Raw genomic sequence first — 48,524 nt, forward strand, 5'->3', positions numbered from 1 at the left:
TCGGGCAAAGCCCATCTCGTGGGTAACAACGAGCATGGTCATGCCATCGGCGGCAAGCTCCTTCATGACGCGGAGAACCTCACCGACGAGCTCGGGGTCGAGGGCGGAAGTGGGCTCGTCGAAAAGCATCAGCTTCGGGTCCATGGCAACCGCACGGGCAATGGCGACACGCTGCTGCTGACCACCAGACAGTTGCACCGGGTAGGCCTCCGCCTTGTGCGCGAGGCCAACCTTTTCCAGCAGCTCCATGGCCTTCTTCTTGGCTTGCTCTGGGCTCTGCTTCTTTACCTGGACCGGTGCCTCGATGATGTTTTCCAGCACGGTGCGGTGGCTAAACAGGTTGAACTGTTGGAAGACCATGCCGATATCCTGGCGCTGGGCGGCGGCTTCCTTCTCGGAGATCTCATAGAGGACGCCGTTGCGCTCGCGGAAACCGATGAGCTCGCCGTCGATGTAGAGTCGGCCGGCCGTGACCTTCTCTAAGTGATTGCAGCAGCGCAGGAAGGTGGACTTGCCGGAACCGGAGGGACCCAAGAGACAGGTGACCTCGCCGGGCATGACGGTGAGGTCGATTCCTTTAAGAACCTCGAGCTGGCCGAAGGATTTGTGCACATTCTGCGCGGAGATCATGGGGGTGGTCATTAGTTCTTTACCTCCGGGATGACAGAGACGTTGCGGGGGATAGTTCCTTCGGCATCCGCTAGCGCGGCCAGCTGGCGGCCGGTGAGCTCGCGGGTGGCGCCGCGCTCAAAGCGGCGCTCCAGGAAGTACTGGCCCACCATGAGCAGAGAGGTGATGGCCAGGTACCACGTCGCGGCCACCATCAGAAGCGGAATGGGCTCGAAGAGCGCAGCGGAGATATCCGTAGCGCGGCCAAAGATTTCGGCGGTGTAGGGAATGGCAACCACAAGGGAGGAAGTCTTGAGCAGAGAAATGAACTCATTGCCGGTCGGCGGGATGATGATGCGCATAGCCTGCGGCAGCACCGTGCGGCGCATGGTCATCCACCAGCCCATTCCCAGGGCCTTGCTGGCTTCCTTCTGGCCTTCCGGAACGGAGGAGATACCGGAGCGGACAATCTCCGCCATGTATGCGGCTTCGTTGAGGCCCAAGCCCAAAACGGAAAGAAGGAATGCGTTATTGAGAACCTCGGTGAGGGAAATCTCCGCGAATCCTAGGTTGATGGATTGGTAGAGGGCTGAAAGTAGACCCCAGAAAACTAGCTGTACGTAGATTGGCGTGCCACGGAAGAGCCACAGGAAGACCCACGACACGCCTCCCAGCACAGGGTTGGGGGACATGCGCATCACCGCGAGGGCAGCGCCGCCCACGACGCCGATGATCATCGCCAGGATCGTAATGGCAATGGTGTGCAGCGCAGCGGTGGCAATCCGAGTATCGAAGAGATACTGGAAATACGTGCCCCACCCGAAGGCCTCATTGCGCGCCGAGGAGATGATGAACCACACTGCAAGCAGCGCGAGGAGGGTAGCGAAGACCCAGCGCCAGGGGTGGCGCAGTGGGCGGGCTTCGATCTTTTCTGGGGTAGTCGAAGCCGACGACTCCGACGCTGCCGGGAGAGAGGAGTTAGTCATTGATCGGCCTTTCATTAATCATTGCGTGCTCGACGAGGCCCTCGTCGACGCCCCACTTATTGAGTATCTCTGCATAGGCTCCGGTGTCGATGAGGTGTTGGAGTGCCGCGGCCACGGCGGGTCCGAGGTCAGAATCCTTGGGCACGGCGAAGCCGTAGGGTGCCGCGTCGAACATTTCGCCGACCATGGACATACGTCCATCTGAGCGGTTAACAGCCCAGGCAGAAACGGGGGAGTCCGCTGAGAGAGCATCAGCGCGCCCCATCAGGACCGCTAGGGCGGCATTATCGCTCGTGTCATAGGGAAGAATGGTCAGGTCGCCGTCGCAGGCTTCCTGCTTGGGGCGCAGATCGTCGGTCTCCGATACCGTGGTGCGCTGCACCGCGACGGTGAGGCCACAGGGGTTGGATGGGTCCACGTCATTGGGGCCATCGGTGAGTTTCGCCCACTGAATGCCGGCATAAAGAATATCGACGAAATCGAAGTTCTCGCGCCGCTCATCGGTATCGGTGAATCCGGAACCGCCCAGATCGATTTGTCCGGCTTGGACCGCCGGCAGAATCATAGAGAAGTCTTGCTCCACCGGCTGAAATTCAAGCCCCAATACTTGGGCGACGGCATTGGCCAAGTCCATCTCTAGGCCGATGATCGAGCCGTCGGAATCCTTGAATTCGAAAGGCGCAAAAGGCGGGTTCGTGCCTACTGTAAGGACGCCATCGGCATCCTCGTACATCGCGGCAATCTCGGGAACTTCGTCTACGTTGGGCGCAGACCAGCCTTCCGGCAGCGCCGGCTCCACGTTGGTAACACAGCCGGAGAGGGTTGCGGATGCTAGCAACCCGGCAGCGCCCACGATGATGGCCGTTTTCTTTCTCATGCTTTAACTCTCTTGGTAGCTAGCGGCTTTGCGCCGGTCCACAACGATGAAAATGGCCACGATAATGCCACCAATCGCGAACATAAGCAGGATCAGTGGTGTGGAGGCGTCTTGGTCAGCGCCCCACGGCCACAACGCACGCAGGGAGCCGAGCATGAAACCAGCCATGGCTGCAAGGGTGACATCGCGGTGATTATCCAGCAGGTAGTTCAATACCTTGACGAAAGCTGCGAGGCCACACACCGCGCCGAGTGCGAAGACACCCACGACGACCATGTTGCGGTCTGAGACCGCACCGATAATCGGCGCGTAGAGGCCCATGGTCAGCAAAATGAGGGAGCCTGACACACCGGGAAGAACGAGCGCGCACACAGCCACCATGGCCGCTAGGAAAACCACGAGCAGGTTGGGGTCTTCCACTGGGGTGGAGGTGAAGCCGGTGACGAAGAAGATTGCGACGGCGGCGATAACAAGCGCGGCGATGGACGCGGGTGAAACGCGCGACATCATGCTCAGCGGCACGATGATAGACACGGCGACCATGCCGAGGAAGAGCGCGCTGGATAGCGAAACTTGGCCCTCCACAAAGTTATGGAGGATCGTGGAGAAGCCGAAAACGGCGACGAGCATGCCGACGGCCACGGAGACGAGGAAGCCCCATTCGACCTTCTTGAAACGGCCGGAGATGAGATCATTGGCGTTATGCAAAGCGCGCTCATAGATGCCGACGATGAGCGCAACGGTGCCGCCGGAGATTCCGGGGACTAACTCGGCCATGCCAATAAGGGCGCCGCGAATGGCGTTGAAAAGATAATGCATAAACCGAAAGTAACCTTGACTGTCTACCCGGTGGGATTGCCGTGCCGGGAAGAGCGGGTGAGCAGATGACTTTTTATTCTCTCACCTCAACGCAGGCTTATGCAAACTATTCAATCAGTAGAAGGATATACGCCTTTTACATCGGCAGGCGCTTGGATACTTCACCGTAGAGCGATCCCAGGATGGCGAAGACAGTGAGGCCGACGAGGCCGTCGAGAAGCACTGCGTAGAAATTATTCAGCTGAGGATCGTTGGAGGAAGCCGTGGACTTGCGCAGTTCTTGATAGTAAGAAGAGCCTTCAACCTTGGTGGATATCTGCTTGTCCGCGCTGGACTCGGCAGCAGTAGCAGCGGCGGTGCCGCCTACGGTGAGGGCAATGGCGGTGCTCACAGCGATGATAGTGCGACGCATGGCGACGGGTTCCTTTCCATTGAAAACGCTAACACCCCACAACAGGCTCTGTCGTGGGGTGGAATTGTGCCCCTGGTGAGACTCGAACTCACACTACACGGGTTTTGAATCCGTTGCCTCTGCCAATTGGGCTACAGGGGCGCACAAGCAACGATACTAGCGCAGCGGACCAATTCGAACCTAATTGCCTGCCTGTGGCCCTCGACGGTGTCATTGAGCGCAACACGTTAGGATGGGCCGGGTGACTACTTCTCAGCCTCGACTCTTGCTCATTGATGGCCACTCCATGGCCTTTCGCGCATTTTATGCACTGCCCGCAGAGAACTTCTCCACCTCGGGCGGACAGCACACCAATGCGGTGTATGGCTTTCTTTCCATGTTGGCGAACATTCTGACTGAGGAAAAGCCGGACTTCGTCGCTGTAGCGTTCGATGTGGGCCGTAAGACCTTCCGTACGGAGATGTTCCCTGAATACAAGGCGCAGCGGGAGGCGGCCCCAGAAGAGTTCCGCGGCCAGGTCGAGCTCATCCGAGAGGTCTTGGACACCCTCGGTATCACCACGTTGTCGCGCGATAACTTCGAAGCTGACGACATCGTGGCCACGTTGTCCACTCAGGCCGGCGCGGATTATGAGACCTTCCTGGTCACCGGTGACCGCGACTATTTGCAGCTTGTCGACGACTCCACGACCGTCCTCTATCCCATGCGAGGGGTATCCAAGCTGCATCGCTTTACCCCGGAGGCAGTAGAAGAGAAGTATGGCCTCAGCCCCGAGCAGTACCCAGATTTCGCAGCCCTGCGCGGGGACCCCTCCGATAACCTGCCGTCTGTCCCGAAGGTGGGGGAGAAGACCGCCACGAAGTGGATCACGCAGTACGGCTCTTTGGATGGCCTCATCGAGCATGCCGAAGAGATAAAGGGCGTGGCGGGGCAGAACTTCCGCGACCGCATCGAGCAGGTCAAGCTCAACCGGAAGCTCACCCAAATGGTGACGGACATGGACCTGGAGGTTGGCCCGGCGGACCTCGGCTTTAAGGGAGCTGTGGCTAGCGAGGTGGCAGCTCGCTTCGACGAGTTGGAATTCGGCACGAATCTGCGCGAGCGGGTCCTCAACGCCGTCCCGCATGACGCTGCAGCTGAAGCTGCTGCGTTAGAGGACACCCCGGAAGTGACCGTGACCGTGGTGGACACTCCGCTGACTGAGTGGCTCGAGGACAAAGAACACGTAGCGGTCTTCGTGCAAGGCGACGGAACACCGGGCGCGGGTGATGCCGCAGCACTAGCACTCGTCGATTCCTCCTTTGAAGGACTCCAGATTGAATTGGGGGACTTGGACGCGGCCGATGACGCCGCACTGGCCGCCTGGTTGGAGTCCGACGCGCCGAAGTACCTCCACGAGGCAAAGGCGGCCTGGCACATGCTGGCGGGGCGTGGGATTAAGCTGCGCGGAATTGCCCACGACACTGCACTTGCTGCCTACATTTTGCGGCCCGGCCAGCGCACGTATGCGTTGACGGACGTGTACCAGCGCCATCTGCAGAAGTCCCTCGGGGCCGCCACGGAGCAGCTCTCCCTCTTGGATGACAATCAGCTGGTTGAACAGGCCGGCGCCATCATGGAGCTCGCGGCAGAGTTGACGAGTCAACTGCAGGAGATTGATTCCTTCGAGCTTTATACCGACCTTGAGCTGCCTCTGGTGAGCATCCTGGCGCGCATGGAAGCCGCGGGCATCGCAGTAGACCGAGACGTCTTAGAGACGCAGCGCGATGCCTTCATCGAGCAGGTTAACGAGCAGGAGCGCGCTGCCCGTGAGTTGGCTGGCGACGACTCCCTCAACCTGAACTCTCCGAAGCAGCTGCAGGCGGTGCTTTTTGAGACCTTCGATATGCCGAAGACGAAGAAAACTAAGACGGGCTATTCCACCGCGGCTAAGGAAATCGAGCAGCTCGCTGCTACCCACCCGCACCCCTTCTTGGATCACCTGCTGGCGCACCGCGAGTACCAGAAGATGAAAACGACGCTGGAGGGGCTCATCAAGACCATCCAGCCGGATGGGCGCATCCACACCACGTTCAACCAGACTGTGACTTCAACAGGCCGGTTGTCCTCCACGGAGCCGAACCTGCAAAACATTCCGGTGCGCACGGAGGCGGGCCGCCAGATCCGCTCGGCCTTCGTGGTGGGGGAAGGCTATGAAACCCTGATTACGGCGGACTACTCGCAGATCGAGATGCGCGTCATGGCTCATCTCTCCGCTGACCCCGGGCTCATCGAGGCCTACCGTGAGGGCGAGGATCTGCACAACTACGTCGGCTCCAAGGTCTTTGACGTTCCGGTGGATGAGGTCACACCGGAGCTGCGCCGCCGCGTCAAGGCCATGTCCTATGGCCTTGTGTATGGTCTCTCCGCTTATGGTCTGTCACAGCAGCTAGGTATCCCGGCACGCGAAGCCAAGGAGATTATGGAGAGCTACTTCGAACGCTTCGGTGGTGTGAAGCGTTACCTCGATGAGGTTGTCGTGCAGGCTCGCAAGGATGGCTACACCTCCACGGTCTTTGGGCGCCGCCGTTACCTGCCGGAGCTCAACTCCGACAACCGCGTGGCGCGCGAAAACGCCGAGCGTGCGGCCCTCAACGCCCCCATCCAGGGCACGGCGGCAGACATCATCAAGGTCGCCATGATCCGCGTGGACAAGGCTTTGGAAGGCATGGCTTCACGCGTGCTCCTCCAAGTTCACGACGAACTCGTTGTGGAGGTAGCTCCAGGTGAAACCGAGGAAGTCCAGAGCATCCTAGAACGCGAGATGGACAAGGCTATCGAGTTGACCGTGCCCCTCGAGGTTTCCGTGGGGGAGGGGAAGAACTGGGACGCCGCAGCGCACTAGAGAGCGCTTTAGGGATTTAAGTCAAACCCACCGCACGCTCGTCCTCGGTGGGCGTGCGGCGCTCCACCAAGCACCCGGCGAGGAGATCGAAGGGAGTTTGTCCCAGCAGCAGGACGCTCAATCCGAGGATGGCCAAAATGGTTGCCTCAACATAGGGGAGTCCTGTCAGTGCAACAAGGGTGAGGAGTAGCCAGCTGTTGCGAATTGCAGCGCTGGCGATGCCGGGATGCTCAGCAATGACCTCCAGCTTTAGCGACCACTTACCCAGGGAGGTCTGCTTTGTCGCCTCCGCCCACACACGGTAGACGTAGAAGACGAGGGCGAGGGCGACGATGTCATATATGGCGCCCGCCCTGCCTGTGAGGGCGCCATCGGTGCTGAGGTTGATGAGCCACTTGAGCACCACGATCACGGCGGCGGCAAGGAAGGCGTCGATCCACCACGCCACCGTGCGGCGCAGAAAGATCCCGAGGCGTTCTTGAAGCATGACTGCCAGCTTAGTTCGCTGCGACCGGCAGACTCGGCAACAGGGTGGGCGGTATCCGGCTTAGCGCGCGTCGCAGACGAAGATGGCGGTACCGGGGAAAATGGCTCCCCTTTCAGGAGACCACTGGCCCCAAGTGATGTCGAGGCCCTCTGGCCACTCGGGCTCGATGAGGTTGTGAATTTCAAATGAACCGCGCACCTGGAGCGCTCGCACCCAATCACCCATCGTGCGGTGAAACTCGGCATAGGTGAGCTCGTCGTTGGCATCCTGCTCGAGGTAGGCGCGCTCGAAATAGGACAGCGCTGCGGTGAGGACCTGGGGATCGTCGGGGAAGACCCAGCGCATCGGGTGTGGCACAGAAAAGACGAAGCGGCCACGTGGGCGCAGGACCCGGTGGACCTCGCGCAGAGCTAGGTCTAGGTCGGCCACGAAGGGCAAGGCGCCGAAGGCGGAGAAGACGACGTCGAAGGCTTCATCGCGATAGGGAAGCGCCAAGGCATCTGCTTGAACGAGTGGCAGGCCAGTCTCAGCATGGGAGAGCATTCCAGACGAGAGATCGAAGCCCGTCGCAAAGTGCGTGCGTCCTTGCAGCCACCGCGTGCACGGCGCGGAGCCGCAGCCGAGCTCGAGGACGGTAGCGGAGGAGACGTCGCCAAGCAGCTGCGCATCAGCCTCATGCAGCATCTCCGGGCACCAATAGAAAGAGGATAGATACTCGGGGTGTTCCGCGTGGTAGGAGTCGGCGTCATCATCCCAAAACTCACGATTGGCTGCGGATGCAGAAAAAGATGCTGAAGACATTGTTCCTCTCCCAATTTCTTTTTCGTGTCGTATTTGCCGTTTTAGCTGCGAGGATGTAGGGTTGTACGGGCGTGTCTATGACTCGGGACGCGCTGGGCTACTGTAGGAGAGCTTGGCACGGCTGCGAGTCGGGATTGGAATCCATCTTAAGCCTTGCGTATTTACGCTGCTTAATGACGCTTTTCAAGAGACGCGTAACTGTCCAATTACGATCTCCTACGTTTATTCGGAGCATAACTACATGCCAACTTCTAACACCCCTCAGGTTGCGATCAACGACATCGGAACCGCAGAGGACTTCCTCGCAGCTGTCGACGCCACCATCAAGTACTTCAACGATGGTGACATCGTCGAGGGCACCGTGGTCAAGGTTGACCACGACGAGGTCCTGCTCGACATCGGTTACAAGACCGAAGGCGTCATCCCGTCCCGCGAGCTCTCCATCAAGCACGACGTCAACCCGGATGAGGTTGTCGAGGTCGGCGACGAGATCGACGCTCTTGTTCTCACCAAGGAGGACAAGGAAGGCCGTCTGATCCTGTCCAAGAAGCGCGCACAGTACGAGCGCGCTTGGGGCGCCGTCGAAGAGCTGCACGCCAAGGAAGAGCCGGTTACCGGTACCGTCATCGAGGTTGTCAAGGGTGGTCTCATCCTGGACATCGGCCTCCGTGGCTTCCTCCCGGCTTCCCTCGTTGAGATGCGCCGCGTTCGCGACCTGGAGCCGTACATCGGCCAGGAGCTCGAGGCCAAGATCATCGAGCTGGACAAGCAGCGCAACAACGTTGTCCTGTCCCGCCGCGCATACCTCGAGCAGACCCAGTCCGAGGTCCGCTCCGAGTTCCTGCACCAGCTGCAGAAGGGCCAGGTCCGCAAGGGCGTTGTCTCCTCCATCGTCAACTTCGGCGCCTTCGTCGATCTCGGCGGTGTCGACGGCCTGGTTCACGTTTCCGAGCTGTCCTGGAAGCACATCGACCACCCGTCCGAGGTTGTCACCGTGGGCGACGAGGTCACCGTCGAGGTCCTCGACGTTGACCTGGACCGCGAGCGCGTGTCCCTGTCCCTGAAGGCAACCCAGGAGGATCCGTGGCGCGTCTTCGCCCGCACTCACGCTGTGGGCCAGATCGTCCCGGGCAAGGTCACCAAGCTCGTTCCGTTCGGCGCCTTCGTTCGCGTCGAGGAGGGCATCGAGGGCCTCGTCCACATCTCCGAGCTGGCTCAGCGCCACGTGGAGGTTCCGGACCAGGTTGTCAACGTTGGCCAGGAAGTCATGGTCAAGGTCATCGACATCGACCTCGAGCGTCGCCGCATCTCCCTGTCCGTTAAGCAGGCAGACGAGGACTACACCGACGAGTTCGATCCGTCCAAGTACGGCATGGCTGACTCCTACGACGAGCAGGGCAACTACGTGTTCCCGGAGGGCTTCGACCCGGAGACCAACGAGTGGCTCGAGGGCTACGACGAGCAGCGCCAGGCTTGGGAGGCTCGCTACGCCGAGTCCGAGCGTCGCTTCAACCTGCACACCGCTCAGATCGAGCGCAACCGTGCTGCAGCCGCTGAGGCCGCCGAGTCCGCTGCCAACTCCAACTACTCTTCCGAGTCTCAGGATGCAGCTCCGGCATCCGATTCTCAGGCAGAGGTTGGCGGCTCCCTCGCATCCGACGAGCAGCTCGCTGCTCTTCGCGACAAGCTCGCTGGCAACTAAGGACATTGCTTCTTAGGAAAGGCCGTCTTTTCCCGCTGGGGGAGAGGCGGCCTTTCGCGTATCCTAAGCCGGTATGAAACTGATTGGACTTACCGGCGGAATCGGCAGCGGAAAATCCACCGTAGCGCAGCTCCTCGTGCAGGAAGGCTGGGTACTGGTCGATGCAGACCGCATCGCCCGTGACATCGTTGAGCCAGGCCAGCCGGCACTCACTGAGCTGGCGGAGGCCTTTGGGCAGGACATTCTGCTCCCCGATGGGAGCCTTGATCGCGGTCTCTTGGCCTCCCGCGCTTTTGCCAGCGCCGAGAAAACCGCTGTTCTCAACTCCATTACCCACCCGCGTATCCAGGAAGAAACCCAGGCACGCTTCGAGGCAGCGCGCCAAGGCGGTGCCGAGTTCGTGGTTTATGACATGCCGCTCCTCGTCGATAAAGGGCTCCACGGAGACATGGACGCCACCATCGTCGTCGACGTCGACGCAGAGGAGCGAGTACGCCGACTAGTCGAGTACCGCGGCCTGGAGGAAACCGATGCACGCCGCCGCATAGCCGCGCAGCTCCCCGACGATGTGCGCCGTGCCGCCGCCGACTTCGTCATTGATAACAACGGCCCCCGCGAAGCGCTCGATGGGCAGGTCGCGGGGGTCGTCGAGAAGCTGCGTGCACTCCTAGGCTCACCCGATAGCTAAGAATCTCTTTCTAACTATCGCGTTGCTACGACGTCTGAGACGGCGATGTGGTCATTGTTTTCCATGTCTTCACCCACAAAATCGAGGTCCGTGCGCATAAGCATGGTGTTGTAGTCGCGCCACGACGTTAGCGTGTAATACAGGTGCTGATCATCCTGGTTTGGCAGCACGAAGGGCGCGTAGGTGTCGTTGAGAGGTTCGCCGCTGACGACCTTTGTGGTCTCGGCGCTGACTAGCATGCGGCGTGGCGACCACGGTCCCTCCGGACTATCCGCAGTGCGCATGACGATGCCTTCACCTTCCACCCCGTACATGGTGACGAACTTGCCCAAGTACTGGTTGTAGGCGACGGAGAGCTCTGAGACCTTACCGTCAAGCACTTCGCTAGCTTGTGCGGGGTCCTTTACCCAGGAGCCATCAGAGTAGTAGCTGAAGGCACGTTCGTTGGGGAATTCCGACTTTGGTGCGCGCGATAGGTAAGCGGGGCCGCGGCGGCCGTTGCCCGTGGTGAAGCGGTAGACATAGTCCCCGTGCTCGATGTAGGCCGATTGCTGTAGTTTCTCAAAACCGGCGCGATAGTTGGCCCCGCCAGGGATGGGCGCGTTCGCACCGTGGCTAGCGTTGGTGCGTGTGGCCTCCGGAACCGCGCGCCACGTGACTCCGCCATCGGTGGACTTCACCGTCGCGGCATAGTTGGTGGACCAGCCTGTGTTCGGGTCGTGCCACGAGCGCACGGACATGTAGTCAACGTAATGCACGCCGTCAACAACGATGCCCGCGGTGGGGATCGTGGTGCGCTCACCGTTGGTATCGGCATCCCCAACCTTTTGTGAAGGAATGAACTCCTTTGCCCGGCCATTGTCGGACCAGCCGTCAGTAGTCAGTGCCTCCTCGAGACGTAGGCCGTCGCCATAATCGTGGTCCGTCGTGCGCAACAGGAGGTTAGAACGCCAACCATCGCCCTGGCCGACGCAGTCCATGGAGTCACCGAAGACGTAGTAGGAATGACCTGCGTCATCAGAGTAGGCGATGCCCAGATCGGTCCCGGAGATGCCAAACTTTTGATCCGTGCGGTTGGGTGAACCGGAACCGGTGATCAGCTGCATGATCTGGGTGGGCCCGCCAGTGATTTGGCGCTGGTTATAGTTGCTGCGCTGCCCATTCGCAGACTCTCCCGGCTTTCCCGAACGGGAGGAGCTGCCGAAGAGCGCATCGAGCCCACCGAGAGAGGATCCACCGGCTGGACCGGAAGCCTTCGGAGTGGAGGTAAAGCTACCAGACTTCGAGTAGGGCGTACACGGCGCGGCGAAGGCCGAGGGTGTCTGGGTTAGTACGGCGAGGGGGAGCAGCCCGGCAATCGTCAGGGTGCTGGCAAGGGAACGGAACTTCATGCCAGCCGATTCTAAAGGAAGGCGGGAACTTTTAAAGGATATGGCGGATAAAATTTACCTGCTGCTCTCATCCCGTTCATGTCTGCGGTTTATTCTCCCCCTTCATGGGAACCTGGGACGTTGGGCCTTTTGATAATCATGCCGCGTGCGAAGTGCTCGCGGATATTCGTGACGGTTCCTTCGACCTCGATGCATTCAAAAAGAGCTGCGTGGATTCGCCCATTGATATCGACGACGCCGAGATTGTCATCGCCTTGGGAGCGCTGGCCACGGCGCCGGCCGACAAGCTGCCTCCGGGGATCAGCGCTGACGCTGTCAAGGCGCTGCGCACACCGCAGACTCGGGCGTGGTTGCGCAAGCGGATCAACACGGCGATGGAGCCGGACAAATCCGCAATCTATGCGCTCTGGGAGACCACCGGTGAGCTCGAGCTGTGGCTGCGCACCACGCGTGCGGCGCTGCCCTAAGCCGCTGTCCTAGCCGGTTTCGTCCGCGCCGCGTTAGACTGGTCGGCATGGCTTTTGCTGCTGAACACCCTATCCTGCCGGTCTCTGAACACCGCCCAGTCGGCGAAGTTGAGCGCCGCTCGGCCGAGTTTCGTGTTGAGTCCGAGTACCAGCCCGCCGGTGACCAACCTGCGGCTATCGCGGAACTCAACGAACGCCTCAACCGCGGAGAGCGCGACGTGGTCCTCATGGGTGCCACGGGCACCGGTAAGTCAGCGACTGCTGCGTGGCTCATTGAACAGCAGCAACGCCCGACACTGGTGATGGCGCCGAATAAGACACTAGCAGCACAGCTGGCAAATGAGCTGCGCCAACTCCTTCCACACAACGCGGTGGAGTATTTCGTCTCCTATTACGACTACTATCAACCGGAGGCCTATATCGCGCAGACGGACACCTACATTGAGAAGGATTCTTCTATCAACGAGGATGTGGAACGCCTGCGCCACTCGGCAACGTCGGCCCTGCTCTCTCGCCGTGATGTCGTCGTCGTCTCCTCAGTGTCCTGCATCTATGGCCTAGGCACGCCGCAGTCCTACCTTGACCGCTCCGTCGTGCTCGAGGAGGGGGAGGAGATTGACCGCGATCGCTTCCTGCGCTTGCTAGTCGATATTCAGTATGAGCGCAATGACGTGGGCTTTACACGCGGAACCTTCCGCGTCAAGGGCGATACCGTGGATATTATCCCCGCCTACGAAGAGCGCGCGGTGCGCATCGAGTTCTTCGGCGATGACGTGGACGAGCTCTACTACATCCACCCCTTGACGGGCGACGTACTGGAGCGGGTCGATGAGGTGCGGATTTTTCCCGCGACCCACTACGTAGCAGGCCCAGAGCGTATGGCCCGTGCCATTGAGGACATCAAGGAGGAGCTCGCGGAGCGCCTCGCCGAGCTGGAGAACCGCGGCAAGTTGCTCGAAGCGCAGCGCCTGCGTATGCGTACCGAATACGATCTCGAGATGATTGAGCAGGTGGGCTTTTGCTCCGGCATTGAGAACTATTCGCGCCACGTTGATGGCCGCCCCGCCGGTTCCGCGCCGGCGACGCTCTTGGATTATTTCCCAGAGGACTTCCTCACCATCATCGATGAGTCTCACGTGACCGTCCCGCAGATCGGCGGCATGTTTGAGGGCGATATGGCGCGCAAGCGCAACCTCGTGGAGTTTGGCTTCCGTTTGCCTTCTGCCGTAGACAACCGGCCGTTGACCTTTGATGAGTTTGAGGAGCGCGTGGGCCAAACCGTCTACATGTCGGCCACACCGGGCGATTTCGAAATGACGGCCTCCGGCGGCGAGTTCGTGGAACAGGTCATTCGCCCCACCGGCCTTGTCGACCCGAAGGTGACGGTCAAGCCCACCAAGGGCCAGATTGATGATCTCATCGATGAGGTCCGCGCCCGCACCGCGAAGCAGGAGCGCGTCCTGGTCACGACCTTGACCAAACGCATGGCAGAGGACCTCACTGACTATCTGCTCGAACACGGCATCAAGGTGCGCTACCTCCACTCGGATATCGACACCCTGCAACGCGTGGAGCTGCTGCGGCAGCTGCGCTTGGGTGAGTTCGACGTTCTTGTGGGTATCAACCTGCTGCGTGAGGGCCTTGATCTTCCTGAGGTGTCACTCGTTGCCATCTTGGATGCTGACAAGGAAGGCTTCCTGCGCTCCACTACCTCGCTCATTCAGACGATTGGCCGCGCCGCCCGAAACGTCTCCGGTGAGGTCATTATGTATGCGGACAAGATTACGGACTCGATGCAGGAAGCCATCGAGGAGACCGAGCGCCGCCGTGAGAAACAGATTGCCTATAACAAGGAGCACGGCATCGACCCGCAGCCCCTGCGTAAGAAAATCGCCGACATTTTGGATCAGGTCTATGAAAACGCCGACGAGCAAGGGGAGGGCGCGGATCCCACGGCAATCGTCGACAAGCCAGATGTGTCCTCCATGGCAGCCGACGAGGTGCAGGCGCTTATCGACGACCTGACGACCCAAATGCGTGAGGCCGCCCGAGAACTCAAGTTCGAGTTGGCGGGGCGTCTGCGCGATGAGATCGCTGATCTGAAAAAGGAGCAACGCGGTCTTAAGGAGGCCGGGATCTAATGGCGCGCCCAGTGCTGAAATTTGCCAACTCAATGTGCGGGTAAAATCCGTCTCTGCGTAGAAGACCGTGTCATACTGTTAAGGATTAATCGCTACTTATAAGGAGAATCATGCTGAGCTACAACGTCATCGCCGTCGGAACCGATGGCTCTCAGACTTCCATGCGCGCTGTCCGTTCTGCCGCATCCATGGCGCGCGCCTATGACGCGACGCTGATTATCGTGTCCGCTTTCTACAACCACTCTGGTTCGATGCTTGGCGCCCCCAACTCAGAGGACGCCCGAGTACCGGTGGTGAGCGAAGAGATGTCGGAAAGCTTCCTCAACAATGCCGCGGAGATCGCGCACGGCGAGGGCGCGAAGCGCATTGAAATCATTGCTAAGTCCGGTGACCCTGTGAATTCACTCCTCGAGGTGGGCAAGGATTACGACGTCGATATGTTCGTCGTGGGCAACAAGGGAATTCACTCAGTGCGCGGTCGCGTGTTTGGTTCCGTAGCGACGGAGCTGACCCGCAAGGCCCACGCTGACGTCGTGGTGGTCAACACCACTGACTAGGGCAGCGCAACGCGTGCGTACTCTCGTGCGCGCTGATCGACGTGAATGCGCCAGCGTTGTTAGACTAGCTGGTGCGCAAAAGCTTTAAAGTTTTGTCAAGCGGTGGCCTCACGGTTGGGGCCCAGCGAAGAAAGGTCATCATGAGCGATTACAACAAGATCGTGGTCGGCACCGACGGTTCCAAGTCCTCCTTGCTCGCAGTGGAGCGCGCCGCCAAAATCGCCGCAGCCTTCGATGCCACCCTCATCATCGGTTGCGCCTACTACGAGAACCAGGAGCAGGCTTCCAAGACCCTGCGCCAGGATTCCGTAACGATTCTCGGTGATGAGAAGGCCCAGGCCAACCTCGCCTCCGGCAAGGAGCACGCAGAGAAGTTCGGCGTGACAAAGGTGGAGACTGCTGTGCGCCCGGGCACTCCGGTCCAGGCCCTGATGTCCATCGTCAACGACAACAAGGCAGACCTGCTCATCGTTGGTAACCGTGGAATCAACTCCCTGACCGGCCGCCTGCTTGGTTCGGTACCGGCGGATGTTGCACGTCAGTCCGACTGTGACGTCATGATTGTTCACACTGTGAGCTAGGACGTTAGTCGTCACGGCGCGCACGCTCCAGAGAAGTCCCTAGCATCGAGGAAGCCTCTGGGCCTGCGCGCCGTTTTGTTTTTAACGAGCTTTAGTCGCTCAATCGCAGCTCGCGGTAGGCGCGCGCAAGAGCATTGCCATCGGTCCCCTGAATGAGTGGGATGTCGAAGGACGTCTGCTCGTTGACCTTCACCAAGGGGGCCAGCGAACCGTGTGAGAGCAGCTGCTCTTGTGGGCTGAGGTTGCGGATTGCCACGGCCGCTACGTGGTTGGGGTGTTCCGCCGCCGCGTCGGCATAGGTCAGCGGATCGTGTTGACCGTCATCGCCGATGAGCAGCCAGCGTAGCTTGGGGAAAGCAATGAAAAGGTTGCGGAGCTGGACGCGCTTGTGCTCCTGCCCATTCCGGAAGAGGCCGGTGGGGGTAGGGCCCCAGTCTGTCAGCAGCAGGGGACCACGCGGGAAGCCCTTATCTGCCATGAAGTTAACCAAGGTGTCGTAGGTGTTCCACGCGCCGGTCGAGAGGTAGATGAAGGGGGTCTCGGGGTGCTGCTGCGCGATTTCCCGGTAGAACCTTGCCATGCCATCGACTGGGGTGCGCGTATTGGTGCGCTTGACCCACGAATTCCATGCTGCAATCATTGCGCGCGGAAGCCACGTCACCATGATGGTGTCGTCAATATCGCTGACCACGCCGAAGGTGGTGTCTTTGCTCACGATTAGTACTTCTGAGGTCACCTCATCCGCGCCCTTGGCACGGATGGTGACCTCGTGCCAGCCGGGCTCTAGGCCGTGGTTGTAGACGAGGATATCGATGTAGCCGTTGTCGTTCGTAGTGCCCGATACTGTCTTCCCACCAACGGTGACTTCCACCTCGTGGTGCGTGACTTGGATGGTGAAGAATTGGCGGTAGCCACGCTGCGCCCAGGTATCTGTCTCTTCAGCCGTTGGGTCATGCATGAGGACGCGGCCTAGAACATGGACGAATTCTTCATTGCCGTAGCCGGCATAGCCAGTGATGCTGGGCTGCCACCCTTTGCGTGCCGAGCGCTTGATCGAGAGGGAATTCGCAGTGAATTCGACTTTGCGGGCGATATCGGAAAGTGCCATGCGCTCCAGACTATCCGAAAACCTCCGCATAACGGCCGGTGATGGTCAAGGACTGCGTCGCACGCGTGAGCGCCACGTAGAGGTTGTGTAGACCCTGAGGGGAGGCCGCCACGATGTCATCTGGGTTGACCACCGTGACGTGGTCAAACTCGAGGCCTTTGATGTCTTCGGCATTGGCAGCCGTGATAACGGCGCGCAGCCGCCCGTCGTCATCCTGGTATGTTGTCGGATCCGCATCGGTGGCGTCCTCGCGCCAGACGACGTCCACACCATCTCGCACCGCGATGCTCGGAGTGGCCTCAGGGTTGATCTCTTCCAACAGCCGATTGGCTAATTCTGTGACCGGGCGCGGGGTGCGGTAGTTGACCGTCAACCCGTGCAGCCGGAAGCGCTCTCCGACAAAAGGCTCGAGCGTCTCGCCCCAGTCATCCACACCGGCGGGCGCTCCAGTCTGGGAGGTATCGCCGACGACCGTCATCCAGCGGGAAGGGCTGCGTCGGAAAATCATGCGCCACTCCATCGGGGTCAGCTCCTGGGCTTCATCGACGATGACGTGGCCGTAAGCCCACGTGTAGTCCTCGCGGGCACGTTGAGCGGTGGTGCGAGAATCCTGAACCTCGTGACGGCGAGCGAGGTGCTCAGCGTCGATGACGTCGTGGGCAGAGAGAATCTCCGCTTCGAACATGTCATCATCGTTGTCGGTGGAATCAGATGAGCTCAGAATATCGAGGGCATCTTCTGCCTCCGCGACCTGTTCGCGCCATTCTTTCTCCTCGGCGGCGCGCTCTGCTTCGGGGTCGGGCATGCCGATGAGGACTGCGAGCTCGTCGAGAAGCGCGGCGTCGGAGGCCGCCCAGGCCCTACCGTCGTCGCGGTAGAGGGCGGTGCGGGTTTCATCATCATAAGCGTTGGCCGCTGAATCGATTCGCCCGGTGCTGCTCAGGAGATCAGCGAGCACGTCGGTAGGCGTGAGGTGGGGCCAGAACTCGGAGATAAGCTCCTGGACCTTGAGCTCGTCTGCAAGATCGTCGTGTAGTTGGTCCACGTCCGCACGGGAGAGCAGGTTGGCACCTCCCAGCGGGTCAGAACCGATGCGTTCGGCCATCTGCTGCGCCAGAGACTCGATGAGGTGTTCCGCAAACGCGGCTTGGGCATCGTTGTGCGGCTTGCGTGAGCGCCGCGCGCGGGTACGCGCCGCCTTGACCATAGCTGGGGTGACGGTGAGCTCGAGCTGATCGATCTCCAGTGTTTGCGGCTGCTCCGGTAGGCGCTGATAATCCTTGACCGCGTTGCCGAGGATCTCCACCATGGCAGCGGAGCCCTTGATCTCGCGGGCGAGCAAGGACTCTGAGTGCGTGGCCTCGATGCCGGGGAAGAGGGAAGAAATGGTGGAGAGCACAACGCCGGTCTCACCAAGTTCCGGGAGCACTCGGGAAATGTATTCCAGGAAAGTGGAATTGGGGCCGACGATGAGCACGCCTGTGGCGGCTAGTTGTTCGCGGTAGGTGTAGAGCAGGTAGGCCACGCGGTGCAGCGCAACAGCGGTCTTGCCGGTTCCTGGTCCGCCTTCAACCACCATGACACCGCGCGTGTTGTCGCGGATGATCTCATCCTGCTCGCGCTGAATGGTTTCCACGATGGAGGGCATGTGCCCAGTGCGCGCGCGCTGCATCACGTGGTGGAGGGCGGACTCGCTTGCGACATCGCTGCTGTCAGCAGAGGACTCTCCCTCCAAGACCTCGTCGCTGATTCCAGTAACCGTGCGTCCGGTGGTCCGGATATGCCGGCGGACATGGACGCCTTCAGGGTGCGCTGTAGTGGCGAGGTAGAAGGGCCGCGCCATCGGGGCACGCCAATCCAAAAGAAGCGTGCGGTAGTCTTCCTCCCGGGCATCAAGTCCCATGCGGCCGATATAGCGGCGGTCTAGTCCCTCCGGGGTGGGGTTATCGCCGGGTGCATCGATGTCGATGCGCCCAAAAACTAAGCCGAGTTGGGCGACGTTGAGGCGATCCAATTTGGCCTGCAGGCCGTGGTACTCGGTCTCTCGCCGAACGAGTGCATCGGCATCCGGGGTATGCGGATCGACGGCAGCTTGCACCTCGTTCAAGCGCACATTGGCCGCTTGAACCTCGTTGTCCAAACGCTCGAAGAGGCCATCGACATATGCTTGCTCGCTAGCTATTTCCGCGCTCTGCTCGTTCGCGTGGGCGCCGGGTTTCCCGGTGTGAGTCGCGGGTGAAGATTCAGACACAAGGCTCCTTGGGTGCGTATGAAGGCTTCTCGTGGACAGACGGGAAGTAAAAGAGATAGGAAGAGTGGACAGGAAAAAGAACAACGGCCCAGCATACTAGCTGAGCCGTTGTTCTCTCCACCGCGGTGATTATCGCGGTGCGTTGCGGAGTTATCCGCAGCGTAGGACGGAGAGCTTAGAAGCGGTCACCGAACTTCTTGAAAGCCTTATCCAGCTTCTTGGAGGCTTCCTTCTGGAGCTTCTCGGCGCGCTTGCGAGCCTTCTTCTGGGCGCGCTTGCCATCAAGCGAGTCTGCCTTGGCTAGGGCCTCGTCAGCGCGGTCCTGTGCCTTGCCGGCTGCCTTGACGAGGCTCTTGCGGGCGGTCTCGGTGTTGTCACGGGCAGCGTCGAGCCAGTCATCCTTGTTGTCCTCAAAGAACTCGCGTGCAGTCTCAGCGGTATCCTCGACGAAGGAGCGAGCGGAGTCGATGAAGTCCCGGCCGGTGGACTCCCAGTCATCGCGGTTGTCCTCTACGTAGTCCTTGGCAGTCTCGAACCAGTCATTGGCCTTGGCCGTGACGTCGGAAGAAATCTCGTTTGCGCGGCTGGAGAAGTCCTCCGCAAACTTCTGCTGCTCGGACTTACCTGGCAGTGCCTGCTGGATCTTCTTGTTGGCACGCTCCGACGCCTTGGCGGCGCGCCAGCGTACGGAGGGCTTTCCTTCGGTGTCCTGCGTAACAATGGCCAGGGCACCAAGTAGGGCAGTGTTGGTGATGAAGCTGTTGCGCTGAGCTTCCTTGTCCTTTTGGGAATCCGCGGTCCAGAAAGCATTGCCGACCAGGTTAGGGACGTGCGTCAGCGCGAGCACTGCAGCCGAGGTGCGCGGAGCCTTGCCCAGCGCGAGGCTCGTGCCCGCAGCGGTCTTCGCGCCGCCGAGCGCGCGGGTAACGAGCTCTGGGTCATTGGGGATGTAGCCTGCATATTCGCGGGGCAGCACCTTGCGCAGGCGCTTAAGCACGGACTCGGTGTCCGCGACGTGCTCCGAGGTGTTGCGGAGCGTATCCACACCATCCCAGACAAACACGGAGGCCAGCATAGGACGGGCAAATTTACGAATCATGACGTGCTCCATTCGATAGATCTGTAAAGACGTTCGTCACACCATAGTACGCGCGTTAAATAACTGCTGCCGTGAGGGCAGCAGTTAACACGTAGCTACCAGCGGCGCTCCCACCATTCGTCCATGTGTGGGCGTTCTGCGCCGAGCGTGGTGGGGGCACCGTGCCCGGGGCGGACAATGGCTTCGTCCGGATAGACATCAAAGAGCCGCTGTGTGACATCCTTGTAGAGGCGTACGAAATCACCCTCTGAGGTGGTCTTGCCCACACCACCGGGGAAGAGGGAATCGCCGACGAAAAGGTTGGTCACCCCGTCGATGTCTGCTGCAATGGCTGCACCGCCCGGGGTGTGCCCGCGCAGGATGATGACCGGGAAGTCGTGGCCAGCGAAAGACAGCGTATCGCCGTGCTCCAGCTCCACGTCGACGGGCGCGGGCAAAGCAGGGGCGTCCAGGAAAGAGGAATAGTGAACGGCACCGGTTTCATTCAAGACTTCCTTGAGTGCACGTACGTGATCCCAGTGGCGGTGTGTGGTCAGCACCGCGGTGATCTTTACTCCGTGGTCGGCGGCCAAGGAGAGCAGTGCAGGGGCGTCAGCGGAGGCGTCGATAAGCAGCGCCTCGTCACCCGCGCACAGCAGATAGCAATTGTTGTCCATCTCGGACACGGAAATTTTCTGAAGCTTGAGGGCGTTGTTCATAAGTCCAACCATACGGGTACATTCTGATTGAGAACTCTCTGAACGCACATTCATTTGTGTAGGAAGGCAGCAACTAGTGGCTGATCGTTTGGTCGTACGTGGTGCGCGTGAGCACAACCTCAAGGGCGTGGATATCGATATTCCGCGCGATAACCTGGTGGTGTTTACCGGCCTATCGGGCTCAGGCAAGTCCTCACTCGCCTTTGACACCATCTTCGCCGAGGGCCAGCGGCGCTACGTGGAGTCTTTGAGCTCCTATGCGCGCATGTTCCTTGGCCAAATGGATAAGCCGGACGTCGAGTTCATCGACGGTCTATCCCCAGCGGTGTCCATTGACCAAAAGTCCACGAACCACAACCCCCGCTCGACGGTGGGAACCATCACCGAAATCTATGACTACCTGCGCTTGCTCTTCTCCCGCGCGGGCACTGCGCACTGTCCTGAGTGTGATGCCGTCATTGAGCGCCAAACCCCGCAGCAGATTGTTGATGAAGTCTTAAGTCACGAGGAGAAGCTGAAATTCCAGGTCCTCGCACCGGTCGTTCGTCGACGTAAGGGCGAGTTCGTTGACCTCTTTGCGGACCTCGCGGCCCAGGGTTACTCCCGTGTTCGGGTGGATGGGGAGCTTTACCAGCTCAGTGACCCGCCGAAGCTGAAGAAGCAGATCAAGCACGACATCGACGTCGTCGTGGACCGCCTGCAGGTCAAGTCGTCTCAAAAGCAGCGGCTTACGGATTCGGTTGAGACGGCACTACGGTTGGCAGATGGCCTGGTCACCCTTGATTTCGTTGACCGTGAAGAGCTCACCCACACGTATTCGGAGAAGGCTGCCTGCCCCAACGGGCACACCCTGACCATCGAGGAATACGAGCCGCGCGCCTTTTCTTTCAATGCTCCCTTTGGTTCCTGCCCGGTGTGCGATGGCTTGGGCACGCGCCTTGAAGTGGATGTGGATCTGTTGATCCCGGATCCGGATGCCCCGGCTGTCGAAGCCATCCAACCGTGGACGTCGAGCCCCAATGCGCGATATTTTGTCAAACTAGTCGAAGGTCTAGCGAAGGCCCTGGACTTTGATCCGCGCACCCCGGTTTCCGAGCTCACCGAGGAGCAGCGCCACGCCTTGATCTATGGCACAGATGTGGAAGTCAGTGTGCGCTACAAGAACCGCTATGGCCGCCAGCGCAACTGGTCAGCGCCGTTCGAGGGAGCTATCGGCTTCTTGGAGCGCAAGCTCGATCAGGCGGATTCCGAGTCGCAGAAGGACCGTCTCCTTCAGTACACCCGCCGTGTGCCGTGTAACGCTTGTGGCGGTACCCGCCTGAAGCCGGAAATCTTGGCGGTGCGTTTGGCCTCCACCGCGCATGGCGAGCAGTCCATCGCCGGCTTGACGGCACTGTCCATCGAGGAGGCGGCGGAGTTCCTCGACTCTCTCGTGTTGGGCCACCGCGAGGAGATCATTGCTGGTGCTGTGCTCAAGGAGATCCAGGCTCGCCTGCGCTTCCTTCTCGACGTCGGCCTGAACTACCTCACCCTTGACCGCGGCGCCTCCACGTTGTCCGGTGGCGAAGCACAGCGCATTCGCCTCGCAACCCAGATTGGCTCCGGCCTGGCGGGAGTCCTCTACGTGCTGGATGAGCCCTCCATTGGTCTGCACCAGCGCGATAACCAGCGCCTCATCGCCACGTTGAAGCGCCTGCGCGATATCGGAAACACCTTGATTGTGGTGGAACATGATGAGGACACCATCCGGGAGGCGGACTGGCTTGTCGACGTTGGACCGCGGGCCGGCGAATTCGGCGGAACGGTGGTCTATCAGGGCGAGCCCGCCGGCATCGAATCTGTGGAGGAGTCCCTGACGGGGCAGTATCTGTCAGGAAAGAAGAAGCTTGCGGTCCCGGATACGCGCCGTGAGATTGACCCTGAGCGCATGCTCAAGGTGGTCGGCGCGCGCGAGAATAATCTCAAGGGCATTGATGTAGAGATTCCGCTGGGCGTGCTCGTGTGTGTGACAGGCGTGTCCGGCTCCGGTAAATCCACCGTGGTCAACCAGATCTTGGCCAAGACCTTGGCCAACAAACTCAACCGTGCCCGCCAAGTACCCGGTCGCGCCAAGCGCGTTGAAGGCGTGGAACACCTAGACAAGCTGGTGCAGGTGGACCAGAGCCCTATCGGCCGCACCCCGCGCTCGAATCCGGCAACCTACACAGGGGTCTTCGACAAGATCCGTAATCTGTTCGCGGAAACCCAGGAGGCTAAGGTACGCGGTTACAAGCCGGGCCGGTTCTCCTTCAACGTCAAGGGCGGACGCTGTGAGGCGTGCCAGGGCGACGGCACCATAAAGATCGAGATGAACTTCCTGCCCGATGTTTATGTGCCGTGCGAGGTTTGTGACGGTGCCCGTTATAACCGCGAAACCCTGGAGGTCCTCTACAAGGGCAAAAACATCGCCGAGGTTCTCGACATGCCGATCTCGGAGGCAGCCGAGTTCTTTGAACCCATCACGTCGATCCACCGCTACCTCAACACCTTGGTGGAGGTGGGCCTGGGATATGTTCGCTTGGGTCAGGCCGCCACGACGCTTTCCGGTGGTGAGGCGCAGCGCGTGAAGCTGGCCTCCGAACTCCAAAAGCGCACGAATGGGCGCACGGTTTACATCCTGGACGAGCCAACCACCGGACTGCATTTCGAGGACATCCGAAAGCTCATGCTCGTCATTCAAGGCCTGGTTGATAAGGGCAACTCGGTGATCATCATCGAGCACAACCTCGACGTCATTAAGGCCGCCGATTGGATCGTGGACATGGGCCCGGAAGGCGGCTCGTGCGGCGGCACCGTCGTGGCCCAAGGCACGCCAGAAGACGTGGCGCAGGTGGAAGGCTCCTATACGGGAGGGTTCCTCAAGGAGCTGGTGTGATGTTGGGCCACAGAAGTACCCGCACGGCAGCACTAGCCATCAGCATTGCTGCGACAGCCACCATGACGGGGTGTTCCGGCCCAGCGGAAGACACATCGCCGCCGGCTCCCGAAGAATCATCAGGCGTGGAAGCACCCGCCAGCTATGACGTGCGCGCCGAATTACGCGATGTCGTCTCTGAAGTAGAGAAGGAGTTCAATGTCCGCGCCGGCGTGGCGGTGGCGGATAGGGAAGGGACTGTCAACGCCGGATTACGCGGTGAGGAGCCTGCGTGGTCGACGGTGAAGGTTCCTATCGCGATTGCCGCGCTGCGCGACGGCGCTAGCCCGGAGCTCGTCGACCTCGCGATTAAGGAATCCGACAATGATGCTGCCTACGCGTTGTGGTCCCACGTGCGATGGACTGAGGGCGATGCTGGGAGCGCAGTAACGGCGCTCTTGGAAGAGTATGGTTCGACCGGGGAGTTCGAGGAACCTTTTGGCTACTCCACGTGGCTGCTGGAAGACCAGGCAGAGTTTGGCGCACACTTACCGTGTATTCCGGAAGCAGAACAGGTCTATGACGCAATGGATGACATTGTGGAGTGGCAAGACAACGGATTGGACAAGCTCCCGAACACCCGCGCCAAGGGCGGGTGGGGACTATCCGAGTACGACGACGGTTATACCCACCGCCAAATTGGTGTGCGGGAAACCACCCCATCGGGCTCGAGTAAAGAGTCCACGGTGGGATTGGCCATTGAAGTCACTATGCCGGGTGAGTACGCCGAAGAAGCAATTCCTGCGCTCAACGTTCTTGCTGCTGGAGTGGACCGAGTCGTAACTGAGGCCTTGGAGGCTGGCGCGCTTAAACCGGTGGAGGGCTGCGCACCGCCCACGGCAACGCAGACTGCAGGAACGACATCGGCACGCCGATTTGGTTCCTGAAAAATCAGGTGTTAAAGTAGTGCGCACTACCGCCCGTAGCGCCTCCTCCAGGAGGTACTTGGGCCGCAAGCGGAGTTTCTCCCACCCGAAGCCGCGCCGGAAACTAGTTTCGCCGCAGGATAAAGGTTAAGAGTAGGCGCCATACATTGGCGCGTGCTTGAAAAGAAACTCCCGGATGCCTTTGGCACCGGGATTTATTCGTTTGTGGTCACGGTAGGCACACTACTAGCCCCCACAATCGAGGAGAACCACAATCAGCGCTGAAGCTCGCATTAATGAGCGCATCCGAGTACCCGAGGTCCGTCTTGTTGGCCCCGGTGGTGAACAGGTGGGCATTGTCCGTACAGACGATGCTCGCAAGCTTGCGTACGAAGCCGATCTTGACCTGGTCGAGGTTGCCCCGAACGCTAAGCCGCCCGTAGCCAAGATCATGGATTACGGCAAGTTTAAGTACGAACAGGCTCAGAAGGCCCGCGAGTCCCGTAAGAACCAGCAGCAAACCGTGGTGAAGGAGCAGAAGCTCCGTCCGAAGATTGATGATCACGATTACGAGACCAAAAAGGGCAACGTGGTGCGCTTCCTGGAGAAGGGCTCCAAGGTCAAGGTGACCATTATGTTCCGTGGCCGCGAGCAATCGCGTCCGGAGCTGGGTTTCCGCCTGCTGGAGCGTTTGGCTGACGATGTCGCAGAGGTCGGCGTCGTGGAGTCGCGCCCCAAGCAGGATGGTCGCAATATGACCATGGTCCTTGGGCCCGTCCGCAAAGGCAAGAAGTAGACCACGCTCCACTTAGGATTTAAGGATTTAATTCTCATGAAGCAGAAGACTCACAAGGGCACCGCCAAGCGCATCAAGGTGACCGGCTCCGGCAAGCTGCGTCGCGAGCAGGCTAACCGCCGCCACCTCTTGGAAGGCAAGCCTTCCAAGCGCACCCGTCGTCTGAAGGGCACCGAGGACGTCGCCAAGGCAGACACCAAGCGCGTCAAGCGCCTTCTCGGCCGCGCATAGTCAGCGCCGAAACTCCCATCCCCACACACTCACAATCAAGATAAGGAAGTATTACTGTGGCACGAGTAAAGCGCTCAGTTAACGCCAAGAAGAAGCGTCGCGCGATCCTGAAGTCCGCTAAGGGCTACCGCGGCCAGCGCTCCCGCCTCTACCGTAAGGCCAAGGAGCAGTGGCTGCACTCCATGACTTACGCTTACCGCGACCGTCGCGCCCGTAAGTCTGAATTCCGCAAGCTGTGGATCCAGCGCATCAATGCTGCCGCTCGTATGAACGACATCACCTACAACCGCCTCATCCACGGCCTGCGCCTGGCTGAGATCGAGGTCGACCGCAAGATTCTCGCTGAACTTGCCGTCAACGACTTCGAGGCTTTCTCCGCACTGTGCGAGGCCGCCAAGGCCGCACTGCCGGAGGACGTTAACGCACCGAAGGCTGCGTAAGCATCGAGCGTAGAAACGTCACGAACCCACCGCCCTCTTATGGAGGACCGGTGGGTTTCTTGTTGTGGGGAGTAGCACCCGCTAGGCCGGCGGGCGTACTGCTCCTCTTTGTGGTTTGTGTTACATTGCTCGTTGTTGTGTAAATCAAGGTAGTCGTTGGCTTCTGGGCCTGCCCTAGGGGCACATGGTGCGAAGGAGAGATAGTTATGACCAACCCGAATAGCGCGTATCAGCCCAATGGCGATGCTTATGGCGGTGGCTCTTATGGCGGACAGTCGCAGCAGTCGAACCCCTTCGGATCATCCAGTGATCAGTACGGTTACAGCTCGGCTCCGTATGGCGGTTCGCAGCAGTCCCAGAATCTGCCCGCACAGCAGGATGCATACCAGTCAAACTATGGCCAGCAGCCACACCCGGGCGGCGAGCAGAAGTCATGGTTGGTAGCGCTGCTCCTGTGCTTCTTCTTGGGCGAATTGGGGGTTCATAACTTCTATATTGGTCGCACGCAGCGCGGCATGTGGCAGTTGGGCCTTGCAATCGTAGGATTCGTTACCTCTTTTATCCTCATTGGCTTTATCCTCATCGGTGCCTTGGTGATCTGGAAGTGGGTCGAGCTCGTATTCATCGCCGGTGGTTTATCTGGCTTTGATAAGGACGCCGACGGAGTTCCGCTAAAGAAATAATGCCCACCCGTATCCGCGTAGATGACGTGGAGACCAACCGTCCCGCTACCCACTCAAACTTGCTGGGGGAGCGGGACTTTTCAATGTCTGGTTCGGTGGGTACCGTCAAATGCATGAATCTGGATTTTTCCTCTGCCTTTACTGAACGCACGCCGCGCGTGGTTAATGCCGCCAAATTGCACCGGGCGGCCAGCCGCCGAAAGGCGGAGCGTTTCATCATTGAGGGCGAAAACGCCGTGGACGCGGCCGTGTCCACCGGTGCCGCTACGGATGTTTTCGTGACGGAGAAGGCTGCCGAGCGCTTTGCACACATTGTTCAAGCCTGCGGCTACATGGACGTGTATGTGCATCCCATTACGGAGAAGGCGGCAAAGCACCTGTCTGACACCGCCACGAGCACCGGGCTCTTTGCCGTGTGCCGCCCAGTGTTGTGGACCGCCGGGAAGATTTTGGCCGGCAAGCCGAAGCTGGTGTCGGTTCCTGTCTTGACGGCGGAGCCGGGCAACGCGGGAACACTGATCAGGACCTCGGATGCCATGGGCGCCGATGGCGTCATCTTTGCCGGGGAAACCGTGGATCCCTTGGGCTGTAAGGTGGCGCGCGCGTCGGCCGGATCGCTTTTCCATGTGCCCGTAGCCCGAGACCCCAACATCAAGGATGTACTGGGCAAGCTGCGCTCCTCTGGTCTGCAAGTGTTGGCTACGGCAGCCGACGGCGAGGTCGACCTCGCCGATGCCGACCTGTCTCAGCCCACCGCGTGGCTTTTTGGCAACGAGGCGCACGGCCTGGGTGATTTGCAGGATGAGGCGGACATGCGTGTGCGCATCCCGATTCTTGGCCGAGCGGAATCTCTGAACCTTGCTACGGCCGCCAGCATTTGCCTCTATGAGTCTGCGAAGCAGCAGAGCAGCTAGCGCCGCCGACGTGCCAGGGTTGGTGGCCACAGAAGTCAGGCGGCACGGTAAGATAGCTCGCGTTAGTTTTTGTGCGAGAAGAAGGTAATCAAGGCACGTGTCCGATACACCTCAGATCGAATTGACCGAAGAGGCCCTCGAGGCCGCCGCGCAGAAGGCCATCGCCGCCTTCGAAGCTGCAACCAGCCTCGACGAGCTCACCTCCGCCCGTCGCGAGCACCTTGGTGATAGCGGCTATATCCCGCAGGCCCGCCAATCGCTCGGACAGCTGCCGAAGGACCAGCGCAAGGATGCTGGACGCGCAGTGAACATGGCCCGCGGCAAGGTGGAAAAGCGCTTTGCCCAGATTCGTGAAGTGCTGGAGCAGGAGGCCCGCGCCGCGCAGCTGAAGGCGGAGAAGGTCGATGTCACCGTCCCTACCACCCGCGCGCAGACCGGTGCCCTGCACCCCATCACAGCGCTGTCGGAGCGCATCGCGGACATCTTTGTGGGCATGGGATGGGAAATCGCGGAGGGCCCTGAGGTAGAAGCAGAGTACTTTAATTTCGACGCTTTGAACTTCAAGCCCGACCACCCGGCCCGCACCTTGCAGGACACGTTCCACGTGGGGAAGGAAGGTTCCAAGCAGGTGCTGCGTACCCATACATCCCCGGTGCAGGTGCGCACGATGCTCGACCGCGATGTCCCGCTCTACATTGCCTGCCCGGGCCGTGTTTTCCGTACCGATGAGCTCGATGCCACCCACACTCCTGTCTTCCACCAGGTGGAAGGCCTTGCCGTGGACAAGGGGCTGACCATGGCTCATCTTCGCGGCACCTTGGAGCACTTGGCCAAGGTGCTCTTCGGCCCGGAGACTACCACCCGCATGCGCGTGAACTACTTCCCGTTCACCGAGCCCTCCGCTGAGGTCGATGTCTGGTTCCCCAACAAGAAAGGCGGCGCCGGTTGGATCGAGTGGGGAGGCTGCGGCATGGTCAACCCCAACGTCCTGCGTGCGGTAGGCATTGACCCCGAGGAATACACCGGTTTCGCTTTCGGCATGGGCCTCGAGCGCACCCTGCAGTTCCGCAATGGTCTGACCGATATGCGCGACATGGTCGAAGGCGATGTCCGCTTCACCCTGCCATTTGGCGTGCAGGCATAGGAACCCAGAGAAAGGATAGAAAGAAAAAATGCTTATTTCCCAAGACTGGGTTACCCGAATCCTGGGCAACGCTAATTCCGGCTGGACCGTGTCCTCTGAGGAACTGGATTCTGGCTTTGTCCGCGTAGGTTTTGAAACCGAGGGCTACGAGGCCCTTCCGGAAACCACGGGCCCGCTGGTTATCGGTCAGGTTGTAGAGATCGAAGAGCTCACCCAGTTCAAGAAACCAATTCGCTATTGCCAGGTCAACGTTGGCCAGGCCAATGGGACGGGGGAGCTGCAGGGCATTATCTGCGGCGCCCGCAACTTCCGCCTCAACGACTACGTCGTGGTCTCCCTTCCGGGTGCTGAGCTGCCGGGAGGATTCAAGATTGCCGCCCGCGAGACCTACGACCATATCTCCAACGGAATGATGTGCTCCGCAGCTGAGCTGGGCTTCGGCCCCAAGGCAGACGGCATCATCGTGCTAGGGGAGGAGGTTGCCGACAAGATTGGTGAGGATGCCCGCCCCCTTATTGGGCTGTCCGATACCGTCTTCGACGTCAACATCACCCCGGATCGTGGCTATGCCTTGTCTGCGCGTGGCCTGACGCGTGAAATTGCCTCCGCATTTGATCTCACTTTCCCCGACGTGGCGCAGGAACCGAGCGTGGCTGGCATCGACACCTCCGTCGTGCCGGCTCCGGAGGGCACGCTTATCGACGTTGACCTGAGGGAGGAAACCAAGGCGCAGCGATTTGGTCTGCGCAAGGTGACCGGTATTGACCCGGCAGCGCGTACCCCGTTCTGGATGGAGCGCGAGCTCATGCTCTCCGGTCAGCGCGCCGTCAACGTGGCGACCGACGTCACGAACTACGTCATGCTGCTTCTGGGCGCGCCGATGCACGCCTTTGACGCCGACGTGATCAAGGGCAACCTCGTTGTGCGCAATGCGAACGAGGGCGAGAAGTTCGAGACCCTCGACCACGTCAAGCGGGAGCTTTCGGAGGGCGACGTGGTCATCTGCGATGACAACGGTATCCAATCCTTGGCGGGCGTCATGGGTGGCACCACCTCCGAGATTTCTGACGAGACGACTGATGTCTACTTCGAGTCGGCCATTTGGGATCCGATCACCGTGGCCCGCACATCCCGCCGCCACAAGCTCTCCTCGGAGGCTTCTCGCCGTTTCGAGCGCGGAGTAGATCCGGCCATCGTTGAGGTAGCGCTGGACGTGGCGTGCGTGCTGCTTCAGCAGATTGCTGGCGGCACGATCGAGGCTGGGCGGACGCTCGTGGGAGACGTCGCCAAGCGCGAGCCCATCTCCCTGCGTGCGGCGAAGCCGAGTGAGTATGCCGGTATCGAATACTCCCAGGAGACTGTGGTGAAGCGCCTTACGGAGGTCGGCTGCGAGGTGTCTGGCGGGGAGGAGCTTTCCGTCGTCCCCGCCTCTTGGCGCACGGACATCGAAATGGACGTTGATCTCATCGAGGAGATCCTGCGTCTGGAAGGGCTTGAAGACATTCCGACCATCCTGCCCACTCCGGTGGGCGGCCGCGGCCTAACTCCGGCGCAGAAGCGTCGCCGTGCGATCGGACATGGGTTGGCTTACGCGGGCTACGCCGAGGTCCTCCCGTCGCCGTTCATCGCGAACGACACCTTTGATACCTGGGGCTTGGACAAGGAGGATGCGCGCCGCCAGACCGTGGCCGTGCAGAATCCGCTCGAGTCAGACAAGGCGATCCTGTCCACGACGTTGCTGCCCAATCTCCTTGAGGCTATCGCCCGCAACGTTGCCCGTGGCCGCAGTGATCTGGCCTTGTTCGGCCTCCAGCAGGTGGCCTTCAAGCGCGCTGATTCTTCTCCCATGCCGTCGGTGGAGTCGCGCCCGGAGGACTCCGTGGTCACCGACCTGCTGGATTCTTTGCCGCTGCAGCCGTTGCACGTAGCCACGGTGGCCACCGGAAACATTGAACACGAAGGGCCGTGGGGAGCGGGCCGCGCCTACAGCTACGCGGATGCTATTGAGTCTGCGCGCCAGGTTGCTCGTTCCGCTGGCGTGGACATCGCAGTGAAGGCAGCTGAGCAGCTGCCGTGGCACCCGGGCCGCTGTGCTGCAATCGTTCTCGCAAGCGATGAGGAGACGGTCGTCGGCTATGCGGGTGAGCTGCACCCGCAGGTCCTTGAGGCCTTGGAGCTGCCAGCACGCACGTGTGCGATGGAGCTCGATGTGTCAGCCCTGCCGCTGGATGAGAAGTTCCCCGCCCCCGTGCTGTCTTCCTTCCCGGCTTTGCACCAGGACATTGCTTTGGTGGTGGACGAGGAAACCCCGGCGGAGACGGTTCGCCGTGTGGTCGAGGAGGGTGCTGGTGATCTCCTCGAGTCCGTGGAGCTTTTCGATGTCTTCCGTGGCGAGCAGCTCGGCGAAGGAAAGAAGTCCCTAGCCTTCCAGCTTCTCTTCCGTGCTGGTGACCGCACTCTGACTGATGAAGAGGTCAACGAGCATCGCCTCGCCGCTGCGGAGTTGGCCAAGCAGCGCCTTGGCGCACAGATGCGCGCCTAAGACTCTGTTGCTTCGCTAGTGCTTTAAGCCCGGTTAGCCCTGTGGGAGGTTAGCCGGGCTTTTGTTTAGCCGGGTTTGCGCGCGTTGGGGCAGGTGCTGACGTGGGGAGAGATCCCCTAGCGCTGGAAGGGGTGTGCTCTGCCTCATAACCTCAAGGATGCAGCAAAGGTGCTGAGTTTCCAGACCAAGCCACACCGAAAGGATTGTTCACACCATGCGTCTTATTTCTCGTCTCACAGCCACCGCCGCCGTTGTCGGCGCGCTGACCATTGCCCCACATGCCTCCGCTGATTTGTCCCAGGGGTTCTCCAACGCCGATGGCACCGTCAACTGTGAAGCTTCGAACATCGAAGGAACCTACGTCGCGTGCCTGTCCGAAGGGGCACGGGCCACTAGCCCGCAGTGCAACCCGCCGGGCCGGTTGGCGCCGCGCTTTTTCTACCACGCAGGTCGCTCCAAGGCTGACTGCTTCAACCAGGGGCTGACAACCACGAGCTTCAAGCGCCTGCAGCCCGGCCAGATTTATCAGTTCAATGAAGTCGTCGCTATCGCGGACGCCCAAGGCGGTATCCACTTCGCGGGCCCGCACGGCTACCTAGGCTATGCAGGAAAGACCGCCGTATCGGGTGCGGAGGGACTGGGGAACGTCTCGTCCCGCGTCATGTAAACCTTCCTGAACCCTACTTTTCCTCACCTGTGCGCCGAGCTCTTCGGCGCATTTTTTCTGAATAACATACGGCGGAATGCATTATTTGCTAGAGTAGCTGCATGACTATTTCAGTAGCAATCGCCGGAGCTACGGGCTATGCAGGTGGCGAAATCCTCCGTCTCTTGCTGTCGCACCCAGCGTACCTCTCCGGGGAGTTGCGCATCGGCGCGCTCACCGGGCACTCCAACGCAGGTCAGCGAGTATCTGAGCTCATGCCGCACCTGCCGCAACTGGCGGACCGCGTCATCGAGGACACCACGCCGGAGATTCTAGCTGGCCATGACATCGTTTTCCTCGGTTTGCCGCACGGGCACTCCGCGGAGATCGGCCGCCAGCTGGGGGAGTCCGTCACGGTGATTGACTGCGCAGCTGACTTCCGCTTGCGTAGCAAGGAAGACTGGGACGCGTTTTATGGTGGTGAGTACGCCGGTGCTTGGCCTTATGGAATCCCGGAGGTTCCCGGCAATCGTGAGGAGCTTAAAGGTAGCAACCGCGTTGCCGTACCGGGGTGCTTTCCCACCACGATTACCCTGGGTGCGCTGCCGGCCGTAGCGCAGGATCTGATTGAGCCAGATCTGTCGGTGATAGCAATCACCGGGGTGTCCGGGGCAGGCAAGAAGGCCTCCGTGGCACAGCTAGGTGCGGAAACTATGGGCAACCTCAAAGCCTATAAGCCAGGCGGGACACACCGGCATACCCCGGAGGTCCTGCAAAACCTACAGCCGTTTACGCAGCAACCGGTGTCTGTGAGTTTCACTCCGGTGCTGGCGCCGCTGCCTCGTGGCATTCTGGCGACGATTACGGCGCCGTTGAAGGGGGGCGTCGACAAGCGCACAGTCGCCGAGGCCTTCCGTGACTTTTATGCTGATGAACCATTCTGCCTCGTCCTGCCTGAGGGCCAACAGCCAGAAACGCAAAACGTGGTGGGCAGCAACATGGTCCATATCCAAGCACACGTGGATGAGCGCGCCCGCCGTCTCGTGATTACCGCGGCTCTGGACAACCTGTGCAAGGGCACCGCCGGCGCTGCGGTCCAGTGCATGAACCTGACTTTGGGATGGGAAGAAACCCTGGGCCTTCCACAGGCAGCAGTTGCCCCTTAAGGGGCACCCCTACTTTCCCAAGCGTTCCGCACCGCCTTCTTCAACTCACTTCCACACGAACTAGGAGACACTCGACATGATTACCGCCCCTGCAGGATTCCTCGCTGGCGCCACGACAGCCGGAATCAAGCCCTCCGGAAAACCCGACATGGCCCTCGTAGTTAACCAGGGTCCTAATTTCGACGCCGCTGCGGTCTTTACGCGCAACCGCGTGGTGGCCGCACCCGTAAAGCTTTCCCGCGAAGCAGTGGCGGACGGCACTATTCAGGCCGTCATTTATAACTCCGGCAACGCGAATGCCTGCAACGGCGAACAAGGAGACAAGGATGCCGCGGCGATTGTGGAAGCCACCGCTGAGCACACGGGTATCCCCGCCGCTAACATCGCGGCGTGCTCGACGGGACTTATTGGAGAGCTCCTTCCCATGGATAAGGCATTGGCTGGCGTCGAAGTGGTTGCCGGGAATCTTGGCACGGATGCAGCTCACGGTCTGGCCGCGGCGGAGGCCATCATGACCACCGACACCGTAGCTAAAGAAGCACTCATTGAGGCTGAGGGCTGGAGCATGGGTGCGATGGGCAAGGGCGTGGGCATGATGGCGCCGTCACTGGCCACCATGCTGGTGTGCATCACCACCGACGCTGTTGCCTCCTCCGAGGCCTTGCACTCGGCGCTGCAGGCAGCGAGTGATCAGACTTTCAATACGCTCGATGTGGACGGCTCCACATCGACGAATGACACGGTCATTATCATGGCTTCCGGTGCTTCCGGGAAAGAACCTAGCCAGGAGGAGTTGGATGCTGCGGTTCTCGCGGTGTGCGCCGATATCGCGGATCAGCTTCAAGCCGACGCCGAGGGCGTGACCAAGCGCGTGAAGATCATCGTGGAAGGCACCGCTACCGATGAGCAGGCGCTCAACGCCGCGCGCACTTTGGGACGCGACAACCTCTTCAAGTGCGCCATGTTCGGATCAGATCCCAACTGGGGCCGCGTGCTCGCCGCTGTTGGAATGGCGGATGCCGAGATGGATCCGGACAACATCTCCGTGTTTTTCAATGACCAAGCAGTGTGCGTCGGTTCCACTGGCGCGCCCGGCGCGCGCGACGTTGATCTTTCCGGGGCCGATATTGATGTGCGCGTGGACTTGGGCACCGGGGGAACCGGCACAGCTTTTGTCCGCACCACCGACCTGTCTCATGACTACGTGGAGATTAATTCCGCGTACAGCTCTTAAGAACGCGCGAGGAGAAATAATGCTTCAGGGACTAAGTAATGCTGACCGCGCCACTGTGCTCGCGGAGGCCTTGCCATGGCTGCAGCACTACCGCGACAAGATTGTGGTCGTGAAGTATGGCGGCAATGCGATGGTGGATGATTCCCTTAAGGCCGCCTTCGCTGCCGATATGGTTTTTCTGCGCACCGTGGGCGCCAAGCCCGTCGTGGTCCATGGCGGTGGGCCGCAGATCAACGACATGCTGGGCAAGCTGGGGATTGAAGGCGAATTCAAGGGCGGTTTCCGTGTGACCACTCCGGAGATCATGGACGTGGTTCGCATGGTCCTTTTCGGTCAGGTGGGGCGTGGCTTGGTCAACCTCATTAATTCACATGGCCCGTATGCCGTGGGTACCTCGGGTGAGGACGCTGGGTTGTTTAAGGCGCGCAAGCGGCTCGTCCAGGTCGATGGTGAGCCGACTGATATCGGCATGGTGGGAGAGATCGTCAGCGTCGATCCCACCGCCGTCATGGACATTATTGAGGCCGGGCGTATCCCGGTTGTGTCTACTATCGCGCCCGGTGATGAAGGCGAGGTGTACAACATCAACGCAGATATCGCGGCCGGGGCTTTGGCGCGAGCGTTGGGCGCCGAGCGCTTGGTGATTCTCACGAATGTGGAGGGCCTGTACACCGATTGGCCGAACCGCGACTCCTTGGTGTCGAAGATCGAGATTGACAAGCTCAGCGCGCTCCTCCCAGGCCTGGATTCCGGAATGATCCCGAAGATGGAGTCCTGCCTCATGGCCGTGGAAGGCGGAGTCAGTGCCGCGCACGTCATCGACGGGCGCATCGCCCACGCCGTGCTGCTGGAGCTGTTGACTATGGGAGGAATCGGCACGATGGTGCTGCCCAATGACTATAACCGCGAGGACTACCCGGAGGGAACGGTCTTCAGGAAGGACGATAACAAGTGACCGCGCAGACCAAGTTGACAGAGCGTTGGGGTCAGGTGCTCAGCAACACCTATGGAACCCCACCCGTTGCCATCGTGTCCGGTAAGGGGGCCACGGTGACCGATGAAGACGGTAAAGACTACATCGACATGCTCGCGGGTATCGCGGTGAATTCGCTAGGCTACGCCCACCCGGCGATCGTCGACGCGGTGAGCGCCCAGGTGGCCGCCGTAGGCCACGTGTCCAATCTTTTTGCCAGCGAGCCCGTGATTGAAGCCGCCGGGAAACTCCTGGACAAGGTGGGAGATTGCGAGGCTCGCGTCTTCTTCTCTAACTCTGGCGCGGAAGCTAATGAGGCGGCCTTTAAACTGGCTCGTCTGACCGGCCGTCGCCGCGTCCTTGCAGCGCACCATGGTTTCCATGGCCGGACAATGGGTTCTTTGGCCATGACTGGGCAGCCCAGCAAACGCAAAGCCTTTGAACCTTTCCCGGGCGGAGTGGAGTTTTATACCTATGGCGACATCGACTACCTGACCGCTTTGGTGGAGCAAGATCCGGAGGACACCGCCTCCATTATCTTGGAGCCCATCCAGGGGGAGACGGGTGTCATCCCGGCACCTGAAGGTTTCCTGACGGCGGTGCGTGAGCTCTGCACCAAGCACGGCATCCTCATGGTCGTGGATGAGGTGCAAACGGGTGTGGGGCGTACCGGTGACTTCTTCGCCTTCCAGCATGAAGGCATCCTCCCGGATGTCATCACCATGGCGAAGGGGCTGGGTGCTGGCATGCCTATCGGTGCCACCATTGCGCGTGGTCAGGCCGCAGACCTTTTCACTCCGGGCTCCCACGGCACGACGTTTGGCGGCAATCCTGTCTCGTGTGCGGCGGCGTCAACGGTGCTGGAGCTTGTCGACGTCCCCTTCCTCGCCGAAGTCACCCGCAAGGGCGAGTGGTTGCGGCAGGAGATTGGTAAATCCCCTGCGGTGCAGTCGGTGAGGGGCCGAGGGCTTATGCTAGGTGTTGTATTAAATAAGTCGGTGGCCAAGGAAGTCGTGGCTGCAGGTTTGCAGCATGGACTAATCCTCAACGCCCCAAGTAGCGAGGTCGTACGCTTGACCCCGCCGCTGGTGATCACCGATGAAGAACTCACCCAGGCGGTGGAACGCCTGCATAAGGTACTGGAGGAAGTTGCATGAGTGTGCGCCATTTCTTGGCCGATGATGACCTCACGCCGCAGGAGCAAGCCGAGGTTCTCGACCTGGCTCTAAGGCTCAAGAAGAATCCCTTCTCCGAGCGCCCATTAGAGGGGCCGAAGTCGGTGGCGGTGCTCTTTGACAAGACGTCGACGCGCACGCGTTTCTCCTTTGAGGCGGGAATTGCTCACCTGGGCGGCCACGCCATCGTGACGGAAACTAAGTCGACGCAGATGGGCAAAGGGGAGACCTACCAGGACACCGCAGCGGTGCTCTCCCGTTTCGTTGAGGCGATCGTGTGGCGCACATATGCGCATCAAAACCTTCTGGACATGGCGGAGACTGCGACGGTACCAATTGTCAACGCCTTGTCCGATGACCTCCATCCCTGCCAGATCTTGGCGGACTTGGTGACCTGCCGTGAGAACTTCGGGGACCTTACTAGACTGAAGGCCGTCTACCTAGGGGATGGCAACAACAACATGGCAAATTCCTACATGCTGGGGTTTGCTACCGCTGGCGTGGAGATGACCATTGTTGCCCCGGAGGGTTTCCAGCCGCAGGCGGAGTTTGTTGAGCGTGCCCGAAAGCGCGGTACGGTGACGGTGACCGATTCCCTTGACGGCGTGGACGGCGCTGATGTTGTCATTACAGACACATGGGTGTCCATGGGCCAGGAGGATGACGGCAAGGACCGCCGCACACCGTTCTTGCCCTATCAGGTGACCGCGGATGTGATGTCCCGCGCTAAGGACGAGGCAATCTTCCTGCACTGTTTGCCGGCCTACCGCGGCAACGAAGTAACTGCTGAGGTAATTGATGGGCCCCAGTCGCGCGTTTTCGACGAGGCAGAAAACCGCCTCCATGCGCAGAAGGCGCTGCTGGTCTGGCTCCTTGCGGCTCAAAAGGAGAACTAAACGAATGACTACGACCCCAACTACACGCAATGCCCGCCAAGCCAAGATCTTGGAGATTTTGGATCGCACCCGGGTCACCAGCCAAGTTCAGCTCTCAGAGCTCCTGCTCGATGAGGGGATTGATATCACGCAGGCTACGTTGTCGCGTGATCTCGATGAGCTGGGAGCCAAGAAGGTCAAGCGCGATGGCGGGCGGTCCTTCTACGTGGTGGGCGGTGAGTTGGAGCAATTCGAAGATCAGCTCAACGGCCCGCGAGAGAAGCTCCGGCGCATGCTTGATGAACTGGTGGTGTCCCATGACTTCTCTGGCAACATCGCCATGCTGCGCACCCCGGCGGGCGCTGCGCAGTACTTGGCCTCCTTCATCGACCGCGTGGGACTTCCAGACGTGGTCGGCTGCATCGCGGGCGATGACACGATCTTCGTCCTCGCGCGCGAAGGGTTGACCGGCCGCGAGCTTGGTGAGAAACTCACCAACCGCAGCATTTAACATTTATACGTAAGTCTGTATAATATAAATAAGTTCGATTTTTTAGCACCTGTTTGTCTTAAAGGAGCCAATAACTATGACTGCACGCGTTGTGCTTGCCTACTCTGGCGGTCTCGATACCTCTGTCGCCATTCCTTACCTGGCCAAGATGACCGGCGGCGAAGTCATCGCCGTCTCTCTTGACCTCGGCCAGGGTGGCGAGGACATGGAGTCCGTGCGCCAGCGCGCCCTCGACTGCGGTGCGGTCGAGTCCATCGTCGTTGATGCCAAGGATGAGTTCGCAGAGGAATACTGCCTGCCCACCATCAAGGCAAACGGCATGTACATGAAGCAGTACCCGCTGGTGTCGGCCATCTCCCGCCCGCTCATTGTCAAGCACCTCGTTGAGGCTGCTCAGACACACGGCGGCACCCACGTCTCCCACGGTTGCACCGGCAAGGGCAACGATCAGGTGCGCTTTGAGGTCTCTTTCCGCGCGTTGGATCCGGCTCTGGAGATCATCGCCCCGGCGCGTGACTACGCCTGGACCCGCGATAAGGCCATCGCCTTCGCCGAGGAGATTAACCTGCCGATTGAGCAGTCCGCAGCATCCCCGTTCTCCATTGACCAGAATGTCTGGGGCCGCGCGGTTGAGACCGGTTTCCTAGAGGACCTGTGGAACCCGCCGACGAAGGACCTGTACGCCTACACCGAGCAGCCGGACCTGGGCAATGCCCCGGACGAGGTGACCATCACTTTTGACAAGGGTGTTCCCACTGCTATTGACGGCAAGCCGGTGACCGTCCTCCAGGCTATCGAGGAGCTTAACCGCCGCGCTGGTGCCCAGGGCATTGGCCGCCTCGACATGGTGGAGGACCGCTTGGTAGGCATCAAGTCTCGCGAGGTCTACGAGGCCCCTGGTGCCATGGTGCTCATCAAGGCTCACGAGGCGCTGGAAGACGTCACCGTGGAACGCGAGCTGGCCCGTTACAAGCGCCTCACGGACGCTCGCTGGTCCGAGGAGGTCTACGATGGCCTCTGGTTCTCGCCGCTGAAGCGCTCCCTGGATGCTTTCACCGAGTCCACCCAGGAGAACGTCACCGGCGATATCCGCATGGTTCTGCATGCTGGCACCGCCACCGTCAACGGCCGTCGCTCTGGCCAGTCGCTGTACTCCTTCGACCTGGCTACCTACGACACCGGTGATACCTTCGATCAGACCGCGGCCAAGGGCTTTGTCCAGCTGCACGGCCTGTCGACGCAGATCTCCAACCAGCGTGACCGCGACGGCGGTTTCCCCACCGGTAAGTAAACCAGCACAGCCAAGGTCAAGGTAAGGAATCGATGCACAAGACTAACGAGGGTGCGCTGTGGGGTGGCCGCTTTTCGGGCGGCCCCTCCGAGGCGATGTTTGCCCTGTCCGTATCCACCCACTTCGACTGGGTCCTCGCCCCCTATGACGTGCTGGCCTCCAAGGCTCACGCCAAGGTCCTGCACAAGGCCGGATTGCTATCCGACGCCGACTTGGACACCATGCTTAACGGCCTGAGTGAACTAGGGGAGAAGGTCGCTTCTGGTGAATTCACCCCGCTTCCGACGGATGAAGACGTCCACGGTGCGATGGAGCGCGGTCTCATCGACATCGTAGGCCCCGAGGTCGGCGGCCGCCTGCGCGCTGGACGCTCCCGCAACGACCAGGTGGCGACGCTGTTCCGGATGTGGATTCGCGATGCCATTCGCGATATCGCACTTCAGGTCACGGATTTGGTGGAGGCTCTGGCTAGCCAGGCCGAGGCCCACCCGGATGCCATTATGCCGGGCAAGACCCACTCCCAGGCGGCGCAGCCGGTGCTGCTGGCACACGAGCTGCTCGCTCATGCCCAGCCGCTGCTGCGCGATATCGAGCGCCTGCAAGATCTGGATAAGCGCTTGGCGGTGTCCCCTTATGGTTCTGGTGCGCTCGCGGGCTCCTCGCTGCACCTGGATCCGGAGGCGATTGCCGAGGAGCTGGGCTTCGATTCTTCCGCGGAGAACTCGCTAGACGGTACGGCAGCGCGTGACTTCGCCTCCGAGACGGCCTTCGTGCTCACCCAGATCGCGGTGGACATGTCCCGACTGTCGGAAGAGATCATCTACTGGTGCACCCCGGAGTACGGCTACGTCACCCTGGATGATGCCTGGTCGACTGGTTCCTCGATCATGCCGCAGAAGAAGAACCCGGACGTTCCGGAGCTGACCCGCGGTAAGACCGGCCGACTCATCGGTAACCTCACCGGCCTGTTGGCAACGCTCAAGGCGCAGCCTTTGGCCTATAACCGAGACCTGCAGGAGGATAAGGAGCCCATCGTGGACTCGGTGGCGCAGCTGAACCTCTTGCTGCCTGCCATGACTGGGCTGGTGGAAACCCTGACCTTCCATGAAGACCGCATGCGTGAGCTGGCCCCGCGTGGCTTTACTTTGGCCACCGACCTGGCCGAATGGATGGTGCGCCAGGGTGTGCCGTTCCGTGAGGCGCATGAGGCTTCCGGTGCCTGCGTGCAGATCGCGGAGTCTCGCGGTGTGGATCTGGTGGATCTCACGGACGAGGAACTGGCGGGCGTCGACAAGCGCCTGCTTCCGGAAGTTCGTGAGGTGCTGACCATTGATGGGGCAGTGGCATCCCGCTCCACCAAGGGTGGCACCGCTGGCGTTCGCGTGGTGGAGCAGCGCGAAAAGGTTCGCGAGCGCGCTGGCGCCGCGCGGGAGTGGGCCAAAACTTCCCTGCGCTAGTCCGCACAGAGAATGAATAACCGCATGGTCTTTTCAGGCCATGCGGTTCTTTTGTGTGGGGGTAGAAATCAAATCTATTACTACTGGGCATCGATGTGCTGGGTCGCACTGTGGGGGTGCCGAAGTGACGGAAGTCTCATTAGGTTGTTATAACGTTTTCTTAGGGAATGTGAAGAAAGGCACGTTCGCAACTTTGAAAGGACTACCTTCCTAATGGCTGATACACTTCGCCCGCCCAACACGGAGTCTCACGAGAAGGAGAAAGCGGTCTATGCTTCGGAAGACCACGGACTTCAGAAGGGGATGGGCAATCGCCAGCTCCAGATGATTGCCATCGGCTCTGCGATCGGTACCGGTTTGTTGCTCGGTACCGGCAGCCGTTTGCAAACCGCTGGACCATTTCTCGCAGTTTTGTATTTGGTCTGCGGTTTCTTCGGTTACATTATCTTGCGCTCGCTCGGCGAACTCATCGTCTACCGCCCAAGTTCGGGTTCTTTCGTGTCCTATGCGCGTGAGTTTTACGGCGAAAAGACTGCCTTCGTTACCGGATGGCTCTACTGGGGCAACTGGGCTGCGACCCTGGTGGCCGACGGCACAGCCGTGGCCATCTACATCAAGTGGTTTGGTCAGTACACCTCCTGGCTCGACGCTGTCCCGCAATGGTTACTTGCTCTCGGCGTAGTGTGCAGCATCCTGTTGTTCAACATGTTGTCGGTGAAGATCTTCGGTGAACTGGAGTATTGGTTCTCCATGATCAAGATCATCGCGCTGTTGGTTTTCATGGTTGTGGCTATCGGCGTGGTGATTATGGGGCACCCGAATGGTGACCCCACGGGCTTTAGCCTGATTTCCGATGCCGGTGGCTGGCTTCCCAATGGCCTGCTTCCCGCCGTCATCGTCATCCAGGGTGTGGTCTTCGCCTACGCCGGTATCGAGCTGGTGGGCACCACCTCCGGTGAGACCAAGGACGTGGAGAAGCACATCCCACGCGCGGTCAACAGCGTCCTGTTCCGCATCGTGGTCTTCTACTTCGGTAGTGTGCTGCTGCTGACTCTGGTGCTGCCGTACACCAGCTACGTTGCGGAAGTATCGCCGTTCGTGACCTTCTTCGAATCCCTCGGCGCTGGTTATGCCGCACCGATCTTCCAGCTGGTCGTCATCACCGCGGCAATCTCCTCGCTAAACGCCGGACTGTATTCGACGGGCCGCATCATGTACAACATGTCTACTGCCGGCTCCGGGCCGAAGTTCGGCGCGCGCATGTCCAAGTCCGGTGTGCCCTATGGTGGCATCGTGATGGCCGCCTTCGTCGGCCTTGCCGGTGTGTTCCTCAACTATGTTGTGCCTGAAATGGCCTTCGAAATCGTGCTGAACTTGGCGGCGCTGGGAACACTGGCGTCGTGGGCTGCAGTGGCCTTGTCACACATCAAGTTCGTGCAGCTGGCCAAGAAGGGGCGCTATACCCGCCCGAACTACCGCTCGCCATTCGGCCAAGCTGGTGACTGGTCCGTTCTCGCTTTCATCGGCGTGGTCATCATCCTCATGGCTTTCGATTACCCCATCGGAACCTTCGCTTTGGCCTCAACGCTACTTCTCATCCCAGTGTTTGCGGCAATGTGGTTTGCCTGGCGTGAGCGAATCTACGCGATTGCGGCGGAGAGGAAGGCCAAGCACCTGCCGACCTCGCGCTTCCCGGCCGCACCGCAAACGGACCTTCACCCCAGGAACCGAAACGCACAGCACAGCAAGAACCAAGACAAGAACTAAGAATGGAGACTTTGATGAAGCCTGTAGTTAAGTTTGTTGATGTAGAGAATATGGCGCGCTGGATTCAGCGCGAAGGCGTCGAGAACATCATCACCGGGATGGTGGACTACCTTGAAGCCGACTACCGCGAATGGGAGCGCTTCGACAAGGTTGCGCGCGTTGCCTCCCACACCCCCTTTGGTGTTATCGAGCTCATGCCGACCTCCAATGGCAAGGAGTACTCCTTCAAATACGTTAACGGTCACCCGTCCAACCCCGCCCGCGGCTTTCAAACGGTTACTGCCTTCGGCGTGTTGGCAGACGTCGACAATGGATACCCCACCTTCGAAGCTGAAATGACGCTTCTTACTGCACTACGCACGGCCGCGACCTCCGCCATGGTGGCCAAGTACCTAGCCCGCAAGGATTCTAAGCGCATGGCCATGGTGGGTGCCGGCTCCCAGTCCGAGTTCCAGGCCCTTGCCTTCCGCGGAGTGATGGGAATCGATGACATTGCCATCTACGATATTGACCCTGAGGCCGTAGAGAAATTCCGACGCAATCTGGAACCGCTGGGCTTCAACATTACGGCCGTTTCGAGCGTTGACGAGGTCGTTGTGGGCGCGGATATCATTACCACCTGCACTGCGGACAAGGCTCAAAACCAGATTCTGGCCGAGCGCCACGTTGCACCGGGCGTGCACCTCAATGCCGTCGGTGGTGATTGCCCGGGCAAGACCGAGCTCGAAAGCTCCATCCTGGATAAATCCAAGGTCTTTGTTGAATTCCCAGAGCAGACACGCATCGAAGGAGAGATTCAGCAGAAGCCGGAGGACTTCCCGGTTGTCGAGTTCTATCAGGTACTCACCGGCCAGGCCACCGGGCGCGATAATGATGAGCAGATTACGCTCTTCGATGATGTCGGATTTGCCATCAATGATTTTTCTGCACTGCGCTACCTGCGTGATTCCGTCAAGGGTACAGATTTGGAATCCGAAATCGACATCATCGCGAACCCCGACGACCCGAAGGACCTTTTCTCGTTGGTCGCGAACGTACCTTCTCTTCTTTAACCAGAGCGCACGGAAAGGGGGGGAGCCTGTTTCTCCCCTTACCCCGCCGCGAATCCAGCGGTGAGAAGAAAATCACTTTATGATTTAGAACATGAGCAGCTCATCATCGAAGAAGCGCACCAAGTCCTTCGTGATCGCCGCGGTTTTCCTTGCGCTCGCTGTGGTATCCGTCGTGATAGGTCGCGGAGGTAGTTCCCTTCCGAGCTTTGGCTTTTCCACAACTACGCACCACGTTAAGGGCGCCATTAGCCCGGAGCTGGAGGCTGTTTTTAAGGACCCGGCCACAACGAAGGCGATGGAAAAGCACAATATCGAACTCGAGCTCGATATCCTGCCGGCACGGAACTTCGTTGAAGGAAGCAGTAGCTTGGACAAAGATTATGACTTTGTGCTCGCGGATCCTAACGGCGCTACATGGACCTCCGATGTGCGCGATGCCCATCCGGAACTAGCCGGAAGGGATGACCTATCCCCGATGTTTTTTGGTAAGCCGCTGTTGGTGCTGGTGCATAGCGAGCTTGTCGAGGACATGAGGGACCACGATTTGGTTTCGGGATACGACAATCAGGCAGCGCTGAATATAGAGACGCTGGTGGAGATGTCCCAGAAAGACACTCGTTGGCGGGACATCAGCCCGTCCTTCGGCTCGCCGCGCGTGGTGGATGTGGCGGTGCCACAGGTGGACCAGTCCTTTGCCGCACTGCGCTATGCCCGGGTCGTACACACCGCGGCCGCGAATTATGCTGAAAAGGAACTGGGCAGCGGTAGCAAGGAGAAGATCAACGCGCAGGCGGATGACATCATGCGCCGCCTCGTTGCTGATCAGGGGTATGGCGAAACCACCGATCAGGGCATCCTCGATGCTTTCCTCCGTGTGGATAAGGGCGAAATGCCTATGGTATTGACCACCGCGGAGCAGTACGTGTATCTAGAACGTGCGGGCAAGGATCTATCCGGCTATACGCTGTTGGCGTTGAAACCGGCGACGAAACTAAGCAGCATCGTCCTTCCACGCACTGACGAGGGCGCATTGTTCGCCACAGCAATGAATGACGCAATCCCAGCGGTCGCGGAGAGCTTAGGTTTGGGCTCGCAGAATTCGGACTTCATTGCCAAAATTGAGCCTTCAGATAACTACCAGATCCCGGTGGATGGTGGCGATACCACCCCACTGCGGTGGGCGGATTATGAAGAGATTTTGCGAGTGGTTGGTTAAGGCCCCGCAAGGAAAGCATCAGGAAGGTACAAGGGAATGTTTCGGTCTTTAAAAGTCCTGCTCGTCATGCTGAGCACCATGGCGCTGACGGCTTGTTCTGCAGGTGACTTGTTCGATGATGTGGATATGCCGGGTTCCGGCTCGTCCTTCAGCGGTGGCCTCAACATTGTGGCGGCCACGGAGCTTAAGCCTCTGGAGCCGGTGCTTGACGACGCCTCCCAGGACCTCGGCTTCGATATCACCATGACCACCGAGGATGGGACGCTGGCGAATTCCCGCAGCCTGAAACAAGGCGGTTTCGACGGATCCTATGATGCCACGTGGTTTGCCACCAATCGTTATGCGCGCATCATTGGTGCCGATGAGAAGCTGCGCAAAGAACACAGTGTGGCGCGATCCCCCGTGGTACTCGGTGTGCAGCCTTCCGTGGCTAAGGAAAAGGGCTGGACCACGAAGCAACCAACGTGGCAGGAGATTGCTGACTCGGGGATTACCTTCGGTATGACCGATCCTTCGACCTCAAACTCGGGCTTCTCCGCGCTATCGGCTGCGACCACTGCTTTCGCGGACACCGGGCGCGCGCTTACGGAGAAGGATATCCGCCAGGCCACGGGCAAGGTCCAGAAACTCTTCAGTAACCAGACTTTAACGTCGGGATCGTCGGGTTGGCTGGCTGATAGGTTCCGCGAGCATCCGGAGCAGGCCGACGCCATCCTTAACTATGAATCAGTGCTGTACCAGCTCAAGGATGAGGGCGTCGATCTTGAGGTGGTCATCCCCTCCGACGGCGTGATTTCGGCGGACTACCCTTTGTCGGCTCTCGCCAGCTCCCCGGACCAGGAGGCTGAAGGTAAGGTGCAGGCACTTGCCGAATGGTTTGCTGAACACCCAGAGAAGCTGAGGAGCTACCACCTGCGTGTGGACGATTCTGACATGCCCGGGACCATCTTCGAGCTGCCGTACCCGGCCAATGAACAAACCGTAAGCGCACTGGAGGATGCCTTTGCTCACGAGCTGCGTAACCCTGGCAACACGGCGCTGGTCTTGGATACCTCGGGCTCCATGGAGGGCGAGCGCATTGATTTGCTCAAGAATAGTCTGCGCCCGCTGATCGACGGCTCAGCTGACGGCTCTCCAGACGGCGAAGGCCAGGTAGCCTTCCGTAACCGTGAGCAGATCAAGCTCATCCCATATTCTTCTGAGCCGCAGCAGCCGACTCGCGCGCGAGTCGATTTGCAGAACCCGGCAACCACAAAAGAGCTTGCTGATCGCGTAGATCGACTCGTGGCGGATGGCGATACGGCGACGTTCGAGGCTGTGCTCAATGCCTTCAACGAGGTAGACACCAGCAGCGGCGAAATTGGGACCGTGGTGCTCATGACTGATGGCGAAGTGACGCGTGGGCGTACTTTTGCACAATTTAAGGAGGCCTATGAGCAGCTTCCCCCAGAGAAAAAGGAGATCCCGGTCTTTGTCATCTTGTATGGTGAAGCCAACATTCAAGAGATGGAGGAGCTTGCTCAGCTCACGGGCGGCAAGACATTCGATGCGCTCAACGGTGACCTCGCCGCGGCCTTCGAGGAAATCCGCGCTTACCAGTAAAAATCTCCACCTATCCCCAGGAGGACCTACACCTTATGAACACACTGAACTCGCGGAAGATCGTCGTCGGCGTTGCGGTAACGGCGCTCGTTATCGTCCTTCACGTGTTGACTGGTGGCGGTTTAGGTTTCTTGTGGCCACTGGTCGCGGTCTGCACAGGTGCGGCTGCGGGATTCGTGACGCCGCCAAAGCAGGAGAAAGCTATTGAGGCCCCCACCTCGGGTGCAGGTCAACTGATTAGCTCATTGGAGGGCGTCCGATACAACCTGAAGCAGTCCAAAGTGCCCGGACCTGTTAAGAAAGCGTGGGACTCGTTCGATGACTCGGCCGTGTGGGTCCTAGACAATTGGCACCGCCTCGACGATGCCCCACACCAGCAAGCCCTCGTGCGGGACATGATTGAAGAACACTCTAAGGAGCTGGTGAATTCTTACCTCGACGTCACGGACTTGAAGAATCCAGTGGCTGTCGAGGAAATGAGCGAATCGCTGGGGATCCTAGGCCGAGAGATGGGCGAGATTCGAGACGCCATTGCCCAAAACTCAGTACGCAACCTGCGCAACCATTCCATGGCTCTCAAACTCGAATACGGCGGGACCCTTCCATCCATCGAATCCAAGGAGGTGTAGGGTTAGCGGTTATGAGTCTCGATTCGAAGCTGCTCGACATCTTGGTATGTCCGCAGGATAAAGGTCCGCTGAACTATCTGGCCGAAGAACAGGTTTTGGTCAACGAACGCCTCGGCGTGGCCTATCCCATTGAGAACGACATTCCCGTCATGCTGGTAGACCACGCAGTACCGTGGCCACCCCAGAACTAATTCTCACAGCACCGAATCGACTTTCCAAGGAGCATTCATGAACATCATCGATGAGCTGCAGTGGCGCGGCCTCATTAACCAGTCCACCGACCTTGACGCACTGCGCGAGGCTTGCGAAGAGCCCATTACCTTGTACTGCGGTTTTGATCCAACCGGTGACTCCCTCCATGCTGGTCACCTCGTTCCGATGATTATGCTGCGCCGCTTCCAAAAAGCTGGCCACCACCCGATTGCTTTGGCCGGTGGCGCGACGGGCCAAATCGGTGACCCACGCGACGTAGGGGAGCGCACCATGCTGTCGCAGGAGACCATCAACGAGAACATGGTGGCTATCAAGAAGCAGCTGCGCCAGTTTATTGACTTTGAGGGCGAGAACGCAGCCACCATGGTCAACAATGCTGACTGGACCTCGCAGATGACCGTCATTGATTTCCTGCGTGATGTCGGCAAGAATTTCTCGCTGAATACCATGTTGGACCGTGATACCGTCAAGCGCCGCTTGGAGTCCGACGGTATTTCCTACACCGAGTTCTCCTACATGCTCCTCCAGTCCAATGACTACGTTCACCTCCGCGAGGAGTACGGCTGCGTCCTGCAGATTGGCGGTGGCGATCAGTGGGGCAACATCGTGTCTGGCGTCGACCTCAATCGCCGCGTTAAGGGCGTCAAGGTTCACGGACTCACCGTCCCGTTGGTGACGGATGCCCAGGGGCAAAAGTTTGGCAAGTCTACCGGCGGCGGAAAGCTCTGGCTCGATCCGGAAAAGACGTCGCCTTACTCGTGGTACCAGTACTTCCTCAATGCCGGTGACTCCGTGGTTATTGACTACCTCCGGTGGTTTACCTTCCTGTCGAAGGAAGAGATCGCTGAATACGAGGAGAAGGTTGCTAATGAACCTTTCCGTCGCGAGGCACAACGGCGTCTCGCCCAGGAGATGACCACGCTGGTCCACGGCGCGGAAGCCACCAAGGCTGTGGAGCTTGCTGCTCAAGCGCTGTTCGGTAAAGCAGAGCTTGCTGACCTTGATGAGCAGACGCTGGCGGGTGCGCTTTCTGAAACCACCGTGGCCGAGGTGGCTGCCGGTGAACCGCGCTCCATCGTTGATCTGTTGGTTGCTTCTGGTCTGGCAGAGTCCAAGGGCGCGGCTCGACGCACCATCAAGGAAGGTGGCGCCTACGTCAATAACCAGCGTATTGAAGCCGATGACTGGGAGCCGGCGGACGAAGACTTGCTTCACGGTAAGTGGCTGGTGCTTCGTCGCGGTAAGAAGAACTTTGCCGGTGCCAAGCTGAACTAATTAGAGCTCTCGACTTCGCTAGATGACTGCATGCGAATCCCGTCGCCTTGTGCGGCGGGATTCGTCGTTTCTGGGACAGAGTATCTGCACCGGCCGCCGGAGGTTAAGGAAAGTGCTGTTAACCAGGCGATTTGTTGAAGCTTGGGGCTGTGCGTATATTTATCGAAGTCGCCGCGAGACGCTGGTGACACGGAGATTAACTCCTAGTTGACAAGGGATAAACTTGTTAGCTAGAGTATGAACTCCAGCCGCTCAGAGCAGAGAATAGATGAATTCGATGTGACGGGTGTGCGGATGATGTTTGAGAACTCAATA

44 protein-coding genes and 1 tRNA gene (1 of these 45 only partly in view) are annotated in these 48,524 nt (G+C 59.8%); 32 read left to right on the forward strand and 13 right to left on the reverse strand.

All coding sequences use genetic code 11. The features are described 5' to 3' along the window. The 6 genes from HMPREF2565_RS00930 to HMPREF2565_RS00955 all read right to left on the reverse strand — a co-directional run. Positions 1-642, reverse strand: partial view of an amino acid ABC transporter ATP-binding protein gene (locus tag HMPREF2565_RS00930; protein WP_049154586.1) — the 5' portion only. It extends 123 nt beyond the left edge of the window; 642 of the gene's 765 nt are visible here — the first part of the coding sequence; it begins with the start codon at positions 640-642; its stop codon lies off the left edge, out of view. Then, the gene (locus tag HMPREF2565_RS00935) at positions 642-1,595 is read right to left on the reverse strand and encodes an amino acid ABC transporter permease (protein WP_046648548.1); all 954 of its coding nucleotides are present in this window, start codon (positions 1,593-1,595) and stop codon (positions 642-644) included. The genes HMPREF2565_RS00930 and HMPREF2565_RS00935 overlap by 1 nt, the downstream gene beginning before the upstream one ends. Continuing rightward, positions 1,588-2,472: an ABC transporter substrate-binding protein gene (locus tag HMPREF2565_RS00940; RefSeq protein WP_049154587.1), complete on the reverse strand. Its 885-nt coding sequence runs from the start codon at positions 2,470-2,472 to the stop codon at positions 1,588-1,590. Before HMPREF2565_RS00940 ends, HMPREF2565_RS00935 begins: the two co-directional genes overlap by 8 nt. 3 nt (positions 2,473-2,475) lie before the next feature. Next, positions 2,476-3,291, reverse strand: a complete 816-nt coding sequence (locus HMPREF2565_RS00945) for a DUF368 domain-containing protein (protein WP_049154588.1) — start codon at positions 3,289-3,291, stop codon at positions 2,476-2,478. Between the two features lie 136 nt (positions 3,292-3,427). Continuing rightward, positions 3,428-3,703, reverse strand: coding sequence for a hypothetical protein (locus HMPREF2565_RS00950; RefSeq protein ID WP_049154589.1), 276 nt, complete (start codon positions 3,701-3,703; stop codon positions 3,428-3,430). Between the two features lie 67 nt (positions 3,704-3,770). Continuing rightward, positions 3,771-3,844: transfer RNA gene (locus tag HMPREF2565_RS00955), tRNA-Leu, on the reverse strand. Positions 3,845-3,935: 91 nt separating this feature from the next. On the opposite strand from HMPREF2565_RS00955, the gene polA reads away from it, so the two are divergent. Continuing rightward, entirely contained in the window at positions 3,936-6,587 is a 2,652-nt protein-coding gene (gene polA / locus HMPREF2565_RS00960; RefSeq protein WP_049154590.1) for a DNA polymerase I, read from the forward strand. A 16-nt stretch (positions 6,588-6,603) separates the two neighbouring features. On the opposite strand, the gene HMPREF2565_RS00965 is transcribed toward polA, so the two are convergent. Together HMPREF2565_RS00965 and HMPREF2565_RS00970 are read right to left on the reverse strand one after the other, a co-directional pair. Continuing rightward, positions 6,604-7,074: an RDD family protein gene (locus tag HMPREF2565_RS00965; RefSeq protein ID WP_049154591.1), complete on the reverse strand. Its 471-nt coding sequence runs from the start codon at positions 7,072-7,074 to the stop codon at positions 6,604-6,606. 60 nt (positions 7,075-7,134) lie between these two features. Further along, the gene (locus tag HMPREF2565_RS00970) at positions 7,135-7,875 is read right to left on the reverse strand and encodes a class I SAM-dependent methyltransferase (protein WP_049154592.1); all 741 of its coding nucleotides are present in this window, start codon (positions 7,873-7,875) and stop codon (positions 7,135-7,137) included. Positions 7,876-8,116: 241 nt separating this feature from the next. Between HMPREF2565_RS00970 and rpsA the strand changes: the two genes are divergently transcribed. Beyond that, positions 8,117-9,577: a 30S ribosomal protein S1 gene (gene rpsA, locus HMPREF2565_RS00975; protein ID WP_010190105.1), complete on the forward strand. Its 1,461-nt coding sequence runs from the start codon at positions 8,117-8,119 to the stop codon at positions 9,575-9,577. 73 nt (positions 9,578-9,650) lie between these two features. Further along, positions 9,651-10,265: a dephospho-CoA kinase gene (gene coaE / locus HMPREF2565_RS00980; RefSeq protein WP_049154593.1), complete on the forward strand. Its 615-nt coding sequence runs from the start codon at positions 9,651-9,653 to the stop codon at positions 10,263-10,265. A gap of 14 nt (positions 10,266-10,279) precedes the next feature. Here coaE and HMPREF2565_RS00985 read toward each other — a convergent pair whose 3' ends face one another. Further along, on the reverse strand, positions 10,280-11,656 hold the full coding sequence (locus HMPREF2565_RS00985) for a DUF4185 domain-containing protein (RefSeq protein WP_049154594.1): 1,377 nt from the start codon (positions 11,654-11,656) through the stop codon (positions 10,280-10,282). A 104-nt stretch (positions 11,657-11,760) separates the two neighbouring features. On the opposite strand from HMPREF2565_RS00985, the gene HMPREF2565_RS00990 reads away from it, so the two are divergent. The 4 genes from HMPREF2565_RS00990 (at position 11,761) to HMPREF2565_RS01005 (ending at position 15,402) form a co-directional block, all read left to right on the forward strand. Then, a complete protein-coding gene (locus HMPREF2565_RS00990; protein WP_046648539.1) occupies positions 11,761-12,123 on the forward strand; it encodes a DUF4259 domain-containing protein in 363 nt (120 codons plus the stop codon). Positions 12,124-12,170: 47 nt separating this feature from the next. After that, a complete protein-coding gene (gene uvrB, locus HMPREF2565_RS00995) occupies positions 12,171-14,264 on the forward strand; it encodes an excinuclease ABC subunit UvrB (protein ID WP_049154595.1) in 2,094 nt (697 codons plus the stop codon). Positions 14,265-14,374: 110 nt separating this feature from the next. Beyond that, positions 14,375-14,821 carry a universal stress protein gene (locus tag HMPREF2565_RS01000; protein ID WP_049154596.1) on the forward strand — a complete coding sequence of 149 codons (447 nt, stop codon included), beginning with the start codon at positions 14,375-14,377 and terminating at the stop codon, positions 14,819-14,821. Between the two features lie 140 nt (positions 14,822-14,961). Then, positions 14,962-15,402, forward strand: a complete 441-nt coding sequence (locus tag HMPREF2565_RS01005) for a universal stress protein (RefSeq protein WP_071406734.1) — start codon at positions 14,962-14,964, stop codon at positions 15,400-15,402. A 91-nt stretch (positions 15,403-15,493) separates the two neighbouring features. On the opposite strand, the gene HMPREF2565_RS01010 is transcribed toward HMPREF2565_RS01005, so the two are convergent. The 4 genes from HMPREF2565_RS01010 to HMPREF2565_RS01025 all read right to left on the reverse strand — a co-directional run bounded on the left by HMPREF2565_RS01010 (position 15,494) and on the right by HMPREF2565_RS01025 (position 20,558). Then, on the reverse strand, positions 15,494-16,510 hold the full coding sequence (locus tag HMPREF2565_RS01010) for an App1 family protein (protein WP_049154598.1): 1,017 nt from the start codon (positions 16,508-16,510) through the stop codon (positions 15,494-15,496). Positions 16,511-16,520: 10 nt separating this feature from the next. Then, positions 16,521-18,761 carry a HelD family protein gene (locus HMPREF2565_RS01015; RefSeq protein WP_071406735.1) on the reverse strand — a complete coding sequence of 747 codons (2,241 nt, stop codon included), beginning with the start codon at positions 18,759-18,761 and terminating at the stop codon, positions 16,521-16,523. 175 nt (positions 18,762-18,936) lie between these two features. Further along, positions 18,937-19,860: a DoxX family protein gene (locus tag HMPREF2565_RS01020; RefSeq protein WP_071406736.1), complete on the reverse strand. Its 924-nt coding sequence runs from the start codon at positions 19,858-19,860 to the stop codon at positions 18,937-18,939. 95 nt (positions 19,861-19,955) lie between these two features. Next, the gene (locus HMPREF2565_RS01025) at positions 19,956-20,558 is read right to left on the reverse strand and encodes an MBL fold metallo-hydrolase (protein WP_070754018.1); all 603 of its coding nucleotides are present in this window, start codon (positions 20,556-20,558) and stop codon (positions 19,956-19,958) included. A gap of 76 nt (positions 20,559-20,634) precedes the next feature. Here HMPREF2565_RS01025 and uvrA point away from each other — a divergent pair, with 76 nt between their 5' ends. From uvrA to tyrS, 25 genes are all read left to right on the forward strand, one after another. Then, complete coding sequence (uvrA, locus tag HMPREF2565_RS01030) at positions 20,635-23,472, forward strand: excinuclease ABC subunit UvrA (RefSeq protein WP_070679800.1); 2,838 nt, start codon at positions 20,635-20,637, stop codon at positions 23,470-23,472. Continuing rightward, the gene (locus HMPREF2565_RS01035) at positions 23,472-24,398 is read left to right on the forward strand and encodes a serine hydrolase (protein ID WP_158396629.1); all 927 of its coding nucleotides are present in this window, start codon (positions 23,472-23,474) and stop codon (positions 24,396-24,398) included. Before uvrA ends, HMPREF2565_RS01035 begins: the two co-directional genes overlap by 1 nt. A 253-nt stretch (positions 24,399-24,651) precedes the next feature. Next, entirely contained in the window at positions 24,652-25,173 is a 522-nt protein-coding gene (infC, locus tag HMPREF2565_RS01040) for a translation initiation factor IF-3 (RefSeq protein WP_080975058.1), read from the forward strand. Positions 25,174-25,209: 36 nt separating this feature from the next. Beyond that, positions 25,210-25,404 carry a 50S ribosomal protein L35 gene (gene rpmI / locus HMPREF2565_RS01045; RefSeq protein ID WP_010190075.1) on the forward strand — a complete coding sequence of 65 codons (195 nt, stop codon included), beginning with the start codon at positions 25,210-25,212 and terminating at the stop codon, positions 25,402-25,404. A gap of 56 nt (positions 25,405-25,460) precedes the next feature. Further along, positions 25,461-25,844: a 50S ribosomal protein L20 gene (rplT, locus tag HMPREF2565_RS01050; protein WP_005323264.1), complete on the forward strand. Its 384-nt coding sequence runs from the start codon at positions 25,461-25,463 to the stop codon at positions 25,842-25,844. 206 nt (positions 25,845-26,050) lie between these two features. After that, positions 26,051-26,527 carry a TM2 domain-containing protein gene (locus tag HMPREF2565_RS01055; RefSeq protein WP_053089068.1) on the forward strand — a complete coding sequence of 159 codons (477 nt, stop codon included), beginning with the start codon at positions 26,051-26,053 and terminating at the stop codon, positions 26,525-26,527. Between the two features lie 113 nt (positions 26,528-26,640). Then, on the forward strand, positions 26,641-27,441 hold the full coding sequence (locus HMPREF2565_RS01060; protein WP_071406743.1) for a TrmH family RNA methyltransferase: 801 nt from the start codon (positions 26,641-26,643) through the stop codon (positions 27,439-27,441). Positions 27,442-27,538: 97 nt separating this feature from the next. Beyond that, positions 27,539-28,585, forward strand: coding sequence for a phenylalanine--tRNA ligase subunit alpha (gene pheS, locus HMPREF2565_RS01065; RefSeq protein ID WP_046648529.1), 1,047 nt, complete (start codon positions 27,539-27,541; stop codon positions 28,583-28,585). A 28-nt stretch (positions 28,586-28,613) separates the two neighbouring features. Continuing rightward, positions 28,614-31,127, forward strand: coding sequence for a phenylalanine--tRNA ligase subunit beta (pheT, locus tag HMPREF2565_RS01070; protein WP_071406737.1), 2,514 nt, complete (start codon positions 28,614-28,616; stop codon positions 31,125-31,127). A 214-nt stretch (positions 31,128-31,341) separates the two neighbouring features. Then, on the forward strand, positions 31,342-31,794 hold the full coding sequence (locus tag HMPREF2565_RS01075) for a hypothetical protein (protein ID WP_071406738.1): 453 nt from the start codon (positions 31,342-31,344) through the stop codon (positions 31,792-31,794). A 101-nt stretch (positions 31,795-31,895) separates the two neighbouring features. Further along, positions 31,896-32,939 (forward strand): N-acetyl-gamma-glutamyl-phosphate reductase, encoded by a 1,044-nt coding sequence (gene argC / locus HMPREF2565_RS01080; RefSeq protein ID WP_071406739.1) that lies wholly within the window; start codon positions 31,896-31,898, stop codon positions 32,937-32,939. Positions 32,940-33,015: 76 nt separating this feature from the next. After that, positions 33,016-34,173, forward strand: a complete 1,158-nt coding sequence (gene argJ, locus HMPREF2565_RS01085; protein ID WP_070545682.1) for a bifunctional glutamate N-acetyltransferase/amino-acid acetyltransferase ArgJ — start codon at positions 33,016-33,018, stop codon at positions 34,171-34,173. A 19-nt stretch (positions 34,174-34,192) separates the two neighbouring features. Then, the gene (argB, locus tag HMPREF2565_RS01090) at positions 34,193-35,128 is read left to right on the forward strand and encodes an acetylglutamate kinase (RefSeq protein WP_070679811.1); all 936 of its coding nucleotides are present in this window, start codon (positions 34,193-34,195) and stop codon (positions 35,126-35,128) included. Then, on the forward strand, positions 35,125-36,303 hold the full coding sequence (locus HMPREF2565_RS01095; RefSeq protein WP_070513296.1) for an acetylornithine transaminase: 1,179 nt from the start codon (positions 35,125-35,127) through the stop codon (positions 36,301-36,303). The genes argB and HMPREF2565_RS01095 overlap by 4 nt, the downstream gene beginning before the upstream one ends. Continuing rightward, complete coding sequence (gene argF, locus HMPREF2565_RS01100) at positions 36,300-37,217, forward strand: ornithine carbamoyltransferase (protein WP_070545688.1); 918 nt, start codon at positions 36,300-36,302, stop codon at positions 37,215-37,217. The genes HMPREF2565_RS01095 and argF overlap by 4 nt, the downstream gene beginning before the upstream one ends. Positions 37,218-37,221: 4 nt before the next feature. Then, positions 37,222-37,707 (forward strand): arginine repressor, encoded by a 486-nt coding sequence (locus tag HMPREF2565_RS01105; RefSeq protein WP_046648521.1) that lies wholly within the window; start codon positions 37,222-37,224, stop codon positions 37,705-37,707. Between the two features lie 76 nt (positions 37,708-37,783). Then, entirely contained in the window at positions 37,784-38,998 is a 1,215-nt protein-coding gene (locus tag HMPREF2565_RS01110) for an argininosuccinate synthase (RefSeq protein WP_046648520.1), read from the forward strand. A gap of 32 nt (positions 38,999-39,030) precedes the next feature. Continuing rightward, positions 39,031-40,455: an argininosuccinate lyase gene (gene argH / locus HMPREF2565_RS01115; RefSeq protein ID WP_046648519.1), complete on the forward strand. Its 1,425-nt coding sequence runs from the start codon at positions 39,031-39,033 to the stop codon at positions 40,453-40,455. 213 nt (positions 40,456-40,668) lie between these two features. Continuing rightward, the gene (locus HMPREF2565_RS01120) at positions 40,669-42,222 is read left to right on the forward strand and encodes an amino acid permease (protein WP_071406740.1); all 1,554 of its coding nucleotides are present in this window, start codon (positions 40,669-40,671) and stop codon (positions 42,220-42,222) included. Positions 42,223-42,236: 14 nt separating this feature from the next. Beyond that, the gene (locus HMPREF2565_RS01125) at positions 42,237-43,274 is read left to right on the forward strand and encodes an ornithine cyclodeaminase (protein ID WP_049154619.1); all 1,038 of its coding nucleotides are present in this window, start codon (positions 42,237-42,239) and stop codon (positions 43,272-43,274) included. 91 nt (positions 43,275-43,365) lie between these two features. Then, complete coding sequence (locus HMPREF2565_RS01130; protein ID WP_071406741.1) at positions 43,366-44,490, forward strand: hypothetical protein; 1,125 nt, start codon at positions 43,366-43,368, stop codon at positions 44,488-44,490. Between the two features lie 36 nt (positions 44,491-44,526). Beyond that, entirely contained in the window at positions 44,527-46,092 is a 1,566-nt protein-coding gene (locus tag HMPREF2565_RS01135) for a vWA domain-containing protein (protein WP_071406742.1), read from the forward strand. Positions 46,093-46,127: 35 nt separating this feature from the next. Then, positions 46,128-46,721 carry a hypothetical protein gene (locus HMPREF2565_RS01140; protein ID WP_046648514.1) on the forward strand — a complete coding sequence of 198 codons (594 nt, stop codon included), beginning with the start codon at positions 46,128-46,130 and terminating at the stop codon, positions 46,719-46,721. Positions 46,722-46,732: 11 nt separating this feature from the next. Further along, positions 46,733-46,912: a Trm112 family protein gene (locus HMPREF2565_RS01145; protein WP_049154615.1), complete on the forward strand. Its 180-nt coding sequence runs from the start codon at positions 46,733-46,735 to the stop codon at positions 46,910-46,912. A gap of 37 nt (positions 46,913-46,949) precedes the next feature. After that, on the forward strand, positions 46,950-48,209 hold the full coding sequence (gene tyrS, locus HMPREF2565_RS01150) for a tyrosine--tRNA ligase (RefSeq protein WP_049154616.1): 1,260 nt from the start codon (positions 46,950-46,952) through the stop codon (positions 48,207-48,209). Positions 48,210-48,524 lie beyond the last annotated feature (315 nt).

The sequence above is a fragment of the Corynebacterium sp. HMSC072A04 genome (assembly GCF_001809235.1).
GTDB classification, from domain to species: domain Bacteria; phylum Actinomycetota; class Actinomycetes; order Mycobacteriales; family Mycobacteriaceae; genus Corynebacterium; species Corynebacterium hiratae.

Coding starts and splice junctions, on each gene's coding strand:
- coaE (WP_049154593.1), top strand. CDS start 9,651: ATGAAACTGATTGGACTTACCGGCGGAATCGGCAGCGGAAAATCCACC.
- polA (WP_049154590.1), top strand. CDS start 3,936: ATGGGCCGGGTGACTACTTCTCAGCCTCGACTCTTGCTCATTGATGGC.
- HMPREF2565_RS00945 (WP_049154588.1), bottom strand. CDS start 3,291: ATGCATTATCTTTTCAACGCCATTCGCGGCGCCCTTATTGGCATGGCC.
- HMPREF2565_RS01035 (WP_158396629.1), top strand. CDS start 23,472: ATGTTGGGCCACAGAAGTACCCGCACGGCAGCACTAGCCATCAGCATT.
- HMPREF2565_RS01145 (WP_049154615.1), top strand. CDS start 46,733: ATGAGTCTCGATTCGAAGCTGCTCGACATCTTGGTATGTCCGCAGGAT.
- HMPREF2565_RS01025 (WP_070754018.1), bottom strand. CDS start 20,558: ATGAACAACGCCCTCAAGCTTCAGAAAATTTCCGTGTCCGAGATGGAC.
- HMPREF2565_RS01060 (WP_071406743.1), top strand. CDS start 26,641: ATGAATCTGGATTTTTCCTCTGCCTTTACTGAACGCACGCCGCGCGTG.
- pheT (WP_071406737.1), top strand. CDS start 28,614: ATGCTTATTTCCCAAGACTGGGTTACCCGAATCCTGGGCAACGCTAAT.
- HMPREF2565_RS00985 (WP_049154594.1), bottom strand. CDS start 11,656: ATGAAGTTCCGTTCCCTTGCCAGCACCCTGACGATTGCCGGGCTGCTC.
- argF (WP_070545688.1), top strand. CDS start 36,300: ATGAGTGTGCGCCATTTCTTGGCCGATGATGACCTCACGCCGCAGGAG.
- HMPREF2565_RS01125 (WP_049154619.1), top strand. CDS start 42,237: ATGAAGCCTGTAGTTAAGTTTGTTGATGTAGAGAATATGGCGCGCTGG.
- HMPREF2565_RS00970 (WP_049154592.1), bottom strand. CDS start 7,875: ATGTCTTCAGCATCTTTTTCTGCATCCGCAGCCAATCGTGAGTTTTGG.
- HMPREF2565_RS01020 (WP_071406736.1), bottom strand. CDS start 19,860: ATGATTCGTAAATTTGCCCGTCCTATGCTGGCCTCCGTGTTTGTCTGG.
- HMPREF2565_RS00990 (WP_046648539.1), top strand. CDS start 11,761: ATGGGAACCTGGGACGTTGGGCCTTTTGATAATCATGCCGCGTGCGAA.
- HMPREF2565_RS00965 (WP_049154591.1), bottom strand. CDS start 7,074: ATGCTTCAAGAACGCCTCGGGATCTTTCTGCGCCGCACGGTGGCGTGG.
- rpsA (WP_010190105.1), top strand. CDS start 8,117: ATGCCAACTTCTAACACCCCTCAGGTTGCGATCAACGACATCGGAACC.
- HMPREF2565_RS01105 (WP_046648521.1), top strand. CDS start 37,222: ATGACTACGACCCCAACTACACGCAATGCCCGCCAAGCCAAGATCTTG.
- HMPREF2565_RS01075 (WP_071406738.1), top strand. CDS start 31,342: ATGCGTCTTATTTCTCGTCTCACAGCCACCGCCGCCGTTGTCGGCGCG.
- argJ (WP_070545682.1), top strand. CDS start 33,016: ATGATTACCGCCCCTGCAGGATTCCTCGCTGGCGCCACGACAGCCGGA.
- HMPREF2565_RS01120 (WP_071406740.1), top strand. CDS start 40,669: ATGGCTGATACACTTCGCCCGCCCAACACGGAGTCTCACGAGAAGGAG.
- HMPREF2565_RS01110 (WP_046648520.1), top strand. CDS start 37,784: ATGACTGCACGCGTTGTGCTTGCCTACTCTGGCGGTCTCGATACCTCT.
- HMPREF2565_RS00940 (WP_049154587.1), bottom strand. CDS start 2,472: ATGAGAAAGAAAACGGCCATCATCGTGGGCGCTGCCGGGTTGCTAGCA.
- HMPREF2565_RS01135 (WP_071406742.1), top strand. CDS start 44,527: ATGTTTCGGTCTTTAAAAGTCCTGCTCGTCATGCTGAGCACCATGGCG.
- tyrS (WP_049154616.1), top strand. CDS start 46,950: ATGAACATCATCGATGAGCTGCAGTGGCGCGGCCTCATTAACCAGTCC.
- HMPREF2565_RS01130 (WP_071406741.1), top strand. CDS start 43,366: ATGAGCAGCTCATCATCGAAGAAGCGCACCAAGTCCTTCGTGATCGCC.
- HMPREF2565_RS00935 (WP_046648548.1), bottom strand. CDS start 1,595: ATGACTAACTCCTCTCTCCCGGCAGCGTCGGAGTCGTCGGCTTCGACT.
- argH (WP_046648519.1), top strand. CDS start 39,031: ATGCACAAGACTAACGAGGGTGCGCTGTGGGGTGGCCGCTTTTCGGGC.
- HMPREF2565_RS01055 (WP_053089068.1), top strand. CDS start 26,051: ATGACCAACCCGAATAGCGCGTATCAGCCCAATGGCGATGCTTATGGC.
- argC (WP_071406739.1), top strand. CDS start 31,896: ATGACTATTTCAGTAGCAATCGCCGGAGCTACGGGCTATGCAGGTGGC.
- HMPREF2565_RS01000 (WP_049154596.1), top strand. CDS start 14,375: ATGCTGAGCTACAACGTCATCGCCGTCGGAACCGATGGCTCTCAGACT.
- HMPREF2565_RS01140 (WP_046648514.1), top strand. CDS start 46,128: ATGAACACACTGAACTCGCGGAAGATCGTCGTCGGCGTTGCGGTAACG.
- HMPREF2565_RS01010 (WP_049154598.1), bottom strand. CDS start 16,510: ATGGCACTTTCCGATATCGCCCGCAAAGTCGAATTCACTGCGAATTCC.
- uvrB (WP_049154595.1), top strand. CDS start 12,171: ATGGCTTTTGCTGCTGAACACCCTATCCTGCCGGTCTCTGAACACCGC.
- argB (WP_070679811.1), top strand. CDS start 34,193: ATGCTTCAGGGACTAAGTAATGCTGACCGCGCCACTGTGCTCGCGGAG.
- HMPREF2565_RS01005 (WP_071406734.1), top strand. CDS start 14,962: ATGAGCGATTACAACAAGATCGTGGTCGGCACCGACGGTTCCAAGTCC.
- HMPREF2565_RS00950 (WP_049154589.1), bottom strand. CDS start 3,703: ATGCGTCGCACTATCATCGCTGTGAGCACCGCCATTGCCCTCACCGTA.
- rpmI (WP_010190075.1), top strand. CDS start 25,210: ATGAAGCAGAAGACTCACAAGGGCACCGCCAAGCGCATCAAGGTGACC.